The 57671-nt window shown below is 40.8% G+C and carries 51 protein-coding genes and 1 riboswitch (2 of these 52 only partly in view); of the genes, 12 read left to right on the forward strand and 39 right to left on the reverse strand.

The genetic code is table 11. From position 1 onward, the window contains the following. The 5 genes from essC to MKX82_RS19225 all read right to left on the reverse strand — a co-directional run. Nucleotides 1-3578, reverse strand: the 5' portion of a protein-coding gene (gene essC, locus MKX82_RS19205; RefSeq protein WP_341079175.1) for a type VII secretion protein EssC. The gene continues 889 nt to the left of window position 1, outside the view; 3578 of the gene's 4467 nt are visible here — the first part of the coding sequence; the start codon lies at nt 3576-3578; the stop codon falls past the left edge of the window. A 44-nt stretch (nt 3579-3622) separates the two neighbouring features. Next, entirely contained in the window at nt 3623-4786 is a 1164-nt protein-coding gene (gene essB, locus MKX82_RS19210; RefSeq protein WP_233315994.1) for a type VII secretion protein EssB, read from the reverse strand. 14 nt (nt 4787-4800) lie between these two features. Next, complete coding sequence (locus tag MKX82_RS19215) at nt 4801-5040, reverse strand: EsaB/YukD family protein (protein ID WP_233315995.1); 240 nt, start codon at nt 5038-5040, stop codon at nt 4801-4803. Nucleotides 5041-5208: 168 nt separating this feature from the next. Further along, nucleotides 5209-5502: a WXG100 family type VII secretion target gene (locus MKX82_RS19220; RefSeq protein ID WP_233315996.1), complete on the reverse strand. Its 294-nt coding sequence runs from the start codon at nt 5500-5502 to the stop codon at nt 5209-5211. Between the two features lie 284 nt (nt 5503-5786). Then, nucleotides 5787-7124, reverse strand: coding sequence for a 6-phospho-beta-glucosidase (locus MKX82_RS19225; RefSeq protein WP_341079178.1), 1338 nt, complete (start codon nt 7122-7124; stop codon nt 5787-5789). Between the two features lie 111 nt (nt 7125-7235). Between MKX82_RS19225 and MKX82_RS19230 the strand changes: the two genes are divergently transcribed. After that, on the forward strand, nt 7236-7991 hold the full coding sequence (locus MKX82_RS19230; RefSeq protein WP_233316156.1) for a MurR/RpiR family transcriptional regulator: 756 nt from the start codon (nt 7236-7238) through the stop codon (nt 7989-7991). Nucleotides 7992-8143: 152 nt separating this feature from the next. Here MKX82_RS19230 and MKX82_RS19235 read toward each other — a convergent pair whose 3' ends face one another. The 3 genes from MKX82_RS19235 to MKX82_RS19245 all read right to left on the reverse strand — a co-directional run bounded on the left by MKX82_RS19235 (nt 8144) and on the right by MKX82_RS19245 (nt 9915). Continuing rightward, nucleotides 8144-8599, reverse strand: coding sequence for a threonine/serine exporter family protein (locus MKX82_RS19235; RefSeq protein ID WP_233315998.1), 456 nt, complete (start codon nt 8597-8599; stop codon nt 8144-8146). Nucleotides 8600-8614: 15 nt separating this feature from the next. After that, nucleotides 8615-9379 (reverse strand): threonine/serine exporter family protein, encoded by a 765-nt coding sequence (locus MKX82_RS19240; RefSeq protein ID WP_233315999.1) that lies wholly within the window; start codon nt 9377-9379, stop codon nt 8615-8617. A 209-nt stretch (nt 9380-9588) separates the two neighbouring features. After that, entirely contained in the window at nt 9589-9915 is a 327-nt protein-coding gene (locus tag MKX82_RS19245) for a MerR family transcriptional regulator (RefSeq protein WP_144455070.1), read from the reverse strand. 229 nt (nt 9916-10144) lie between these two features. Between MKX82_RS19245 and MKX82_RS19250 the strand changes: the two genes are divergently transcribed. The 5 genes from MKX82_RS19250 to MKX82_RS19270 all read left to right on the forward strand — a co-directional run bounded on the left by MKX82_RS19250 (nt 10145) and on the right by MKX82_RS19270 (nt 15710). Beyond that, on the forward strand, nt 10145-10282 hold the full coding sequence (locus MKX82_RS19250; protein WP_233316000.1) for a hypothetical protein: 138 nt from the start codon (nt 10145-10147) through the stop codon (nt 10280-10282). A 186-nt stretch (nt 10283-10468) separates the two neighbouring features. Further along, a complete protein-coding gene (locus MKX82_RS19255; protein ID WP_341079182.1) occupies nt 10469-11878 on the forward strand; it encodes a M20 family metallopeptidase in 1410 nt (469 codons plus the stop codon). 148 nt (nt 11879-12026) lie between these two features. Further along, nucleotides 12027-12818: a MurR/RpiR family transcriptional regulator gene (locus MKX82_RS19260; protein ID WP_237942094.1), complete on the forward strand. Its 792-nt coding sequence runs from the start codon at nt 12027-12029 to the stop codon at nt 12816-12818. A gap of 139 nt (nt 12819-12957) precedes the next feature. Next, entirely contained in the window at nt 12958-14514 is a 1557-nt protein-coding gene (gene malX, locus MKX82_RS19265) for a maltose/glucose-specific PTS transporter subunit IIBC (RefSeq protein WP_233316003.1), read from the forward strand. Nucleotides 14515-14522: 8 nt separating this feature from the next. After that, nucleotides 14523-15710, forward strand: a complete 1188-nt coding sequence (locus tag MKX82_RS19270) for a MalY/PatB family protein (RefSeq protein ID WP_233316004.1) — start codon at nt 14523-14525, stop codon at nt 15708-15710. 34 nt (nt 15711-15744) lie between these two features. Here the strand turns inward: MKX82_RS19270 and MKX82_RS19275 are convergent, their stop codons facing one another. From MKX82_RS19275 to MKX82_RS19310, 8 genes are all read right to left on the reverse strand, one after another. Continuing rightward, nucleotides 15745-16728, reverse strand: coding sequence for an ABC transporter permease (locus MKX82_RS19275; RefSeq protein ID WP_341079184.1), 984 nt, complete (start codon nt 16726-16728; stop codon nt 15745-15747). After that, nucleotides 16725-17666 carry an ABC transporter ATP-binding protein gene (locus MKX82_RS19280; RefSeq protein ID WP_341079186.1) on the reverse strand — a complete coding sequence of 314 codons (942 nt, stop codon included), beginning with the start codon at nt 17664-17666 and terminating at the stop codon, nt 16725-16727. Before MKX82_RS19280 ends, MKX82_RS19275 begins: the two co-directional genes overlap by 4 nt. 175 nt (nt 17667-17841) lie before the next feature. After that, a complete protein-coding gene (gene ald, locus MKX82_RS19285; RefSeq protein WP_341079189.1) occupies nt 17842-18978 on the reverse strand; it encodes an alanine dehydrogenase in 1137 nt (378 codons plus the stop codon). A gap of 148 nt (nt 18979-19126) precedes the next feature. Then, nucleotides 19127-20365: a helix-turn-helix domain-containing protein gene (locus tag MKX82_RS19290; protein WP_233316008.1), complete on the reverse strand. Its 1239-nt coding sequence runs from the start codon at nt 20363-20365 to the stop codon at nt 19127-19129. Between the two features lie 174 nt (nt 20366-20539). Further along, on the reverse strand, nt 20540-21244 hold the full coding sequence (gene chbG, locus MKX82_RS19295; RefSeq protein WP_251646877.1) for a chitin disaccharide deacetylase: 705 nt from the start codon (nt 21242-21244) through the stop codon (nt 20540-20542). Nucleotides 21245-21391: 147 nt separating this feature from the next. Next, the gene (locus MKX82_RS19300) at nt 21392-22414 is read right to left on the reverse strand and encodes an ABC transporter substrate-binding protein (RefSeq protein ID WP_233316010.1); all 1023 of its coding nucleotides are present in this window, start codon (nt 22412-22414) and stop codon (nt 21392-21394) included. A gap of 157 nt (nt 22415-22571) precedes the next feature. Next, entirely contained in the window at nt 22572-23390 is an 819-nt protein-coding gene (locus tag MKX82_RS19305; protein WP_233316011.1) for an ABC transporter permease, read from the reverse strand. Nucleotides 23391-23409: 19 nt separating this feature from the next. After that, entirely contained in the window at nt 23410-24168 is a 759-nt protein-coding gene (locus MKX82_RS19310; RefSeq protein WP_233316012.1) for an ABC transporter ATP-binding protein, read from the reverse strand. A 184-nt stretch (nt 24169-24352) separates the two neighbouring features. On the opposite strand from MKX82_RS19310, the gene MKX82_RS19315 reads away from it, so the two are divergent. Together MKX82_RS19315 and MKX82_RS19320 are read left to right on the forward strand one after the other, a co-directional pair. Beyond that, a complete protein-coding gene (locus MKX82_RS19315; protein ID WP_237942098.1) occupies nt 24353-25006 on the forward strand; it encodes an oxidoreductase in 654 nt (217 codons plus the stop codon). A 38-nt stretch (nt 25007-25044) separates the two neighbouring features. Beyond that, nucleotides 25045-26019 carry a bile acid:sodium symporter family protein gene (locus MKX82_RS19320; protein WP_233316015.1) on the forward strand — a complete coding sequence of 325 codons (975 nt, stop codon included), beginning with the start codon at nt 25045-25047 and terminating at the stop codon, nt 26017-26019. A 37-nt stretch (nt 26020-26056) separates the two neighbouring features. On the opposite strand, the gene MKX82_RS19325 is transcribed toward MKX82_RS19320, so the two are convergent. The 17 genes from MKX82_RS19325 to MKX82_RS19405 form a co-directional block, all read right to left on the reverse strand. Further along, complete coding sequence (locus MKX82_RS19325; RefSeq protein WP_233316016.1) at nt 26057-26395, reverse strand: PTS lactose/cellobiose transporter subunit IIA; 339 nt, start codon at nt 26393-26395, stop codon at nt 26057-26059. 18 nt (nt 26396-26413) lie between these two features. After that, nucleotides 26414-26734 (reverse strand): PTS sugar transporter subunit IIB, encoded by a 321-nt coding sequence (locus MKX82_RS19330; RefSeq protein ID WP_237942099.1) that lies wholly within the window; start codon nt 26732-26734, stop codon nt 26414-26416. A 22-nt stretch (nt 26735-26756) separates the two neighbouring features. Then, nucleotides 26757-28199, reverse strand: a complete 1443-nt coding sequence (locus MKX82_RS19335) for a glycoside hydrolase family 1 protein (RefSeq protein WP_341079197.1) — start codon at nt 28197-28199, stop codon at nt 26757-26759. Beyond that, on the reverse strand, nt 28199-29248 hold the full coding sequence (gene uxuA, locus MKX82_RS19340) for a mannonate dehydratase (protein WP_341079199.1): 1050 nt from the start codon (nt 29246-29248) through the stop codon (nt 28199-28201). Before uxuA ends, MKX82_RS19335 begins: the two co-directional genes overlap by 1 nt. A 2-nt stretch (nt 29249-29250) precedes the next feature. Then, nucleotides 29251-30582 carry a PTS sugar transporter subunit IIC gene (locus tag MKX82_RS19345; RefSeq protein WP_233316020.1) on the reverse strand — a complete coding sequence of 444 codons (1332 nt, stop codon included), beginning with the start codon at nt 30580-30582 and terminating at the stop codon, nt 29251-29253. A gap of 205 nt (nt 30583-30787) precedes the next feature. Continuing rightward, nucleotides 30788-32701 (reverse strand): BglG family transcription antiterminator, encoded by a 1914-nt coding sequence (locus MKX82_RS19350; protein ID WP_341079202.1) that lies wholly within the window; start codon nt 32699-32701, stop codon nt 30788-30790. 143 nt (nt 32702-32844) lie between these two features. Further along, a complete protein-coding gene (locus tag MKX82_RS19355) occupies nt 32845-33453 on the reverse strand; it encodes a DNA-3-methyladenine glycosylase (protein ID WP_341079603.1) in 609 nt (202 codons plus the stop codon). Between the two features lie 86 nt (nt 33454-33539). Beyond that, complete coding sequence (locus MKX82_RS19360) at nt 33540-34907, reverse strand: FAD-dependent oxidoreductase (protein ID WP_251646874.1); 1368 nt, start codon at nt 34905-34907, stop codon at nt 33540-33542. 243 nt (nt 34908-35150) lie between these two features. After that, nucleotides 35151-36101, reverse strand: coding sequence for an aminopeptidase (locus MKX82_RS19365; RefSeq protein ID WP_233316023.1), 951 nt, complete (start codon nt 36099-36101; stop codon nt 35151-35153). Nucleotides 36102-36117: 16 nt separating this feature from the next. After that, nucleotides 36118-36789, reverse strand: a complete 672-nt coding sequence (locus tag MKX82_RS19370; RefSeq protein WP_251646873.1) for an AroM family protein — start codon at nt 36787-36789, stop codon at nt 36118-36120. Between the two features lie 57 nt (nt 36790-36846). Then, on the reverse strand, nt 36847-37791 hold the full coding sequence (locus MKX82_RS19375) for a DUF1177 domain-containing protein (protein WP_233316025.1): 945 nt from the start codon (nt 37789-37791) through the stop codon (nt 36847-36849). Between the two features lie 20 nt (nt 37792-37811). Continuing rightward, complete coding sequence (locus MKX82_RS19380; protein ID WP_341079207.1) at nt 37812-38867, reverse strand: DUF917 domain-containing protein; 1056 nt, start codon at nt 38865-38867, stop codon at nt 37812-37814. A 10-nt stretch (nt 38868-38877) separates the two neighbouring features. After that, entirely contained in the window at nt 38878-40500 is a 1623-nt protein-coding gene (locus MKX82_RS19385) for an OPT/YSL family transporter (protein ID WP_233316027.1), read from the reverse strand. Between the two features lie 48 nt (nt 40501-40548). Next, nucleotides 40549-41226, reverse strand: coding sequence for an aspartate/glutamate racemase family protein (locus MKX82_RS19390; protein WP_237942105.1), 678 nt, complete (start codon nt 41224-41226; stop codon nt 40549-40551). A 136-nt stretch (nt 41227-41362) separates the two neighbouring features. Next, nucleotides 41363-42889, reverse strand: a complete 1527-nt coding sequence (locus tag MKX82_RS19395; RefSeq protein ID WP_237942106.1) for a PucR family transcriptional regulator — start codon at nt 42887-42889, stop codon at nt 41363-41365. 52 nt (nt 42890-42941) lie between these two features. After that, nucleotides 42942-43958 (reverse strand): PTS transporter subunit IIC, encoded by a 1017-nt coding sequence (locus MKX82_RS19400; protein ID WP_233316030.1) that lies wholly within the window; start codon nt 43956-43958, stop codon nt 42942-42944. Between the two features lie 475 nt (nt 43959-44433). After that, nucleotides 44434-45639 carry an MFS transporter gene (locus MKX82_RS19405; protein WP_233316031.1) on the reverse strand — a complete coding sequence of 402 codons (1206 nt, stop codon included), beginning with the start codon at nt 45637-45639 and terminating at the stop codon, nt 44434-44436. 333 nt (nt 45640-45972) lie between these two features. Here MKX82_RS19405 and MKX82_RS19410 point away from each other — a divergent pair, with 333 nt between their 5' ends. Beyond that, nucleotides 45973-47337, forward strand: a complete 1365-nt coding sequence (locus MKX82_RS19410) for an MATE family efflux transporter (RefSeq protein ID WP_233316032.1) — start codon at nt 45973-45975, stop codon at nt 47335-47337. A 55-nt stretch (nt 47338-47392) separates the two neighbouring features. Here MKX82_RS19410 and MKX82_RS19415 read toward each other — a convergent pair whose 3' ends face one another. After that, the gene (locus MKX82_RS19415) at nt 47393-48724 is read right to left on the reverse strand and encodes an MATE family efflux transporter (RefSeq protein ID WP_341079212.1); all 1332 of its coding nucleotides are present in this window, start codon (nt 48722-48724) and stop codon (nt 47393-47395) included. Nucleotides 48725-48863: 139 nt separating this feature from the next. On the opposite strand from MKX82_RS19415, the gene MKX82_RS19420 reads away from it, so the two are divergent. Further along, nucleotides 48864-49802, forward strand: a complete 939-nt coding sequence (locus MKX82_RS19420; protein WP_341079214.1) for a Gfo/Idh/MocA family protein — start codon at nt 48864-48866, stop codon at nt 49800-49802. Between the two features lie 40 nt (nt 49803-49842). Here MKX82_RS19420 and treP read toward each other — a convergent pair whose 3' ends face one another. The 5 genes from treP to tenA form a co-directional block, all read right to left on the reverse strand. Then, nucleotides 49843-51276, reverse strand: a complete 1434-nt coding sequence (gene treP, locus MKX82_RS19425) for a PTS system trehalose-specific EIIBC component (RefSeq protein WP_233316035.1) — start codon at nt 51274-51276, stop codon at nt 49843-49845. A gap of 282 nt (nt 51277-51558) precedes the next feature. Continuing rightward, a complete protein-coding gene (locus MKX82_RS19430; protein ID WP_341079215.1) occupies nt 51559-52290 on the reverse strand; it encodes an energy-coupling factor transporter transmembrane component T family protein in 732 nt (243 codons plus the stop codon). Then, on the reverse strand, nt 52256-53869 hold the full coding sequence (locus tag MKX82_RS19435) for an ABC transporter ATP-binding protein (RefSeq protein WP_341079605.1): 1614 nt from the start codon (nt 53867-53869) through the stop codon (nt 52256-52258). Before MKX82_RS19435 ends, MKX82_RS19430 begins: the two co-directional genes overlap by 35 nt. Then, complete coding sequence (locus MKX82_RS19440) at nt 53847-54443, reverse strand: ECF transporter S component (RefSeq protein WP_237942108.1); 597 nt, start codon at nt 54441-54443, stop codon at nt 53847-53849. The genes MKX82_RS19435 and MKX82_RS19440 overlap by 23 nt, the downstream gene beginning before the upstream one ends. Then, nucleotides 54443-55126, reverse strand: coding sequence for a thiaminase II (tenA, locus tag MKX82_RS19445; protein WP_237942358.1), 684 nt, complete (start codon nt 55124-55126; stop codon nt 54443-54445). The genes MKX82_RS19440 and tenA overlap by 1 nt, the downstream gene beginning before the upstream one ends. A 108-nt stretch (nt 55127-55234) precedes the next feature. Further along, a riboswitch (TPP riboswitch) is annotated at nt 55235-55336 on the reverse strand. 313 nt (nt 55337-55649) lie between these two features. Between tenA and MKX82_RS19450 the strand changes: the two genes are divergently transcribed. Both MKX82_RS19450 and MKX82_RS19455 read left to right on the forward strand, forming a co-directional pair. Next, on the forward strand, nt 55650-57266 hold the full coding sequence (locus tag MKX82_RS19450; RefSeq protein ID WP_341079219.1) for a lactate permease LctP family transporter: 1617 nt from the start codon (nt 55650-55652) through the stop codon (nt 57264-57266). Between the two features lie 31 nt (nt 57267-57297). Beyond that, nucleotides 57298-57671: the 5' end (the start) of an L-lactate dehydrogenase gene (locus MKX82_RS19455; protein ID WP_237942110.1), read on the forward strand. The gene runs 574 nt beyond the window's last position; the window shows 374 of its 948 coding nt (coding positions 1-374); the start codon lies at nt 57298-57300; the stop codon falls past the right edge of the window.

The raw sequence follows: 57671 nt of genomic DNA on the forward strand, positions 1-57671 counted from the left end.
TTTTTAATAATTGCTCGGCCTGGAATCGGTTCAGGCTCAAACGGCACCCTGCCTAATATGGAATAAGCTTCCGTGTTGTCCATCAAATAATGGACAATTTTCGTTCTAAGATTGTTCATTAATGTCTGACGAATAGAATTAACTCTCGTTGCACTGAAAATCATATAGATGCCCAGCGATTGTCCATCCCTTGCAAATTGATTCATCTGGGTCTCAAAGTCATGCATTTCATCTTTCACAACATCATAGTTATCAATGACAATAAACCATAATGGCAGCGGATCTGCCGAAAGAGTGTTGTACATCTTAATGGAGCTTACCTCCATTTGTTGGAACAGTCTCTTTCGCTTCGCCATCTCACTTTTAATAATGGCAACGAATTTATTCGTTTTGCGCTGCTCATCCATCAAGAAATAATCTGCCGAATGCGGGAGCTGCCTTAATGGCAGCAAACCGCCGTTACCGAAATCAAGCAAATAGAAATGGGCTTCTTCCGGGCTTGCATCGGCAGCAATTCCCATCAGCAAGGTAATCATTGTCTGTGTTTTTCCATAGCCTGAAGATCCGAAGACTCCGACATTGCCATCCTCCATCCATTCATATGTATATGAAGACTGACTTTGTTTCTCAGGCTCATCAACCATTGCCAACAAGACCTTCTTCGCTTCTTTCTCTTGGGCGATATCTGGTCTGTAGATGCGCGGTGATAAAGGCGGCAGCCATGGACTAGCGATTTTGATAAGACCTAATTTTTGATGAACTGCTTCAATCTCTTCAACAATTGCTTCCATCTCTGTTACCGAATCTTTTCCTGTTGTATCCTGTGAGGAAAGCTCCGATAAAGGCACTAGTCCTAAATCTGTAACAAGAGCAACCTCATCCTCATTAAGTGAGGCTTCATCGTTATAGGCTGCTCCGCTCCATGCAGATTGGAACAGCTCGTATACCTCGTTATTGCCAACCTGCAAATAGCCTCTTCCTGTCACTGTAATACCGGCAGCATCTCCGTTTTTCAAGATTTCTCTGCTGTCCTCAGCATTTTGCACTTTTAAGGCAATGCGGAAGCGGGCATTACTCCAGATTTGCGCGTCAATAATGCCGCCTGGCTTTTGTGTTGCGAGAATAAGATGGACACCAAGGCTTCGTCCAATTCTGGCAGCACTGACCAGTTCTTGAATGAATTCAGGCTGTTCGCTCTTTAATTCTGCAAACTCGTCAGAAATAAGGAAGAGATGCGGCAGCGGTTCAGCAATCTTATTTTGTTTATGCAGACGAGTATAATCATTAATATGATTCACCTCATATTGGTCAAACAGACGCTGGCGCCGCTTGAGCTCACTCTTGATAGAAGCAAGTGCGCGCTGGCTGAAGTTTTTGCTTCCATCAATATTGGTGATAGTGCCAAGCAGATGGGGCATATTCTTAAATGGCTGAGCCATTCCCCCACCTTTATAGTCAATCAGCAGGAAGGCAACCTCATGGGGATGGAAGTGCACAGCTAATGACAAGATGTATGTCTGCAAGAATTCACTTTTACCAGACCCAGTAGTTCCTGCTAATAATCCATGCGGACCGTGTGCTTTTTCATGAAGGTTCAATCTGACAAGATCTGTTTTCCCTTTAAGACCGATTGGTACTGCTAGCGATTTTGCTGATTGGTTATTATGCCAGTACTCCTCGATTGGTATATCTTTAACATCTTTAAATTGCAGCATTTCTAAGAAGGATACACTCTCTGGAATAGAGTTTGTCACACCGACCTGATGGTTCAGCGTCCTTAGCATCCTCGCAAAATACTCATTATTTTCATACTGATGGGTATCAAGGCTGAACGGAATTTCGACTGCCTTTTTATCCTGCATCAGGATATCTCCTTGAGAGGTGTTAATATAGCGGACAAGCGTATGGATATTATCAGAAAAGCTTTCCTTTGCTTCTGAAGCAAAGATGACAGAGATGCCAAGCTGCTTGTGCTCACCCTCTAAATATTCTAGGATGACATGCTCTGATATAAGCTGCTGGTTAGCAATGATAAAAATATAGTGCGGGGAGAATAACAGCTTTTCTTTATCCTCCTCTAAGTCTCTTTCTCGAATCATTTCATATATCGAGCTCAGAAGCTGGTCTCTCGTGCTTTCGTTATAAATCATGCCCTTTGCATGGGAATTAGGCAGCTGAAAATGAGGCAGCCATTTCATCCACTCCCATGTGCTGTATTCCTTTTCATCAAAAATAAAGATGAAGCGGACATCATGATAGCTGTGGAAGAATGCCAGTTGACCAATCAGTTGGTGAAGCTCCCTTTTAAGTACTGCTTCCTTTCCGATTAATCCAATTGCACCCTTTGACAGATCGACAGTGATTGGTAGCGGCTCAAGCTCCTGATAGGTTTTCTCAAGACGCTTTGACGCTTCCATGAGCTCATCCATTTCCCTGTTGGACATATCCTGTGAGCTTACATCGATTTTGTAGCTGGCCGGCACTTTACCTGTTCCAATGCGGAACTGCAGGAAATCCTGACTTGTTAATGTTCGCTCCCATATTCTGTCTGATACTTCTGAGACCATATATTTCATTCGTTCAAAGGATGGAAAATGATAGTGAAGCACTTCACGCTGCTTTTCAGACAGCAGATGAAGCTCTTCCCGTTTCTCTTCCAAATAATTAGAATAAATACGCCGTCTTCTTAGCTCCCATTCCTTGCGGTTTGCTTTATCTTTAAAATACTGGAAGGTAGATGTAAATAAAGTAGTTGCAAACATCACAAGAGAAACGACGATAAATATTCCTCTAGGAATGAACAGCGCTACAATTCCCATTACGATAAGCATCATTAATGGCGGCAGGATAATCAGCCATAGTGGGCGCTTCGTATGCTGTGCCTCTTGTCCTGGAAATGTGAGTTGAACTTTCTCCTTTGGAAGCTCATATACCATCCTCGGTGTTCGTCTGTATAAAGGATAACGTTTTTTCATTTCAGACTGATGAGGTTTAATTGCCTCCAACTCTGTGCCAAATTCCTTTGCACTCGTAACAGCAAGTAGGTCTTCCTCCAAATATGTAATTTCCATACCATTCCAGAAGAGGATATCGCCTAATTCCAATTCACTGTCTGCAGCCAGCAAATGGCCATTAAGATATAAGTTGGCTTCCCCTTTCTTTACAGACGGTTTGTCATATAAATCGAGCATAAAGCCTGCTGACAACTCGTCCTGTTTCTCTAGCAGCCAGTATTCCGACGCGCTCTTTCCTTCATCTCCATTCGCTGCAAAACGGATTTCCTTACGATTACCAATATAATAGGTGGTTTCAGGTAGTTTCCTTGTTAGAAACAACTTAATAAATAAAGTCCCTGTATTTACAGAATGCTGCATTTGTTCCTCTAACTGGACTGTTTCCTTGCCAACCTGACAGAAGGCATTCCCATTTTTGTCGACTGTTACTGTTAACTGGCTTATTATGTTTGCTGCGGTTAAAGTAATATCATCATCAACTGCTGTTCCGATGGTTAGCTCGTCATCCTTTTTCAGATGAGCCTTTTCGTATGTATCATCATGAAATACAAATAATGTGTACATCTTGTTATCTCCTCTTTAATCGCTGACGTAATGACGATAAACGATTAAGTTTCACTGTCTTCTTCTTGCTGGTATTCCTTAATCTCCCGATCAATTTCATCGATTTTTTGCTGACGTTCCTCGCTGTCCATCGATTCATCTGCAGAAATATTTTCCCGGTAATTAATAAGGGCAAAGACAATAAGATCTGTCTCCTCTAGAAATCTTGCCGTTTTCAGTGCTTCTTCCCCTTCTCCTCTGCCAATCTGGATCCAATAATCTAAATACTTAGTATCAGATTGCAGGGTGACGGTATTGCGGACAAATTGTTTTTGCTCATCTGTCAGGTTTTCATTTGAAATATAAGCTGTTGCCAGTTCATATTTAGCAACCTTAGGCAAGTCATCGATTTTATAAGGCTGAAGTGTATTAATTACGTCACTGTAGGAACTGGTTAGAAATTGTTCTTGTGCAAGTATAATCTTGGACTGCTTCGGCTGCAGAAAAAAGATAGAATAAAAGGAATATATAATGGCTGGTACAAGCAGAACACTCACAGCAATCAAACTATTACGGAACCATTTCCATTTCTTTTTTGTCACTTCTATATACAGAGATGCAGACTCCCTATCCTTCCTTATAAACTCGTCGATTACTGTTAACAGCTCTTCAACAGACTCGGCCTCAAGCACCCTTTTGCTGTCTTCACTCAGCTCCAAAGTCTTCTCATATTGCAGGTATTGCTCAAATGAACGGGAGACATCGACCCAAGAAGCAGCCAGCGCCTTCAGCTCTTGCCACAGCTCAACCTCATCTCTTTCGTAAGGAGGCAGACTTTCTTTCACTCCATAATGCAGGAAATAAGGGGTCAAGCCTTGATCCACCACAATGTTCTCGGGACTGATGAAAAGATGCAGCCTTGAGATGCGATGATCTTTTACTTTATGAATCAATTGATAGATTATTTTTAATCTGTCCTTGTGCGAAAGCCCTTGAATAGAGGTACCATATTGATAGGAGCTGGGAATATCAATCTGTATTTGAAGAGCATCCTCCTCTACATTAATTTCTTTAGGAAGCTGACTTTCTATATCCTTAAGAATTAACACTTCACTCTTATCATCCATCTTTATCTTTTCAATTTGAAAGATAAACGTAATACGATTTTTGTCTTTTTTGATTATCGCATCCAACTTTTTTTCTAAGTATGTACGTTCAGCTTGAGGCATCTTCTATACCACCCTCATAAAATTTCAATAATATCTCCCGTAGTAATTCCTGCATCTGTTAGCCGTTGATTTCCCGGGAATACCTTTTGTTTATTTTTCACACGCACCCAATAACCTGATCGTGGAAGAGTTTCTATATCAGAAACCTGCCATGATAAATCGATTAGCTTTTTTATTGTGTAATAGTCAGATAAGCGTAAGTCGATTTTGTTTCGATTGTATTTCTGCAAATCGACCGTTACTTCTATATACATTATTTTCCACCTCAAAACGTAAAGGAGCGCTCCATAAAAAAAGCGCTCCTCCTAGGGTTTAGTTCATTTATTAAAATACACACGGCTTTTAAAAAGCCACATCCGCTATTTCGTCACCCATCATGATGCAAATCATGAAGAAGCTCTAACGATATTAAGTTCAGACACTTAGCCGCGAATTTGGTTAGCGATTTGAGCATCAGCATCCTCAAGCGCTTTAGCTGTGCTGTTCAATTGTGAGGAGATATCCTCTAGCAATTGCTGCATTTTAAGGAATGAAGGGCGAAGTGATTGGTATTGCTCACTGAACGCTTGGCTTGATTGACCTTCCCAAATGCTTTCCAATTCTTGGATCATTTGATCCAAACGAGTGACTTGTTCACCAACTTGACTTCCCTCGTTTGCATAACGGTTTGACATGCTAATAAGCTCTTCAGGGGTTACTCGAATGATTCCTGCCATGTTTCCTCTCTCCTTTTTCAAAAAAATTTTAGCTATCATTCTTTATAACTATGTAGCTAATGGAAAACAAACATCTATATATTAATTACCACATTTCAATATCCAAATAAAGGATAAAACGAACTTTTGACCATAAATGCATTTATTTTCCTATGAATATTATAGTAAATAGGACATATTCTCCCTTTTTTCAACACTAAAATCTAGTAATATAGTTCTTTTTTGTTTTTCTACAAAAAGAGGAGTGTCAACAATGACACTCCTCTCACATTCGTTGTTCCTGATTATGATAAAACTTTATCTTCTTTAAAGAATTGCGGCAAATGCTCTTTATGTGCTTCAAGCATTTCATTCAGAATTTCTTTCGCCACTTTATCAGAAGGCAATAACGGGTTGATTGTCATCGCAAGCAATGCTGTATTGTAGTCGCCTGTTACCGCTGCTTCTGCTGCCACTCTTTCAAAGGACTTAATCTGCTGTACTAAGCCTCTGACAGGTACAGGAAGGTCACCAATAGAGATTGGTTTAGGGCCGTCTTTTGTGATAACACTGCTGATTTCTACAGCTGATTCATCAGGAATGCTGGCAATTGCACCGTTATTAATTGTATTAACAGGCTGGATATCGCGCTTATCGTTGTACATGGAGTCGATCAAGCTGCAGGCTGCATCGCTGTAGTATGCACCTCCGCGTTTTTCAAGCTGTGGCGGTTTAATAGAAAGATTTTCATCTTTGTATAATTCAAACAGCTCTTTTTCCAGCTTTTGTACAACTTCTGCTCTTGTTCCTTGCTCTGCTGCTTCCTCATGCTCATGCTCAAGCATTTGTGCTTGCTTGTAGTAGTAACGGTGGTAGCCGCAAGGGATTGCTCCCAACGCTTTAATGAAGTCTGGATCCCAGTCAATTGCTGCAATATTACGCATTGTCGCACTTGCATGCTTGCCTGAAGTCATTTCTTCCAGCACTTCTTTTGTAACTTCTTTTCCGTCAAGATACACATGCAGGCCGTATACCATGTGGTTAAGTCCTGCAAAATCAACGCGAACTCGCTCAGGTTCTACTTCCAACAGCTTGGCTACACTCATTTGGATAGAAATCGGCACGTTACAAAGACCGACGATTTTTCTCCAATTGCTGTGACGAAGCACTGCTTCTGTTACCATTCCTGCAGGGTTCGTGAAGTTGATCAGCCAAGCATTTGGACAAAGCTCTTCCATATCGTTAACAATGTCAAGGATGACAGGGATTGTGCGTAAGCCTTTGAAAAGGCCGCCAGGACCGTTTGTCTCTTGTCCAATTACATTGTATTTCAAAGGAATTCTTTCGTCCTTCGCTCTTGCTGCAAGCAAGCCGACACGAAATTGAGTTGTAACGAAATCGGCATCTTTTAAGGCTTCTCTGCGGTCAAGAGTCAAATGAACCTCTATTGGTAAACCAGCCTTTTTCACCATACGCTTCGCTAAATTACCTACGATTTCTAATTTTTCTTGTCCTTCAGGAATATCAACAAGCCATAGCTCGCGAACCGGCAGTGAATCATATCTTTTAATGAATCCTTCAACAAGCTCAGGTGTGTAGCTGGAACCTCCGCCAATCGTTACAATTTTAATTCCGTTGCTCATATAGAAACGCCCCTTTTCTTATTTTTAGGTGTGTAACCCTTTTCAATTTTAGTTGATGTTATAATAAGATTATCTAAGTTGGAGTAAATCTATTTAATGGATGTGTTTAACATGTTTACAAATGAGCAGATTCAATCTTTTTCCGATCTTGAATATGAGCTTTACAATTACATTATGAAGAATTCTCGGGAAGTAACCTATATGAGAATACGAGAACTCGCAAATGAAACGCATGTCTCCACAACCACCATACTTCGTTTTTGCAAAAAGCTTGGTTTTGACGGCTTTACTGAATTCAAGGTGCAGCTGAAAAATCATCTTGCAGAGGAAGAAACATATCGGCTTAACAATACATATACAACTGTTTCCGATTTCGTAGAAAGAACGCTTTCAGCAAACTATGAATCTAAAATTAAAGAAATAGCCGAAGTTATCGCTAAAGCAAAAATCGTTATTTTTATCGGTGCAGGAACCTCTGGCGTCATTGCAGAATATGGTGCAAGGTTCTTCTCCGGTCTCAAGAAATTTTCTCTTCATATTAAAGATCCGTATTTCCCAATTTACAGTCACTACATAACTGACAGTGTCACAATCGTGCTGTCTGTGTCAGGCGAATCTAAGTCAACAATGGAAAAGCTGGACCGCCTTAAGCAGGATGGCAGCATCATTGTAAGTTTGACAAATCATTCTGACAGCTCACTGGCCAAAATGTCTGATTACAACCTGGCGTATTATATAACGACAGAATATTTGGGAAATGTCAATTTAACGACTCAAATACCAGTCATGTTTTTAATTGAACGGTTAGGAAAAGAGACTTTCGACTATATGCAATCCTCCTTAATCAACAGGGATGAAGGGAAATAGCATTGCTCCCTTTTGCTTTACATCTATAAGTTACAATGCACGCTCATGATAGTAAATACATCTTCCAGATTTAGTACTTAGTCACACCGAATGGAACTTGTTACTTTATAGGAACAACCTGTTACATAAAAAAAGCAATGATAAGCACTCATTTATATGCTTCCATTGCTTTTTCTTGTTTTTCTTTTATATAACAACTGATTTATCACTTCTGAGAACATCAATCCGATTGCAATCGACCCTGATAAGAGAAACGCTTTGGCAGCAAGGCTGACTGCGTTATAATAGTCATTCTCTACAAAGTGTCGCATGGCATTATAAGCCATTCCACCAGGTACAAGGGGAATGATCCCAGCTACTGTAAAAATAATAACCGGTGTTTTATACCATCTTGCAAATACTTGACTCATCACTGCAACAAGAAATGCACCAATGATTGTCGCAGGAACTTCATCTATATTTACATAGACCGCGCCCCAATATGCGACCCAGCCACACATGCCGACAAACCCGCATCTCACAAGCAAATGTTGTGGTGTGTGAAAAATCATCGCAAAGGCAAATGATGCAATAAAGCTTGTAACTGCTTGTTCTAATAATTCCCACATAATATAAATTTCTCCTTAAAATACTACAAACACAACAGCAATTCCAGATCCAATCGCAAAAGCTGTCAAAAAGGCCTCAGCTCCTTTAGAGATGCCTGAAACTAAATGACCTGCCATTAAATCTCTGACTGCATTAGTTATCAGCAACCCTGGAACAAGGGGCATAACCGAACCGATAATGATTTTGTCTGTTTCTGCACCAAACCCTATATAAACAGCTCCAAAAGCAATCAATCCAACGAGCACCGATGCCAGGAATTCTGCAAAAAACTTAATTTGCACCACTCGATGGAAATAAACAGAACATAAAAACCCTGCTCCGCCTGCAATCACAGCCGCTAAGAAATCCTTCCAGATTCCTTGGAACATTATTAAGAAACAGCCGCTTGCTATTGCCGCAGCAACAAACTGCACCCAAACTGTATAGGTTGGGCCTTCTTTATCAATCTCTTTCAATAGATGATATGCCTCTTGCAAAGAGATATAGCCGGAGCTGATTTTTCGCGATATATCATTTACCTTCAGAACCTTTTCCAGATTTGTTGTTCTGTCAATAATCCGAATCAGCTTTGTCTTTGTCGGCTCACGCCCTTCTAAAGAAAAGATAATACCAGTAGGTGTAACAAAGCTGTCTGAATCCTCCACTCCATACGCTTTGGCTATGCGGGTCATCGTGTCTTCCACCCGATATGTTTCTGCTCCATTTTTGAGCATAATTCTTCCAGCAAGCAAGCAAACCTCAATTATTTCATACGTTTTTTCTTTGGATATATAGTCCATGCCAACTCTCCAATATATAAACATTCTTAGCTGTTAAAAGAAATTACCATTATCAGTTTAAAGGACATGTTCACCTATAATCAATAGAAGAAGTACAACTCCTGTTTGCAAACATAACAAAAAGTCCTTTAAAAAAGGACTTTCACTTGGGAATGTAAATATTATGAAGGGGACAATTTTCGAAGTGGATGAATTTTCTCGTTTTGTTTTCAGTCTTTTTGAATGCCAAACCGCGCATTGATTTGGCCGCGTAACATTTGTTTTTTTATTTTGCGCTCTTCTTCTTCACGGGTTTTTTTAATTATTTCCTGACGTATTTCATGGGTTCTTACTCCTTCTTCCCGCTTGTTGGCAATTTCAATTAAGCGCTCTACATCTGAAAATGAATACTTCCGGTTCCCCCGTTCAGGTCTTTCCGGGAAAATAAGCTTTCGTTGTTCATAATAGCGAATTTGCCTTTCTGTTAACCCAGTCAGCTCACTAACAACACCAATCGTGATAACTTTCCTTTTTTTGTAGGATGGCTCATGATCCATATTATCATCTCACCTCATGAAGTAATAATTTCTCTCATTAACTGTAATTATAATACGAGTATTCAGATTTTTATCGTATCCTGTTATAAAATCTAACGCAAAATTCAAAAAATAGGTAAGAATACCTGACAATATAGCTGTATTTTGCATAAAATTCTTTTAAAATATTTATGTATAGTTGGTCATCAGGAGAGAACGTAAAATTTTTTACTGAAAGGAGCTATTTGCAATGATCAGCAAAGAAGCAATCGAATTAGCAAAAAAAATTGTCGAGATTGACCTTCTTCGTGATGAGGTATGGGAAGACTTCGCAGCAGTTGCTGGCGATAACGCCCATGATATTCTTCGTATTATCCAAAATAGTTAAAATAGATACAATCCATCGCAAGCAGCTTCCTTATACTTTTAGCTTGTGGTGGATTTTTGCATTTTTGCCATTAACCTACCCTTTAAATGTTAGGAAATCTAACGTTATTTTAATGGATGGAAGCAACAACTGCAAGTAAATGTCAAAATTTTTTTAATTTTTTTATTTTTAAGAGGAGGATTACAGATGAGCAACTTATTTTGGATTACAGAATACTTAGAGGAAACAAAGGCCAAGTGGAGCACAATAAGCGATTATATCTGGGATCATCCTGAAACAAGGTTTGAGGAGTTCGCCTCCACTTCTTATTTGAAGACAGCTATTCAAGGGGAAGGATTTACAATTCACGAAAAGATCGGCGGCATGGAGACCGCCTTTATGGCCGAATTTGGTTCAGGCACGCCAGTTTTCGCTTTCCTTGGTGAATTTGATGCTTTATCAGGCTTAAGTCAGGCAGATGGAACCGCGAGGGAATGTCCTCTTATTCCAAACGGCAATGGCCACGGCTGCGGTCATAACCTTCTAGGCACAGGAGCCATGGCTGCTGCTGTTGGATTGAAAAATTATGTGGCCGAAAACAATATTCCTTGCACCATTCGTTATTATGGCTGCCCTGGAGAAGAAGGCGGTTCAGGCAAAACATTCATGGTCAGAGCGGGAGCATTTGATGATGTTGATTGTGCATTAACATGGCATCCAAATGACATTACCTTTGTAATGAACACCAGCTCCTTAGCGAATATTCAAGTTTACTTCCGTTTCAAAGGCAAAAGCGCACATGCTGCTGGCTCTCCTCACTTAGGAAGAAGTGCGCTTGACGCAGTAGAGCTGATGAATATTGGATCTAATTATATGAGAGAACATATAATTGACCAGGCTCGTATTCATTATGCCATCACTAACTCAGGCGGTTTGTCCCCAAATGTTGTACAAGGCTTTGCAGAGGTCCTTTATTTAATCCGCGCTCCTAAAACAGATACAGTGATAGATTTATTTGAACGAGTGAAAGATGTCGCAAAGGGAGCTGCCTTAATGACTGGCACAGAAATGGAGGTTGTTATAGATAAGGCCTGCTCCAACTATATCCCGAACAACACGCTTAATTTAGTGATGCAAGAAGCAATGCTTGAAGTCGGGCCGACAAAATTCACTGCTGCCGAAAAGCAGTTTGCGACAGAGATTCAAGCCACCCTTACTGATGAGATGCTAACAGAAGCATATAAACCTTTAAGTATGAACAGAGGGGATAATCCCTTGTTCGAGGATGTCCTTGCTTACGAACAATCAATGTCACTCATGCCAGGCTCTACTGATGTTTCCGATGTCAGCTGGGTTACACCAACAGCTCAATGCAATGTTACAACTTGCGCAATCGGAACTCCCTTTCATACTTGGCAGTTAACAGCACAAGGAAAATCAAGCAGCGCTCATAAAGGAACCTTACAGGTTGCAAAAATCCTTTTCCTTACTGCAGCTAAACTGCTTAAAGATCCGGAACTACTTATAGAAGCGAAAAAGGAGCTGCAGCAAACAGTTGGAGAAAAAGGCTATGTCTGCCCTATCCCTGATGAGGTACAGCCAGCTGCTGCGAGATAGTTACAAATATTGCCTGAGCCTCTTTCGTAGGTTTTAGGCAATATCTTTTTAAAACTGTAGCTGCAACAGTACTTTTTCGCCGGCAGTCGACTTATAATAAAGAGGACTAGCTAGTACCTTTCTTAACAAAGTCTGGAGCTGAAAAAATTTGAATATCCTCTTAAAGCGCCTTGCCCAATCTAAAGGCGAACTCAGCGAATTAGAAAAACAAGTATTGGACTATATAATTGCAAACCCAGCGCTTGTAGCTGAATCGAGCTTGGACCATTTATCAAAAGCTTTATTCATATCAACTGCTACAATAAGCAGAACATGCAAACGCTTAGGATTCAGCGGATTTCAAGACTTAAAATACAGCTTAAACAAAGATAGCGAACAAGAATTATATAAAGAAGCTGTACATCCGCCGAGCTTTTTGACAGCACATATGGACAGAGTCAAACAGGAAATGGAATGGACTTTGGAACATATTAATGAGCTTGATATTCATAAGGCAGCAAGCTTCATTCATGAAAGTAATTTTATTGAGTTCTTTGGAGTCGGAGCATCCTTGCCAACTTGCATTGATGCGGCCAGAAAACTAACCTTTGCAGGGATAATCTGCAACGCAAGAGAAGACTGGGATGAGTTAAGATGTGTCGCTAACGGGTTGTCCAATAAGGATTTAGCTATATTGGTTTCATACAGCGGAGAAACCGCTCATATTCTTGATTATGCTGCAATTCTAAAGGAAAGAGCAGTAAAAACAATTGCTATTGTCGGAAGGAAAAGCAGCCGGCTGAAGGATTTAGCAGATATTACTTTTCAAGCCCGAATTCAAAACTGTTATCTCGGAGATCTTGATATGAGTTCAAGATTTCCATTAAGTATTTTATTAGATTTTATTATCCTGACTGCATTAGAATCAGGTAAAACAGGACAGAAGGCTTCTAGGGCGTGAACCTAGCGGCTTTTTTTATGGAAAACCCGCTGTACAAAAATTGTATACCCTTACATTTATCCCAAAACCAATTGTTCTTCTTGTCATAGACAGTTACTCTAGACACAAACATCCATGTTTTAGAAAGGAGTAAGTGATTATGAATAATGCAAAATCACGCTTTTGGGAGTTTTTCCAAGGGCTCGGAAAGACATTCATGCTTCCAGTAGCTCTGCTTGCCTTTATGGGTCTTATGCTAGGAATCGGCAGCTCCTTCACAAGCCCGTCTACAATTGAAGCTCTGCCTTTTTTAGACAACCGCTTCCTGCAAACGATATTTAGGTTTATGTCTACCATCGGAGGCTTTGCTTTCACCTATCTGCCTGTACTCTTTGCAATTGCAATCCCACTCGGATTGGCACGTTATGAAAAAGGAGTTGCTGCTTTTTCAGGATTTGTAGGCTTTGTCATTATGCATTTATCTATCAATTTTTATTTAACAGAAACAAGCCAGCTTGCAGCAGCGGAAAAACTTCGCGAAGCAGGTCAAGGCATGGTAATGGGTATTCAAACAATTGAGATGGGCGTTCTCGGCGGAATTATTGTCGGTGTAATTGTCCATTTACTGCATAGCCGTTTCTATAATATTCAGCTTCCAGATGCTTTTGCCTTCTTCGGGGGAGCAAGATTTGTGCCCATCATCACCTCTCTTACGTTAGCTGTTGTCGGCATACTTATTCCAATCATTTGGCCAATATTCGCCATTGCTATCACTGGAATTGGCCAGCTAATTCAAAAATCTGGAGCATTTGGTCCGTTCATATTCGGAGCAGGAGAACGTTTATTGCTCCCATTCGGACTGCATCATATTCTTGTCGCCATGATTCGATTTACAGAAGCAGGGGGCATCCAAGTTGTTGATGGGCAAACAGTAGCTGGAGCATTAAACATATTCTATGCTCAGCTGCAAAGCGGCTCTCCAATCAGTCCTTCCGCTACTGCTTTTTTGTCTCAAGGAAAAATGCCAACCTTCATGTTTGGATTACCGGCAGTCGCACTGGCAATTTATCATACAGCCCTTCCTGATAGACGAAGCAAGATTAAAGGTTTATTGATATCTGGTGTCATTGCTACATTTGTAACTGGTATAACAGAACCGATTGAGTTCCTGTTTCTATTTCTTGCACCTGCCCTTTACGGCATTCATGTTCTATTAACAGGGTTAGGGTTTATGACGATGCATTTGCTTGGTGTCGTAATCGGGAATACAGACGGCGGTATCCTTGACTTCATTATTTTTGGAGTTCTGCAAGGAACGTATACGAAATGGTATCTCGTTCTAATAGTTGGCGCTGTTTGGTTTGCTGTTTACTATTTCATCTTCCGATATGCCATTATTAAGTTCAATTTAAAAACACCTGGCCGTGAGGATGAAGCAGTGACGACTGGGAATGAGGAGTTAACTTATCAGAAAAAAGGCAAGTATGATGCGAAAAGAATACTGTCAGCATTAGGCGGAAAAGAAAATCTTCAGTCACTCGACAATTGTATTACTAGACTGCGCCTTGTAATCAATGATATGAGCAAAATTGATGAGAAGGAATTAAAGGACTGCGGAGCACTCGGCGTGGTAAAGCTCGATAATCATAATTTACAGGTTATTATCGGCACACAAGTAGCATCTTTAAAAAATGCATTAGAAATAGAAATGGAGTAGTACCGTTTATGACATATTCCTTTGATCGGATAACAAAAAGAACTGGTACGTACTGTACACAGTGGGATTATATTGAAGACAGATTCGGAGAAGCAGACCTATTGCCCTTCTCCATCTCTGATACAGACTTCCAAACACCGCAAGAAGTAAGCAAAGCTTTAAGCAGACGGCTGGAGCACGGCATTTTCGGCTACACAAGATGGAATCACCAGGAATTTAAAGAAGCTGTTCAAAAATGGTATCGAGAACGCTTTTCTGCAGAGCCGCAACAAGATTGGATTGTTTACAGCCCAAGTGTTATTTATACAATCGCGAAACTAATTCATGTTTTAACAGATGATGAAGATCATGTTGTTATACAGACTCCAGCATATGATGCTTTTTTTAAGATGATTACAGATAATAACAGGCGGATTTCTGCAAATCCACTAGTTGTAAAAGACGGGAAATATCACATTGATTTTGCTGACTTAGAAAACAGGCTTGCCCACAATAAAGCGAAAGTGCTTTTGCTGTGCAGCCCACATAACCCGACAGGCAGAGTTTGGACAGAAAATGAGCTTGAACAAATCATTAATCTTTGCAGGAAATATCATGTTTTTATTATCAGCGATGAAATTCATATGGATATTGTGCTGCAGCCTAATAAGCATACTCCCATCATCAGCAAAGCAACAGCGCTTGAAAATGTATGCATATGTACCTCTGCCAGCAAAACATTCAATATTCCAGGACTTATTGGTTCGTATGCCATTATCCCAAGTGAGCATATAAGAGATGAATTTTTGCTAACATTAAAAAATCGTGATGGCCTTTCCTCCACAAGCATATTAGGATTGACTGCAACGATAGAGGCCTATCAGTCTTGCGGCAGTTGGGTGGATCAACTGAATGACTATATTAAAAATAACATGCTGTTTATACAGGCATATTTAGAAAAGCAGCAATTAGGAGCGACGCTGCAAATTCCAGAAGCAACTTACTTAGCATGGATTAATATCGAAAACATGCCATATACCCCAAAACAAGTTCAGCACGCCCTTATCCATGAAGGTAAAGTGGCTATCATGGCCGGAGATACCTACGGAGCTGAAGGAAGGAGCTTCTTGAGGCTGAATGCTGGCTGTCCGCAATCAAAGCTTGCAGATGGCTTAGCACGTTTCACACAAGCTATTAACTTTTTAAAGAAAAGCTAAAAAAACCGGAGAGCCGCCCTCTCCGGTTTTTTCATTAAATGCTGATATCTCTTTTTTGGAAAAAGAAAAATGTGATAAACATAAAGATAAGGTAGTAAATTCCAAGAATTCCTAATGACATCGGCATCGTGATATTTTCTAAGATTTTATCCTGCACTACGAATACAGTCTGATCTAAGTGCGGGAAAATTAACGCTTTTGTCCATGTGTACTTTTCTGAAAAACCAACAATTAATGCTCCTGCAGTCGAAGAAAAGAATAGTACAAATACACCAATTCCAACTGCAATTGCTTGGTTCTTAAACAATGTAGACAGCATAAATGCCAGCGTAAGGACCATGATAAGCCCTGGCAAATAGTATAGAAGGCTTTGGAAGAAATATGCTCCACCAGCTACAGCTTCCATTTCAAAAGTAGTAGGATTTTGCACCGACAATTTTCCACTAAAGTCATCAATACCAAAGAAGGCAATGCTCACTAAATAGCCTATTCCAATTAGTACCGCAATCAAAAACGCAGAATAAATAAGAAGCGCAATATATTTTGACAGCAGGATTGCCCATCTTCTATGAGGACGAATCAGCAGCTGCTTAATTGTGCCATCGGAAAACTCAGACGATATATTCCCTGCACAAACAATTACTACAAAAAGAGTAATAAGAGACTTCAATGCAATTCCATAATAATCCAAATATGACCAGCTTGTCGTATAGGGATTCACATTGTCATTTAAATTGCCATTAAAACTGTCGATTTCGGCTTGGATATCCTCCTTTGCCTTTGTCTTATAATCATCTTCTGGAATATCCTCATAGCTTGGAGCTTTTTCCATTTCCTTCTCCAGCTGGTCTATTTCCGTTTGAACCTGCACCTTCCAATCATCTTCTGTTTGCTGTGTGCTAGTTTTCAACTCAAGTACAGCAGTTCCAACTAATGCAATAATAAGTATAATGGCAAAAATCCAGCTCATCTTCTTTTCAAATATCTTTATCAGTTCATTCTGGACTAACCCAATCATCGTACTGCTTCCTCTCCTTTTTTATTCGTGATTTCTAGGAATCTGTCTTCTAATGTCGCTTTCGCCGCATTTATTCCGTACACAGAAATTCCCTTTTCCACAAATAGTTTGTTCACAGCCGGAATGGAAGACCTCGACAGTTTTACTGTTAACAGCTCCTTTTTAAGCGAAACCTCCTCAAAAGCTACTGCGCTGCTTTTCAGCAGTTCTAGTGCATTATTAGCCTCATCTATTTCAAAGGTCACTTCTCTTAGCTCATCTACTCCCTCAGCGACTGTTTCATCCATAGAGGAGATGTGGATAAGCTTACCTTTTTCAATGATTGCAAAGCGATGACACATGAGCTGCATTTCCGAAAGCAAATGTGATGATACGAGCACAGATATCCCTGTTGCTGCCAGTTCATGAAGATAGTCACGGAACTCTCTTATTCCTTGTGGATCAAGACCGTTTGTTGGTTCATCCAGAATTAGAATCGCAGGATTATGCAGAAGGGCTTGTGCAACGCCAAGACGCTGTCTCATTCCTAAGGAATATGTTTTTACCTTTTGGTGGATAGCATTATCCAGTCCTACAAGCTTAACGACTTCTGCAATTCTGCTTTCCGAAATTTCTTCTTTTGCCATTCTGGCATAATGGCGCAAATTCTTATAGCCGCTCATATATTTATAGAATTCAGGGTTTTCAACAATGGCCCCTAAGCTGCTCATCGCCTCAGCGAAGGAAGCGTCTAGATTATGTCCGTTAATGACAACCTCGCCTTCTGTTCTGTTAATCAAGCTGACTATCATTCTAATGATAGTTGTTTTTCCCGCACCATTCGGGCCAAGCAGTCCGAAAATCTCTCCCTTTTCCACCGCAAAACTGACCTTATCTACAATCGTTTTGCTTCTGATTTTCTTTGTGAGATTTTTTACCTCTAATGCATATTGAGACATGATAAACTCCTCTCTTTTTTTAAGATCCTATGTACCCCACCTTATCTGTCATATACTATTACGAGTTTGCCTTTTAATAAGTTTCATTTATTTGGAAAAAATTTATATACTTGTAAGCAAACTCCATAAAAAAACCAGGTTCCAGTAAAACGGAAACCTGGCTGTTAATCTATTGTTAAACTGCAGTAGTGGGAATGGAATTGATTACTTCTTGAACAGGCACATACTCCAGCCCAAGATCCTTCGCTACAGGAGCATATGTTATATGTCCATTAAAGGTATTAACACCTTGCTTGATTGCGTAGTTGTTCTGGATTGCATTGACAGCTCCTTGATTGGCAATTTGCAGCGCATATGGGACCGTGACGTTAGTTAGAGCAATTGTTGATGTTCTCGGCACCGCACCTGGCATATTAGCAACAGCATAGTGAACGACACCATGCTTTACATATGTCGGATTATCATGTGTGGTAATATGGTCTACTGTCTCAAAGATTCCGCCTTGATCGATTGCCACATCGACAATCACAGAGCCTGGAGCCATCTTCTTAACCATTTCTTCCGTCACAAGCTTCGGCGCTTTAGCACCAGGGATAAGAACAGCCCCGATTACTAAATCGGACTCTGCTACAGCTGCTTCAATATTTGCCGGGTTAGACATAACTGTGTTTAGGCTTGACCCAAATTGATTATCCAATTCTCTTAATCTTTCCGGATTCAAGTCCAACAACGTTACATTTGCCCCAAGACCAACTGCAACTTTCGCAGCGTTCGCTCCGACAATACCACCTCCGATGATTGTCACATTACCGCGCTTCACACCAGGCACCCCTGCAAGCAGGATCCCTTTGCCGCCATGGGGCTGCTCAAGAAACTGGGCACCAATCTGAACAGCCATTCTGCCTGCAACCTCACTCATCGGTGTAAGCAGCGGCAGTTTGCCATTCACTTCAATCGTTTCATAAGCAATGCCTGTTACTCCCTTTTCTGTCAAGGCTGCAGCCAATTCCTTTTCTGCAGCTAAGTGCAGGTACGTAAACAAGATGAGCCCTTTGCGGAAGTAGCCATACTCTGATTGCAGCGGTTCCTTTACTTTCATGATCATCTCTGCAGAATTCCATACCTCTTTTGCATTTTCAGCAATCTTCGCCCCAGCCGCTGCATACTCAGCATCTGTAAAACCGCTGCCTGCACCAGCATTTGTCTCGACTAAGATTTCATGATTGCTATTTTTTAAGTAAGCAACTCCAGATGGAGTAATTGCAACCCTGTTTTCGTTGTTTTTTATCTCTTTCGGAATACCAATAATCAATCCAATCCACCCCTTGTCAGTTTTCCTTACTTTAATTGTTAGTTATCTTATAATTATAATAGGACGGATTGTGAAATTAATCTTTGGTAAAAAGGATAAAAGTAAAGATGAGCCTTTGTGAAAATTCACAAAACTCAAAAACAAGGGTTTAATTCTGTCGCCAGCGCAGCAGCTTCAAATCGAGATACAGCATGAATTTTTGAGAAGGGACGGACAGGTCAACTTCCATTATTTCAGTAATCCGCTTTAATCGATAGGTTAATGTATTAGTATGTATATGAAGCCGTGCTGCTGTTTTTTGCATGCTTTCACTCTCATCCAAAAAGGCTTCCAAGGTAACTAAAAGCTCTGTATTATGACTCTTATCATATTCTCTTAATCTTTTAATCGCTATATTGTCGAACCCATCCTGAACTCGTTTTTCCAACAGGACGTCCATAAATTGATAAATTCCTAATTCCTGATAAGCAGAAAAAGACTCTGCCTCTTCTGGGAACTTCTCCTTAACCTCCACGACTTTTTTCGCTTCCTTAAAGCATTTCTTTACATGGTTCCATTCAGAATATATGCTGCCATATCCGCCGTACACGCCTTCTATATGAAATTTTTCCGCTAAGCTTTTGGGGAAATTTTCAATGAACTGCTTAAATACTGCAGCAGGGCTGATTTGTCTGTCTACTGTGCTTGCTAGCAAAATCAGCTCATGATCATCCATCGTATAGAGAATGATTTTGATATCATCCATTACTTTAAGCAAATATATGATTTGCTTTTCCATATCCTTGCTGATAATTTCTTTAAAGTTAAAAACCATAATCGTAAATTTATTGCTTGTGTAATTTAGCTCTAACAGCTTTTGATTAGCCTCATGGTCGCTCACATGACCAGTAAGAAGCTTCCAAAAGAATTCCTGATCATCATGGGTTGACGGTCTTTTGCTTTTCCCAAACCGCGATAACAGATGCTTCGCGACGGCAGCAGCGTTTTGTAATATTTCCATTTGACTGTCTGTAAGAGGCTGATCCCATTCAATAGCCCAAATATACCCAATGACTTCATCCCCTCGCCATATAGAAACAGCCACTCTGCTTCCAAGACCAATCTCTTTTTTTCCTTCGATTCTGATTGGCTTTTTGCTTTGGAGGAGACTTGGGATAACTCCGTCTTTCCATAAGCGGTTTATTACTTTCTCAGGAACCCGTCTGCTTATAATGGTAGAAATTCTGACAGGATCGGTTTCCTCCCCATGACTGCTGTATACAAGCACACGATGATGTGTATCTTCAAGCGTTATCGAGCATCCGAGCAATTCACTGACATGGTCTACAAAACTTTCAAGAGAATCGTACATCTCCCGCCGGAAAGGATTTATTGGCTGATTAGGCATTGATTTGCTCCCTTCTTCCTTTGGAATGGTTATTTAGCTTTTCTACTATTCTATATGGATTAGGTTATGTACAACAACAATATAATTATAGTTAGCTTCAAATCGAGCGTACCAACTGGAGCCTGCTGCATGAAAAAATGAGCCGAGATCCTGGCTCATTTTCTGTATACTATCTCAAAGCAACTCCATATTTTCTGGCAATTTTACTTCAGACAGAATCCTCGTCTCCTCCTGTCTTTCCTCATAATAGGAGCTGCCGTTTTTCAGTCTAGAGTCTAAATAGGCAGGATGTGTCATCACTTCCACCGTTTTGCCATCTTCCACTCTATCTTGGAGCTTTTCAAAATAATCCTCTGTAACTCCCTCACCGTAAAAATCAGCAATTAAAATATCTGTAACTGTTTTTATATCTGTAAAATGGGGACCAGCAATCCGGACTGGAACATCATATTTTTCTGACAGCCTTTTAATAACAGGATAAAACTCTTTGATACCATGGACATGATGATGGCTGTCAAAATGCGACGGTTTCAGGTCTGCAGCCAAAAACCTTTCTATTTGCGCCGTCCATTCCCGCTCCAAGTCCTCATGTGAAATTTCCTCTGGATGCTCATATACCTCCTTTTGCTTCTTAAAAAAACCATCATCACCAATAAGGCTTGAAGCACTAGTCAGCGGTTTTCCCAATGTGAGGACAAGATGGACTCCCACCTTTAAAGAAGGTGTAGCTTTAGCAATTTCAAGGGCGTGCTCCGTTCCTGCTGCATTCATCATCATTGTTGCGGAATTGACAATCCCGTTTAAGTGAGTATCAAGAATCCCGTAGTTAACACCTCTGGAAAAACCGAAATCATCCGCATTTACAAGCAATTTAATCATGCTAGTTCCCCTTTGCTCTCATTTATTTTTTAATCATCTACTTTATATATTTTGGCATAAAACCCACTGGAATGAAAGCGCTTTTATTTGGTAACTTACTCACATAATAAGCCAGGCCCATTACAGACCTGGCTTTGCTTATTAATACTACTTTGACAACTTCTCCACAAATTGCATATCAATTAGCTCTTCGTATTTATAGCCTTCTTTATATACACCGGTTTTCTCCACAACATCCATCGGCTTTGCCAATGCTTCTTCAGAAATGAAGCCATCCTTGCTCCATAGCTGATCTGCATAGGCCCGGTCAAGAGAAGCCTTTAAGCTTTCGTCAGATGTAGTCGGAAATTCTTTTTTCAAAGCTTCCATAGCCAAATCATGGTCTTCATCAACCGTCTTCAGTCCTTTAAGCATTGCTTTGACAAAGCTTTCGACCACTTCCGGCTCATTCTCAATCGTTGATTTTTTGACACTGATTACAGAATAAGGATAGTCTCCTAAACTAGGAAAGCTATAGAACGGTTCATTCCAGACTCCTTTATTAATGCCTTCTGTTATTTGCGGTTCTCCGCCATTGGCAATATCGGCCTGCCCAGATTCAACAAGGGAGACAACTGCGCTTGCATCAGCAGGCTCCTCAAGCTTCACATCTTTATCCGGGTCTAAACCAAGCTCGAGCAGCAGCCATCTTGTCAAAAGATTTGGGCTGCCGCCATACCGGCCGGCGGCAATTGTTTTTCCTTCCAAATAACTTGCCAGTTCCGCTTCATTTGTACTGTCTATTGGTTCATCAGAGCTGCCCATTAAATACACATTAGCTCGATTGACGACATTCACGACTCCTTGAATCGGATCAGAGCTGCCTGGATTAGCCATTTGGTTTGAATCAGGTCCGGCAATATTGCCCCAAGCATCTCCACTCACAAGGGATGTGACGTGGGCTCCTCCTGTAGCAGTAATGACTTCCACTTCCAGTCCCTCTTCCTCAAAATACCCCTCCTGTATGGCTAAATAAAGAGGCAGATAACCAATTAAATGAACAGGTTCGGCTATGACAATCTTCTTCAAGCCTTCCTCTGTCCCGCCACCAGAATCTTTTGAAGCACAGCCTGCAAGCAGCATCATAAGGCCTAATAAAGCAATCAGCAGCAGTTTGCCTTTCCGCACCATAAATCCCCCTTTTTTCTAAGTTGCGATTAGCCATCTCCCGGGAAAACACATCTTATTAAAGTTGCTGATAATTGTTCTAATAAAGGATGGTCATCGGTAAAATATATGGGAGGCAGCATTGTCTATATTCATGAATCTTACCTCCTGGCTCCAATTATTACGGAGCATTCCTGCCCTTTAACAGTATTTTCTCCACCCAGACCGTCGCGAAATACATTAGAATCGACAGTAAGGACAAGACAACAACTCCTACCCAGACGAGATTGATATTCATAATTTGTCCTGCATAAAGAATCATTCTGCCAATTCCTTGTCTGGAGCTGATAAATTCTCCGACAATTGTTCCTGCCAAGGCAAGGGCAATATTTATTTTTAATGAGCTCACAATCCATGGCATGCTTGTTGGAATAACAACCTTTGTGAATACGTGCCAGCGCTTTGCGCCAAGCGAATACATGAGCTTCTCTAAATCCTTATCAACTGCTTTCACACCGCTGTATGCAGCTAGTGCTGTGACGATAACCGTCATCATGAAGGCAAGCACCACTTTAGAGCTGAAGCCAATCCCAAAGAGAATAACTAGCACTGGTGCAAGAGCAAGCTTTGGAACCGCGTTAAATGCAATTAAATATGGCTCTGAAATGCGCGAGTAATAGTAGGACCACCAAAAGGATAAACCAAGCAGTGCACCAATAAAGGTTCCAAGAATAAAGCCGAGTACAGTCGATCCGCTTGTATAAATTAAATCATCGAGCAATGTTCCTTCTGTAAATGCTGTATATGCCGTACTCCATATAGTTGACGGACTGCTCCAATAATAAGAGTCAATAATCTGCCATCTAGCAAACAGTTCCCAAAACACAATCAGTAAAACTCCTAAAGCCCATTGTCCGTATAAGGTAATGCGTGATCTTCTTTTTGCTGCTTTCTCTTCATCTTCTATATACGGAAGGGGATTTTGATTCTGCTGCGCCAACGAAGACTCCTCCTTTCCTTTATTTTTCTGTTTTCAGCGTTTGCAGTACATGCTCTTTTAAATCAATAAATTCAGTGCTTAATAAGGTTTGGGCACTTCTCGGTCTTGCTAGAGGGACAGTGACCTTCTCCTTAATTGTTCCTGGTCTAGAAGACATGATATAAATATCATCAGACAGGAAAATCGCTTCATCAATGTCATGTGTAATGAAAAGAATGGTCTTTTTAAAATCCGTCCATATTTGCAAAAGCCATTCCTGCATTAATAGTCTTGTTTGCGCATCAAGAGCACCAAACGGTTCATCTAATAAAATGATGTCCTGGTCATACAGCAGTGTCCTGAGCAAAGCCGCTCTTTGTCTCATTCCCCCGGAGAGTTCATCGGGAAAGTGATTTTCGAAACCGCCTAATCCGTACTTTTCTAATAGGGGAGCCGCCTGGCTGATTGCTTCTTTTTTAGAAACACCTTTTATCTCCAATCCTAAAATGACATTATGCATGATCGACCTCCAAGGCAGCAGCAAATCCTTCTGCAGCATATAGCCTACATAGCCGTTCTTGCCGACAATATCTTTACCGTCAAGCAGCACCTCCCCTGTGGAAGGTTTGATTAACCCAGCAATGATATTAAATAGAGTTGATTTTCCACAGCCGCTTGGACCTATGATGCTGACAAATCTTCCTTCTGGAACTTGCAAGCTTGCATCTTTTAAAGCATAGAAGTCTTTACTGTCCTTCCTGAAAATCTTGCTGCTGTTTTTAACCTCTAACTTATACACTTTTAAACCTCCTGTCTTAAAACACTTTTCATCCAACTCCTGGCCTTAATGTATAATTATTCTAGGCGATATCATTATGTGCGCAAAAATCAATGGGCATTTTATTTATCACAAGACTGACAACAAGCTGACTGCATTTATTTGCTATACTATATGTAAATATTTATTAGAGAGGAACGTCGAAATGGAAAAAAATGCTTTAGTGATCGGCGCAACAGGGCTTGTCGGAAGGGAGCTTGTACAGCTGCTTGCAAGAGAGAACAAGTACAGCACAATAACCGTACTGACAAGAAGGAAAAGCTTTGATCATCCTTTAATAAAGGAAGTAGTCGCAGATTTCAGCAAGCTGTCCGCATACAAACAAGAGTTTGCAGTTGATGATGTTTTTTGCTGTATAGGAACAACAATAAAAAAGGCAGGTAGCCAGGCAGAAATGACAAAAATTGATTTGGAATATCCTGTGGAAATTGCTAAGCTCGCATTTGGGATGGGAGCAAAACAGCTGCTTGCAATCAGTGCAATTGGAGCTGATTCAAGCTCTAAAATATTCTATAGCAGACTCAAGGGAGAATTCGAAGAGCATCTTCAAGAAATCGGTTTTCCATCTCTGACAATTGTAAGACCTTCCCTTCTCCTTGGTGCAAGAGGTGAGTTTCGTCTTGGAGAAAAGCTGAGCTCTTACTTGCTGCCGCCTCTGCACTTTATGTTCGTTGGCCGTTTGAGGAAGTATCGGGGCATTAAAGCGCAAACTGTTGCAGCTGCAATGAGCAAGCTTGCTGCAGAAAACAAAAGCGGTGTGCATATACTTGAATCAGATGAAATTGAAAGACGCGCTTAATGCTACTTATATATTAACTTTGATTGGAGTCCTGTTATATGCTTCAAAGCATGAATGCTTTTCTTAGTAAATGGATGCCTTTGCTTACACCAGTTAGTGTGGTAATAGGGGTGCTTTTAGCCTCTTTTTTGCATCATTTATCCTTTCTCGTTCCATGGATTTTTGCTGCCATGACATTCACAGGGAGCCTTAACTCCAACTTTAAATCAATGAAGCATACTGTCACTCATCCATTATCCTTATTACTGACATTGGGCGCCCTGCATATTATCACCCCCATTTGGGCGTTTGCAATTGGTCACCTATTCTTTCATAATGACCCGTACACCATTACCGGCCTTATACTTGCCACAGTAATTCCAACAGGTATTACGAGCGTTATATGGGTTTCCATCTATAAAGGAAATGTCCCCCTCACGTTAGCAATTATTTTGGCAGACACCTTGCTGTCTCCATTCTTAGTGCCATTGAGCATGAGCATTTTTGTCGGAGAATCGGTTCAGTTAGATATTTGGGGCATGATGAGGGGACTTCTTGGAATGATTGTACTTCCATCCATCGCAGGGATGGCTGTTAACCAGTTTTATTCCAAGGAAAAAGCGTTAACTTGGAATAAGACACTTGCTCCTTTTTCAAAGCTTGGTTTGGCAGCTGTTGTAGCAATAAACAGCTCCGTTGTTGCTCCTTATCTCCGCAATATTGACATGAAATTCATCTACATTGCTCTAACGATGTTTTTTGTGGCGTTATCTGGATACTTTTTTTCATGGATGCTTGGTGTTCTCACAAAGCGTCATAAGGATGAGACGATTGCGATGATTTATACAGGAGGAATGAGGAACATCAGCGCTGGTGCTGTTATTGCGGTCAGCTTTTTCCCGCCCCAAACAGCTGTGCCTGTTGTCATCGGCATGCTTTTCCAGCAAATACTCGCTGCCACTTATGGCCAAGCGATTCGAACGGTTTATCAGAAGCCTTCATTGATAAAAGTTGCTGGCAAGAAAATCTCCTAACAAAAAAACACGAGCATATCTCGTGTTTTTTGTTAGGTCACGTATTTTGCCTGCTGTCTTTCAAAAAAACAGCACACATTTCCACCATTTCACAGGCCATAATCTTCAAGGTTTCTGTTGTCAGCATTTGATCCTCCGCATGCATCAAGATTAACGAAAAAGGCAGCTCCTCCCCACTTGCTTCTCTTTGAACAAAGGAGGCATGAACTTTATGTATCTTGTTGTAGGAGCGTTCCCCTGCCTTAATAATCTCTTTCGCTTCGTCTATTTTCCCCTCCCTCGCAGTGCGGATTGCCTCCACATAGCTGCTCCGTGCCTCACCTGAATACGTTATAATTTGAAAAGCCGCCGCCTGCATTTCCTCTAGTAACTTCATTTTTTCCCTCCGACAGCTTTATTTTTGGTTTAATTGCAATGCATGATCGAGAATCTTTTCCCCGTCTGCTGTTCCATACAGTCTGACATCAATAACATCAACTGGTATTCCATACGGCTTGGCAGTATTGACTGCCGCCTGTTTCATAAAGCGTACTTGTGGTCCAAGGAGAATAGCAATAATCCCCTCACTTGAAGTGGCTAATTCATCCTCAATAGCTCCCTCTGGTATGGCATAAACATCGATGTCCTCTCCTCTTGCTTGAATTGCTGCTTTCATTTTAGAGACAACAATGGAAGTGGACATGCCTGCTGCACATGCTAAGATAATTTTCTTCATATTAAATTCCTGCCCTTCTATTTTATTTCACCAAATCATCATCTGCGGCTTCTAAAGTCCGATTGGCTATAATGGATTGATACCATCTAGCAGACTTTTTCATCTGTCTGTTCCTGTTATCATCCAGATTAATTTCTACTAATCCATAGCGGTTTTTGAAGGCATTCATCGGTGAAACATTATCAGTAAACGCCCAAAGCATATACCCTTTGCAATTAGAGCCTTCGTCCACCGCCTTCAACAGCCATTTCATATGCTCGGCAATAAATTCAATTCTGTAGTCGTCTTGAATACTGCCTTCGTCATTCTTATAGCGCCACTCCTGCTCAACACCCATGCCATTTTCAGCGATAAACCATTCTATGTTGCCATACTCCTCTTTCATCCTCATAGCCATATCGTACATAATTTTCGGATAGATCTCCCAACCGCGGAAAGGATTCATCTTCTTGCCAGGCATATCAAACATCTCATAATAATAAGAAGGATGAAATGGCGTGCTTTCATTCCAAGCTGTCGTTCTTGCCTTAACACGATGAGGGTAATACAAATTAATGCCTACATAATCAACTGTGTTCTGCTTGATAGTTTCTAAGTCTGCCTGTGTATACTCAAAGGCGATGCTATGTCTGGCCATCAAGTCAAAAAGCTCTTGCGGATATTCGCCTTTAATGGAAGGGTCCAAAAATATTCGGTTAAAGAACAAATCATAGATGTTAGCTGCTTCTTGGTCATGTGGAGCAGATGAGCGCGCATATGTCACTTCTGGGTTTAAAATAACCCCCATCTTCGCTCCAGTCTTTTCCTTGAGCCCTTTCTGTTTAAAAAGCTCCACTACTTTAGCTGTTGCCAAAGCCTTATGAAAGTTCCACTGCATCCATTTTTTTGTATTCTGCTCAAAAGGATAACGAATGGCATCTAAGTAAACCCTTGTCTGAACAACAATCGGCTCATTGAAGGTGAACCAGTGCTTCACCTTATGTCCATAACGGTCCAGCACTTTATCAGCATACTTTACAAAAAGATCGACCACATGCATGGAGTCCCAGCCTCCATATTTCTCAAACAAGTAGGCAGGCACTTCATAATGCTCCAAGCATATCATCGGCTCCACTTGTTTTTCTAAGAGCTCATCAATCACCTTATCGATATAGGCTGCATACTCTTCATCCACTATTGCTTCCTCATAATCTAGTAAGAAGCGGGACCAATTAATGGAGGTGCGATAATGGGTTAGCCCGATTTCTGCCATTATCCCGATGTCTTCCTTGTATCTGTTATAAAAATCAGTTGCTACTCCTGGTCCGTACCCGTTATGCCAGACGTTCTTGTTATTTTTGTACCAAAGATCTAAATACGAGTCTTGAGATTCCTTTTTTCCTGACCAGCCCTCTGTCTGCCAGGCAGATGCTGCAGCACCGATGATAAAATCATCAGGTATTTTCACCATTAATTTATCCGACATTATTTACCTCCCGATTTTTCAAGCGTTTCCCATATGCCTGAAAGATACATACTTCCTAAAGCCCTGTCATAAAGTCCGTAGCCAGGTTTTCCGGTTTCCCCCCAAATCATCCGGCCGTGATCAGGTCTTACATAACCTGTAAAGCCATTGTCATGGAGCGCCTTCATAATAGCAGCCATATCGAGACTTCCGCATGTTGAGAAATGTGCTGATTCCTCAAAATCACCGTTTGCAAGTATCTTAATATTGCGCAAATGAACAAAAGGAACTCGGTTAAGCTGCGTATATTTTGCTGCCAGCTTAACGATGTCATTATCTTTTGTACAACCTAACGAGCCTGAGCATAAAGTGATTCCATTTGCTTCACTTTCATATAAGTTTAAAAAGCGATCAAGATTATGTTCATTTGTAATAATGCGGGGCAGTCCAAATATACTCCACGGCGGATCATCTGGATGGATGGCCATCTTGATTCCATGCTTCTCTGCTGCCGGAATCACTCTAGCTAAAAAGTACTCCAGATTATTCCACAAGCCTTCTTCTCCCAACTCCTGATATTGCCTGATTAACTCTTGCAGTTCTTCTCTCGTATAAGAAGTATCCCAGCCTGGGAGGGACAGATCGTTGTGCACAGGATCCATCCTCTTTAGCTGTTCTTGATAATAAACTAATGCAGTAGACCCATCCTCCAGCTCCTTATCAAGCTGTGTTCTCGTCCAGTCGAAGACAGGCATAAAGTTATAACAGATCACTTCAATACCGATTTTTGCCAACCTCTCCATTGTGAGGATATAATTATCAATATACGTATCTCTGTTTAGAAGACCTAATTTAATATCTTCATGAACAGGCACGCTTTCCACTACCTTGAAATCTAGTCCTGCTGCGCTTATCTCTCTATAGAGCTCCTGAATGCTTTCCTCCGGCCAAGCTTCACCTGGAGGAACATCATAAACAGCGCTGACTATCCCATTCATGTTAGGGATTTGCTTAATATATTCAAGGGGAATAGAGTCTTGTTTTCCATACCATCTGAAAGACATCTTCATCTTTAAATCACCTTCCTTGTATCATCACTTTCTTCTCCAGTTTGCTGGGACACTTTATTAGCCATTAAGACGAACGGCAGGTAGATGAATATAGAAGCAGCAATACATATCAGCTGTGTGATGACTGCTCCCATACTGCCGGCAGTAGACAGCCAAGCATTAATAATCGGCGGTGTCGTCCAAGGAACCATAACGACTGCTTTCCCTGCAAAGCCTGTTGCAGTTGCGATATACCCGATTGTTCCTGTTACTAATGGTGTGATAACGAATGGAATCGCCATAATTGGATTGAGCATGACCGGAAGTCCGAAGATAACAGGTTCGTTAATATTAAAAATCCCTGGACCGAAAGACAATTTAGCAATACTTCGCATTTCTTCTCTTTTTGAAACAATAAAGATTGCTATTAAGAGACCAATTGTTACTCCTGAACCACCAATGCTCATATATACATCCCAGAATGGCATTGTAATAATATTTGGAATTTCCTTTCCTTCTTGGAAGGCAGTCATATTGACTGTTATGGACGCAAGCAAGAGCGGCTCCCGAATCGGCTTAATCATTTGGTTACCATGAATTCCAATCACCCAGAAGAACTGCGCGACAAACATAAGAATCAAAATTCCCGGTAAGCCCTGCATAACACTTTCAAGCGGTCTCTGTACAACATTGTAGATGGCTTCATATAAATATATGCCAGTTACTTTATAGAAGATGAATCCGAATGTTGCGACAATTGTCACCGTCAAGATCGATGGAATCAATGCTGAAAAAGAGGTGGCTACATTGTAAGGTACACTGTCTGGCATCTTGATTTTCAATTTCTCTACATTCGCAAGCTTGCTGTAGATCTCAACAGAAACAATAGCAATAATCATTCCTAAGAATAAGCTTTTCGGATCGGAGAATTGCCTTGCCAATACATCTGTGACTAGCTGGTTTTGTTCATTTACAAGCAGTTCTATCGTTGTCGGCACAACTGAAATATAAGACATAAGAGCGAGAATCCCTGGAAACAGTGATTTATGACCATTTATCCGTCCCAGCTCAATCCCAATTAAAAAGACAGCTCCGATTGTCAGGAAGTTAAGCGTAGCATATTGAATGGCTGTCATAATCGGCTTATAGTCTGCGAGGAAGGCAAACATTTCAAAATGCGCCAAGCCGCTTTCTGTTCCGAGAATCATATTTGCTACAAGCACAGCAAAAGCTCCTGTGATAATGACTGGCATTAACGTAACAAATGCTTTTTTGATTGCCATAATATATTTCTGATTGGTGATTTTGTAGGCGACATTGCCTAATACATCTGCCGCCTTATCTTTAAAGCTCATCTTAAAACCTCCGTTTCTTTTATAAAAAAATGGAATTACATCAATAATTTCATAGAGTGAAATGCTTCTTGTGCTCTTGTTTATCAGTTTATATAAAAAGCGCTTTCATTTACATGCATTCTTTTTCCAACTTTACGAGGAAAATAGTGCCTCAAGATTGTATAACAAAAAAGAACAGCATAACGCTGTCCTTTTTCATAACCGTTTATTCCTCCACCGAAAGCAGGATACTCACAAACTCTTCATAAGAACTAACCTTTACAAGCCTTTCTACGAGAGCTGCATTTCCTGATATTTTCACTAAAAGCTGGTACATCTTCTGTAAATCCTTTTTATACTCTTTTTGGACGCTCAGCAAGCAAATGAACTGAACACGGCTGTCGCCCCACTGCACTGGCCTTTTTAATGTACACACAGCCCAAATTGTCTTTTTAGTGACAGGTCTGATTGGATGGGGAATGGCAACCATTGTTCCAAATCCTGTCGGAGCTATTTGTTCCCGTTCCTCTACCAGTTCCTGAAAGTTATCAGGGATATCCTCCAGTCTTTCCATATTCGTACAAAGAAAGCGAAGCACTTCCTCCTTTGATTTTAAATCTTGCTGAAAAAAGGTAAGCTCTGGTCTTATATATTTCAAGACACTGCCGATATTCTCAATTACTAAGTTTTCCAATCTGGCAATATCCTCATCTCTTAAAATAGTATTTACATCAATAATAGGAACGGTTAATCTCTTCTGAATTGGGATGGTGCTGATAATAAAATCAAGGGACCCTAGATCATACTTATGCATGTCGAAAACATTAGCTGTTCCAACTATTTGCAGCTTGCTGCCAAAGGTAGCCTGCAGCTTATGGTATAAAAGCTGGGCGCTTGCAACCCCAGTAGCACAAACAATCAGGCAGCGCTTCGCCTTCCCCTTTGCTTTTTTCCGTTCCATCGCAGCTCCTATATGCAAGGCGATATAGCCAATCTCATCCTGATTTATCTCCATGCCAGTTTCCTGCTTAAGCTTCTCTGCCATGGAAATGGCTGCATCAAAGGCAACTGGATAGTTTTTGATGATTTCCTTCAACATCGGATTGCGGATGCTAAGGCCAAATTTATAGCGGTTAATAGCCGGCTTTAAATGAAGACACAGCCCGTATATCAATTCTTCATCGGTGGATATTCCTAGCTGCATAACCTGTTCTGCCTCGTTAAGCAGTTTTTTGGAAAGTTCTAGTATATCCTTTTCAATCATGTCCAATATATTAATCTCTGCTACTGGCTGATAAGAAATAATCTTCGTTCCTAATAAATGAACAGCTATATAAGCAACTTCAGCCTCTGGAAATGCTGTACCTAATGATGTCTGCAGATCCTTCACAATCAACTTGGCAACACTATATTCCTTTTCCGCCATGATAGCTTCCAATTCCTTTTCGGGCATAGAAACATAATTATCATCGAGTATTCGTTTGCAGGCGATAGCAATATGTGTGATTAAATTAGATTTTCCGATATCGGAAAGTAAAATCGAAGCTTCTTTCGTATGCTTGAGCAGAATCTCCTCTATCTTTTCAAGTTCATGTGCTGGCAAAACTTGATATGGTTGATGATCTGAATGGAAAACAAACTCTGCCATGCATATGCGCATTTTCGCTTCGGATCCGACTATTTTCAGCCCGTAATTCGGACGTTTTTCCAAGTCCAAATTGAAACGGCGAAGAATTTTTTTCACTTCCTTCAGCCCGTTTTTAATAGACGTTTCACTTATATACAGCTCTTTTACAAAATGTTCAATCTTAATGTAATCCTCTGAAAGAAGCAGGCGTCTCAGCATATATTCCATTCTTTCTGACGGATCTGCCGGGATTGTATCATCCTCATTTCCTGCAACGGCACGCTGCAAAAAAGACCGGAAATATTTATAATCATCAATGATGAGCTCATAGCCTTTTCCTCTTTTTAAAGCAATATACGCACCATTTGCCTGCAGCTTATCTGTAAGTATCTTCACATCACTTCTTATCGTCCGTGATGTGACCTGCAATGCTGAGGCAAGCTCCGCACCCGTTAGTGCCTCTTCTGCCTGCATCAATAAATGCAACAGTTTCTGTTGACGTAATGAAAGCATTTAAATTACACCCCTTCATCAACTGCATTTCCAATTATTTATCAGCTATATGTTTCCTTAATAACATCATAGCCGAAGAAGGACTGTTGTGAAAGCGCTATCTGATTTCCTTTTGTATTTTATGTGCAAGCAGCCCTCCCATTTTAAAGCCAGCAATCAACTAATTCTTGATAATCCTTTTTTCTCATACCTGACACATAAGGATGCCCTTTTACATAAAACCGCAATGGTTTAGACGTCCATTCTCCTTTATTCGGGATGCCAACCCTTGCTGATACTGCAATGCTAGCCGGCGTCTTTCCGAGGCGAGCATCAATCGAAAGAGCAGATTCATTAAGCATCTTTCCATTTAGCTCCTTAGTAATTTCCATTGCCTTCGTCAGTTTTCCAGGTCCGTTGCTTATGGAAACTCCAGTAACCTTTCTGTTATTTTCCATTCTCGCCATTCCATCTGCAGGCTCCAACGCACGAATAAGGACTGCCTGCGGGTCTCCTTCTTCCTTTGTGACGATATTGAGCATGGCATGTGTATGCATCGTATAAATATAGATTGTCCCACCTGTTTGATACATCGATTCAACTTTTTGAGTCCGCTTGCCGTCATAAGTATGACATGCCATATCTTCAACTCCAATATAAGCTTCCGTTTCCACTATATAGCCTGAATAAATACCATCTGGTGTTTGGTGAACGAGCAGCTTACCTAACAGCTGTCTGGCAATTTCCTCTGTAGTTGTGTTTATATAATCAATCATTTAGGTCACCTGCGCTTTTTATTTTTATTTTCTCATAAAACACAAAAAAAGCTTAGGGGATACCTAAGCTTTCCTGCATTTATTTATACATGTGCCGGCACACTATTCTCAGCTTGTTTTGCAACTGCTGCCAAGCCTGCCTGGTTCAATGTATTCCAAGGCTTGTTGAAATGCGGCTGGAAGAAGAAGTCAACAAATGCTAATTCATCTATTGTCATTTTTGTTTGGATGCAGACAGATAAAGTATTCATCATTTGTGTCATATCTGCTTTAGAGATAATTTGTGCGCCGATAATTTCTCTAGTCTCTTGATGGTAAAGAACTTTCAAACGTACTTGTTCAAATGTCGGCATGAATTCTGGACGGTCATTTTCAATAACCGTTACTTCCTCATAAGGAATTTTATTTGCTGTTGCTGTCAGCTCTGTAAGACCTGTTGATGCCATGCTCAATCCGAACAGATGCAAGCCAGAAGTTCCTTGTGTTCCTAAATATTTCACTTTTTGCCCGGCGATATTATAACCTGCTAATGTTCCCATGCGCACAGCGTTTGTTGCTAGCGGGATATACACTTTATCACCTGTTGGGTTGTAATTTACCGCACAGCTGTCGCCTGCAGCATAGATGTCAGGATTGCTTGTTTGCATATACTCATTAATTTTAATTGCGCCATTTGGCAGAAGGTCAACCTTATCTTTCAGCAAGCCAGTATTCGGTCTGAAGCCTACGCACAGAATAACGAGATCTGTTTCATATTCTCCTTTTGTTGTGATGACCTTTGTTACATTTCCTGCTTCATTTCCTTCAAATTTAGTAACAGTTTGCTGCAATGCAAGCTCAATATCTTTTCCTTGAAGCTCGGCTTCGATAATATCTGTAAACTCTTTATCCAAATATTTATTCAGGATACGGTCTTCACTATCAATAAGCGTTACCTTTTTGCCGTTTTGTTCAAAAGCTTCTACAAGCTCTACTCCGATATAGCCGGCGCCGATTACAGTAACATGGTTAACATCTTTTGTTTTCGCAATAATTTCATTTGCTTGGTTGAAGTTTTTAGACAAAAGAATATTTCCAAGTTTAATACCTTCAATAGGTGGAATAATTGGCCAAGAACCTGTTGTCATTACTAATTTATCATAAGAATCTGTGCGAGTTTCGCCACTGTTCAAGTCCTTCACAAGTACTGTTTTATTATCTGTATTAATCTCCAGCACTTCATGCTCCATATGCATATTCGCACCTAATGCTTTAAGCTCCTCTGGAGAAGAATAGAATAATTGATTTGCGTCCTTCGCAACACCGCCGACATATAAGGCGATTCCACAAGATAAAAATGATACGTTATTATTTTTTTCATAAACAGTAATATCTATATTTTTATTTACATTAGCTAACGTTTTAACTGCCGCTGTACCAGCGTGTGTACATCCAATTACAATAACTTTCATAATTTTGAAGCTCCTTTGTAAGAGAATTTTTTGTAAAAGTTGTGAACTATTTCACATTATTAGTGAAAAAAATCACAAATTATGTGATGTCATTCACAATTTGTTCATACCTTTATTATACATACATTTTTTTCGCATGCAAGGGTTTTGTGATTAATTTCACAAATAATTATTTCACGTGTTATTTTTGCCAAAAAAGCTTGGGAACATGCAGTGCTTTTCCCAAGCTTTATGTCTATATCATTATTCAGCTAGCAATTCTCCATTTTCCATTAACAAAAGATCATCCAAAAATACCTGCGGCTGCATGACAACACAATCTATATGTACTCCTGCAAAGACAGTTCCTCCGAATGTCATATTGCTGCCAAAGGCTATATGTATAGTGCCATAAACTTTTTCATCTTCTAACACGACACCAGTAACTCTTGCTTTCTCGTTTGTGCCAATGCCAAATTCACCGAGCAATCTTCCCTCGCCGGTCCCCAGCATTTCCAGCAGCTCTTGTCCCTGATCTCCCTCTGCTTCCACGAGCCTTCCCTCGTGAATAGTGAGAATAAGTGGTGATGTCAGAAGACCAATACCTGCAATAGAGCCGTCTACTGTGATTTTACCATGTGCTGATCCTTCAACAGGTGCAATATAAGCTTCACCTGAAGGCAAATTGCCTGATTCTCCTTTATTCACATACATTCCTGTGCTCGGTATTCCGCTTCTTCCTTTTATATCAAAAGTTAAGGAGCAGCCAGCCTTGACTATTGTCACAGTGCTTTTGTCTGTCAGTAATTTTGTTATTTTTTCTGTTATTGTCTTAATTTTGCTATAGTCTGCAGAAATGGCACCTTCCAAAAACATGTCCTCTGTTATGCCAGGCATTGTAGCAATTCTTGATCCCGCTGCTGCAGCAGCTTTTCTTGCTTGTGTATGTGTTAAGGAATGCTTTGTAGCACATATGACTGCATCTGCCTGTAGCATTGCTGCTGCTACAGCTAAAGGCGGCTCTTCACCAGAATGATTTCTTTCTCCCATTATCATCAGCATCGCTTCTGCGCCAAGCTCTTTACCTGCAAGATACAAGCATTCTCCTATCTCCTTCTTCTCATCATCAGCTATAACAAGAAATGACTCCTGCTCTTTCAAATCCAAACAATTAACGAGCAGTCCTTTACTAACTTCGATAATTTTTTCTTTCATTTTCCTCCCTCTTTCCTTATATCATTTCGGAAACAAGCTTGGCGATCAATGCATTAGACAGTATGACAGGCTTGCCGGTAATCTTTTCTGCTTCTCGTCTTAAATTTTCTGTGTAGCCCATGCAGTCAAGTAAAATAAGATCTGCTTCTTCCTTCAGCATTGCAGCTGCTTTGTGGAATTCAGTTAGGTCATTTTCATAAGGAGTTGCCACTTGAAACACTGGGTTCATTCCAAACGGTGAATACTTAGGAAAGGAAGTTTCCTTTTGCTGCTCAAGAGGAACAATCACACCAAGCTTGCGTTTCCCTGTCAGTCCATGTATTGTAGGCGGAATGATATGATCTGGTTCAATTAGATAGGCTTTTTTCGTCGTTAATCCAGGAAAGACACCTGTACATAAAAGCAAAATTTGCGTTATTCCTATTCTTTCTAAGTAATTAATTTTATCCTGTAAAATCGGCTTTATCTTCTCTCTTGACATGATGACAGATTCGCCGTTTGTAAGCCTTGATGTCAGCACATATTCCCCTTTTTCTGGATAAAAATCAGCTTCTATTTGCTCTTTAGTAAGACCATCCAATACTCCCACCTGGACTAATTCGGCTGTTTCCTTAATATGCTTTTGGATAATAGGAGCAACATCCATTCTTGGCGCCTGACCAATTGTGATCATACCTAGTTTTTTCATGATTAGTCTCCCCTCTAATAAAATGAGAGGAAGCAAACTTCCTCTCTAAGTTAGTATTTAAACAGCAGCTGTTTTGCCCATCGTCTGTAAAATCTGCATTGAACCATACAATTCTGTGATACGGCTGAATTCAGACGCGCTGTAGAATTCACAAGTTCCGTTCGTTGTCTCTATTGCCACTTCAATTGCAAAGCGGACAGCATCTGCTATATCTGTTTCATGGCTTGCGCCTGTACCGCACCCTGGGACAATGGATTGAGCGGTGATTGCCAAGCCTACAACTGGGGCACTTGTTGCAACAGCAGGCTGAAGAATCGAGTTTATATGATACAGATCGTTCCCATAAGGAGTTATATCTTGCGAGGTTACTGGAAATGTAACAGGAAATTTTCCAGTGGTCATTTCTTTTATCCGCAGCAAGTCCTCACTAACCCGCAGTATGTAGCCCTCTTTAACTGTTGGTGAAATGGCGATGCCTTTATGATTAATCACGCGATTTCCTTTAGTTGTATCAATAGACAGAATACAATCCATTTCAGGAACAACTTCATGTTTGTTCATCGTCAAGATATCGACTGGTGAATCCATGAAGTCCACTGGCTCATGAGGTCTTGTCGGCGCATTTGGACAAATATGTGTTGTGATAATAACGTCTCCTACAAGGGTGTCGCCCTTTGCCTGCATCTCAGCTAATTTAAGTGCAGCAGCAATCGCAGCGACAGCACCATCAGCATCTGATACAAGGCCAATTCTGCTTGGCCGTGCTCCTATTCCCCCTAATCTTCCAATGATACCAACAGTCGGAGCACTTCCTCCCGCAAGTTTGCCGTCAGAACCTGGTATTGTCACCTTAATAAAATCCGTGCTGCCTTTTTCGCCTTTGACAGTTTCAACTTTTACCTCTATGTTAGGATACTCCTTAAATAGCTCAGCAGCTGTCTCTCCCGTTACATAAGCATTATCCAGTAAATCAATTGCCTTCAGTGTTTGTTTAAGCGCCATTGTAATCCCTCCAGTAATTTTTATAGATAATTAATAATTTGCTTGCCGATTATTTTTTCGATTGGACACATTAATGAATGATTTCTCATTGTGCTGCTTAAAATCAGTTTTTCCTTTGGAACAATAATCACAGCTAAGTTCTGCCCTTTTTCCACCTCTGCCGTAACAACCGGCCGGCCAGTTTTAGCATCAATTGTCATAATTAAATCTGGAAATGTTCCGTAGCGGATTCCATCCTTTTCAATCGTCATATATTCATTCCAAAAGCTCATGCTCCAATCCTTATTTATCGTCACCGTGCCAACATCAAAGCCGCCTGTTGTTTCCAGCACAAAATCAGTAACTGTCCCTTCGGCGATGACCTTTCCGCCAAGCAAAGCGACTACGCTGTCAATAGCGGCTTCTCCTTTGTGAGAGCAAAGCGCTTCTCCCACTTGGATTGCCTGCTGAATCGCACCGCTTGCTCCATGTTTCTTTGCATAAGCAACTGGAACTGGATTGCGGGCTACAGCCACTAAACCGCCTGCTTCCACTGACAGTTGCCGCACAGTACTAGCTGCTATATCTAAAGAGCTTGAGATGGAGAGTTCCAGGAAGCGCTCGCCTCTTCCGCCGACAGCAGCCTGATGAGAAATAAATCCGGCTTGTTCAGATAAATTAAGAGATCCCATTATTCCTGTCGGGTGAGCTCTTCCGTTACAAGGAATGTCCACAACAGGCAAACCAGTTACGGCTGATTGAAACCAGCCATTAACAGTTGTACTCGCGCCATTTTCATTTGTGATAATTCCGCGAATTGGCTCGTTCATTGCTTGTGAAAGTAAATCAATAGCCTTGATATAATGCATCGGTTTCACATATTGTTCCTTTGCTGCAGGTGCCCCGACAAGGGAAACAGTTACAAGCAGGTCCTCATCTTCCATTTCCTCTGCTGTCTTTAAAATCGGATGACCGATTTCAAGGGCAAGCCGGCCGATTTGAAGTCCGTCTGCAATTTTGCCCCCTCCGCCTCCGCCAAGGACTGCTCCTCCATAAACGGCATGCTCTACTGTATACTCATCTAATTTAATAGCCAATTTATATTCCTCACTTCCCTAATTTGAATACGGAATTAAAGAAGCTGTACAAGGCATCACCAGCTATAAATCCGGCTGCCAATATGCTCATTGGTGTTTCTGCTTCTTTTCCTTTTTTCTTGACCCACAGCAGTCGAATAATAATACCTGCAAGAACAGCGATACCGGCATAAGGTGTCAATATAAGCAATCCTGTTGCAAACATGATGCCGATTTGGCGGGTCGGTCCGCCAATTAATTGGAGCAATGCTCCTGGTATTGCCCATATTAAGAGCTGTTTTGCAACGTCTGTCGATGTGCCTGCTTGAATGGTAGAAACATAAACAGCATCGATTGGCGGTACAAGATTGTTAGCAAAGTAGCCTTTATATGTGAACAAAACAGTCAGTAAAGCAATCCCAAAAGCCAGAAGCGACGTCATATATTGCTGCTTTCTTCCGTCCACCTCATACTCAGGATTCTCTCCTTTTCCACGCAGGATATAGCCTGTTTTGAAGTCATAGCCAAGGTCGGCGAATGCTGGACCTGTGGCTGCACTAAACCCGGCAAGAAGAGCTAAGGCAAGCGGTGGAAAACCGATCATCATCCCTAACAATAGGGTAATGAAGGCTACAGCAAATGCTGGGAACCAGCCAGAATGCATGGCGGCAATCCCGACAATAAGCTCATGTACGAATGCAGCAAAGGCAGCAAACAAGAGAAAAGCAAGGAGCATGCCTAATGACATCTGTGTCATGAGACCTCCAACAAGGGCCAGAATTAATGCAATGACGAGGTAGGCAAGAAAGCCAAAACCTAACGTTTTCTGAGCTGTTTTAATAGGAGTAGTAAAAGTCTCGGCCTCTGGCTTGTCTACTGCTGCAGCTATCTCTTTTCTTCCTTTTCTGCTTTCCTTGCCTTCTTTTCTGAAAATCAATATAGAAACTTGCACAAGCGCTACAATACCGGCGCCAATCATAATGCCATGGGGAATATATAATGCATTCACATCGACGCCAAACACTGGGATAGAATATTGGCGGAACAGCAAGCCAATCCCAAATACGGACAGCGCCCAAATATTTCCGATAAACGCTACACCAAAAGCGGACATTGGAATATGCAGTATGGAGCCGACTATGCCAATTACGGCGCCGACTCCAAGCAGACCAGCCCGTTTCCCCCCTTTATCACCTGCAACAATTGCTTGTGCTGTGGCAACACCCGGCGCCCAAGTTCCTGATGCTGGGAAAAGCTTTGAATCAAACAGTTTATACAGAATCGCAGCATCTACAAACATTGCCAGCGCTGCGCCTATTAACATCGGTATAATAAGATCAGGAGCACCTATTAAAAAAGGTATACCGATTGGAATCAACAAACTGTTGGCTGCCCCAAAGGTTGCGGAGGAGATAGATGTTTGAATAAGGTTTTGCCGATGCACTGACTTGTATCTCGACAGGATTGTTACTGGTATTCTAGCTATCAGCATAGCGACAAGAGCACCGATAATCGATGTATTAGGCGTTACTCCAAGTGAGACGATAATCTGCATCCCAATAATGGCTCCGAATACTGCTGTGATAGTTGTTAAAATTAACGAAAATGGCTCAAACAGCCGTGGATGCTTTTTTTCTTCTTTGAATTGTTTCATTTAATGGCCCTCCATTACAAAGTTGTAAGTTGATTTTTACTATATTATCTAGAGAAGGACGCCTAATCCACCTTGACCACTTCTATTAAAGGAGGAGTTCACTATATATGCGGAAATTAAGCCCTCCGCCTCTACTGCATCGATAATCGGAATATTCATATCCTTCCGCAACATATCTGCAAGACCAATGGTTGTGAAGCCAGTACAAGCAAAGACGATTGTTTCTGCTCCCTGCTCCAGCAGGGTTAGGACTGCTTGTCTCCCCTTCTCCTTCCCCTCTGGTTTCATTAGATCCGTTGTATTCGCAACACCCTCCGGCACCAAGTAGGCTACTAGCTTTTCACCGAGGATTTCTTCCATCACAATCGGAGGCTTCTCTGTTATACCGATGATTCCTACAGGCTTTCCTATTGCCAGTGCAGTCAAAGCAGCCGCACTGCCTGCACCGATGACAGGAATCGAAACAGCCTCACGCAGCTCCTTTATACCTGGATCTGCTGCACAGCTTATTACAATCAGCTCTGCGCCTTCTTCCTCCATTTCGATTCCTAATGCCACTATCTTCGGCACCGCTGCTAATTCTGTGGCAGCATCATGAATACCTTGTGGCTGATCTGGAATACATCTGTTTATGACAGGAATTCCATATAAAGAATTGATTTTATTTCCATGGCTGTTAACTACTTCAGGATCCTTTGCGGTGAAAACCCGGATAACTCCAATCATAATTTCCTCCCATTGATTTAATTTTCTGAAATTTGTTAATGTGTCTATCTTACCGATTATATAAATTGCAAACAATGTCCCGAAAATACAAAAAATAAAAAAGCCCATTGTGCTCTGAGCACAATGAGCAGGAATTTCACCTAGAAATTCGAAATAAATGGAAATATATACAAAGATAGCATGAAAACTTTTCATAGAAAGATTCTAGTTTTAATCCAGACATTTCCTTTACCTTATCTATTCGGTATTTGACAGAGTTTCGGTGGATAAATAATTGTTCACCTGTTTCTAACAAACTGCCATTTGTTGATAAGTAATAAAATAATGTCTTCACAAGCTCACTGCCCGTCTCTCTGTCATATGATAATAGTTTGCCAATCTTTCTTTCGATGACAGCATCAAAATTAATATATTCTGTGCTGTCTAACAGCAATTTAAATAGCTCCACATCATCAAAGTTATGAAGCTGCTGATCGTTATTTAAGCTTCTCCCTATCTTGACTGCGTTTCTTGCCTCTTGGTAGCTCAAATGAATATCCCATAGCAAGGAATAGCCACCTATTCCTACTTGAAGTCCTTTATATCTCTTTGTAAACGGCTCTAGCTGCTTAGACCAGTGCTCAGGCCTCCAAAGTGAATTTGAACTGCTCGACTGGATTATTACAAGCCTATTTCCTTGGAAGAGACTGTAGATTTTAATACCTTGTAACCCTTCCAACTCTTTTAAAGAAGTCTGCAGCTGAACTAGCATGCCTGCATCTTCCTCTAACAGCCCTTGCAGTTCAAAGACAACCACCTGCCACATAGCATCTGGATTTAGCCCAAACTGTCTGCTTTTTGTGACTACCTCATCCTGCGGTAAGTAAATTCCTGCTATAAGCTCCTCCATAAAGCTTCCTCTTAGTCTATTTTCAGTATCAACGGCTGTTTTTCTTCTCATCAGTTCTAATGAGAACACAAGTCTGGCCTGCTCTACACATACCATTTCCATTTCATCAAGGGATTCTTTTTGAAGTATAAATGTTCCCACATGCTCCTTATCTACTGTAATATCCCAGTAGCTCATATTTGCAGATGTTTCGCTTGTAATAGAGTTGGAAGAAACAATCATATTGCCATGCTTGTCGAGCAGAGAGATTGGCGCATTCAGCATTTGCGAGACATTATCGGCAACCACTTGGATTCCGCTGTTTTCTAAAACTAATGTTGTCAGCTTTTTATAAATTTCCTCCGATCTTCTGAGCAATGAAGCCTGCTTGTTCAGAATCTGTTCCATGACAGCATTAGTAATATCAATATAGGGAATTCCTGGCGGAAGCTGAATGATGGGCAGCTGATGCTGATTGCTTAAATCAATCATTTCCTGCGGCATTTCATGTAAATATCTTTCTGGCTTTATAGCAAGTGCAGCAGCATTTGCCTTTGCAAGCATTTCGACAACCTTTGGCAGCTTTGAGAGATCATCTCTTAAAGAATAAGCTGTGGTCAACAGCAGTTCTCCTTCCCTTAACCAACCGTCAATATCAGGCACTTCCATAATATCGATAAATTGAACAACACGGCAGAGCCCCTCCTTTCCACTTATTACACTTGCTTCCCTTAAAACTGGAAGCATTAACAACTCTTCTAATGTAATGCCAGATGGATTCATGCGTTGCTTCACCCCTATGAAAAAAAGGGCCTTCGTTTCATCCGAAAGCCCTTTTTTTAATTTATTATTGTACCTTCATTGCTAAGTCGCCTGTTTTTGCCCAGCCGACTCTTAAAACAACATAGTATAAAGGCAGTGTAATGGCAATTGGAAGAACAACTCCTAATGCCATATATGTTAAGAATCCGCTCGCACCTTGTGTTGCCAAAATGCTGATTGGAGCAATTAAAGAATTCAAGCCAAGTCCTGCTAATTCATAAGTTGCTGTAAAGCCAAAGCCTAATGTAGCGATTGGTGCACAAATAACGGCTGCTACAAATGGCGGAATGATCAGCAACGGATTTTTCACAATGTTCGGGAACTGCACCTTTGGTGTGATGATCGACTGTGCCAAGAAGCCACCCATATCGTTTTGACGTAGAGACATTGCCGTAAATCCAACAAATTGAACGGTACAGCCAATAAGTGCAGCAGCACTTGAAACTGGATCCATCTGCAAGGCAATTGCCAGGGCTGCCGACGAAGCCGGTGTCATTAACAAAATACTCCAAACTAATGAAATAACCATTGATGCAACTAATGGTGAACCTTGCACAGAAGAAGTAATTTCAGCACTGATCCACTCTAATAGCGGTGTTGTAACATAAGCCAAGCCAACACCCGCAAATCCACCAACTAGAATAGCACCTGCTGGAATAGCAATCATATCCAAAATAGTTTTGCCGACAATTTTTTTACCAACAATTGTTGCCACTACTGCAGCAAGAACGGCACTGATTGGCTGCCCTGTAACAAGGACCATGCCTGACTCTGTGGCATGCAGTGCATTCCCTCCAATTGTACTGCAGACCATCGCGCTAAAAATCACTAATGTATTACCGCCAAGCTGATAGGCAATTCCCGCCCCGAAGGCAGGTGCCAATAGCACTTTAGCTACAGAGCCGATGTGGGTAAGAGTATCCCACCCTAGCGCTTTTCCGATTGATTCAAGCAGCAAGCCAAGTCCTAATGTAACCAACACGGCATTTGACATTCCTGCTGATGCTTTATATAAACCATCCATAAAAGTTTTTTTATTCATCTCTCTCTACTCCCTTGTTTTAATTTTCTCCAATAAAAAAGCCTGTCCGCAGATTCCGGATAGGCACCATTCGTACATCACGTTTAGCGCCCTTGTTTGATACAACAAAAACTGGACTAAACGATTCCCTATAATAGTAATGGGGGGTTCATTTAATCCTACGTGCTGAGTATGAGAATAATAATGAGTGATGAAGTTAAGATTGCATTTGCTTTCATGATATTCTCCTCCTAAAACAAGTTATTGTGAAGCAATAATATCACCAATATTCTGAAAATGTAAATAATTATTTTATTTCTGAATATATTAAAGCGTTCTCATTTTTAAACAATATGGAAGATTTCCAGCTCATTTTTTTCTATATTGTTGTTTTTTAAGATATTTTTTTTGCTATACGCAGGAATAACGCTATATTTATTTCACAATTGCAGTTTTTTTAAAATAAAAAAAGAATAGGGAATTTACCCTATTCTTTCTAAGCAATGTCTGTATTCTTCGTTTCTCTTCCAAAAAAGAATACAGCTGCTGCTCCTACAAGGACTGCAATACAGAAAATCGTAAATATACCGGCGATTGAAATATTTTGTGCTACAAGATATGGAACTAGCAATGGGCCGAGTACTCCCCCAATTCGCCCAAAGGAAGCTGCCATTCCCGCTCCTGTTCCGCGGACATTTGTCTTATATTGCTCAGGTGTGTAGGCATATAATGCTCCCCATGCTCCAAGATTAAAGAAGGAAAGCAATATTCCAGAAGTCATCAGCAAGGCTGTGCTTTCTGCTGTTCCGAACATATAAGCACTGATTGCCGTACCGATTAGGAACACAACGAGTACAAACTTTCTGCCTACCTTTTCAATTAAGTATGCTGCAAGTGCATATCCAGGAAGCTGTGCTAATGTCATAATCAGAACATATTCGAAGCTTTTAATTAAGCTGAAGCCTTTAAGCACCATCACACTTGGCAGCCAAAGGAACATCCCATAATAGGAAAAGACAACACAAAACCACAGTACCCACAGCATTGCTGTGTTTTTAGCATTATCTTTTGACCAGACTGTTTTGATGCTTTCCCAAGCTGTCAGCCTTTTTGTTTGCTCTACCTTCAAGTATTTCGGTGAGTCAGGCAGCTTCAACCTTAAATATAAAGCATAAATTGCAGGCAGAACACTGATCAACAGTGCAATTCTCCAGCCATTATCAAAGTTCGGAATAATAAAATAGGAGATGACTGCTGCAATCAGCCAGCCAAATGCCCAAAAGCTTTCTAGCAGAACAACAACTCGCCCCCGTTTTTCATTAGGCACACTTTCTGAGACAAGTGTTGATGCTACAGGGAGCTCTCCTCCCAATCCCATACCAATTAAGAACCGCAGGATAAGGAACATCCAAAGCGAGGTTGTAAATGCAGATATTCCGCTGCCGATAGAGAACAGTAATAGCGTTATAATAAAGACATTTTTTCTGCCGACTCTATCTGCCATAATGCCGAACAAGAATGCACCTACTGCCATTCCGATGGAATTAATGCTTCCTATCCATCCCATCTCTTTAACGGACAAACCCCAGTCTACTTGCAGAGCAGCAATGATGAACGATAACATACCGACATCCATTGCGTCGAACAGCCAGCCAAGGCCTGCTATTCCCAGCAGCTTTTTATTTGATATTTCTTTTTTCATACAATCCTCCTACAACTTTTCTATAGTTTTTCCATCTATAAGCGATTTATGATAACCAAGTATTATATTAACACGTGTCTTGACAGTAATCATTACATTTTTATTGACTAACACAAAAATTAGTTTGTAAATATCAGAATATTTAAGAAAAATAGCTAAAAAACATAATGAAAACGCATTATTTCTTGAATAAGAACAAACCTATTACTCTATGCAAAACAGTGTAAAATTTTCCAGAAAAAATTGATGTTTTCCTCTTTACTTTCTAATAAATAAGCATAAAATGGTTCTTATATTTGCCAATAATCTTTAAATGTAAAGGGGATATAAAGTTTGAACGTTACATCTAATAAAATGCAGGAACAGTCACTTTTTAACATTTCTTGGCCTCTGTTTATCGAACTTGCATTGCATATGGGGATGGGGGTTATTGCCACACTTATGCTCAGCCATTATTCAGACAATGCAGCTTCAGGGGTCGGAGTGGCTAACCAGTTACTCGGGATATTCATCCTTGTTTTCAACGTCACTTCCATCGCAGCCATGATTTTAATCGGGCAAAGACTAGGAGCTAATCAATTAAGTCAGGCAAGACAATTCGCCAGATCAGCAGTCGGCCTCAACGTCTGGTTCGGAGTGATTGTTGCTATCCTCGTTTTAGTCTTCGGTGAGCCTTTGTTACGATTATTTGATATACAAGGAGAAGTTTTAAATTACGGGCTTATTTTTATCCGCATCTGTGGTGCTTCCCTCTTCTTAGAATCTCTTTCACTTGCACTAAGCGCAGTATTGCGCAGCCACGGTTTTACGAAAGAATCAATGATTGTCAGTATTATGATGAATGTCATCAGTGTTATAGGATATGCAATGAGCATATTTGGATTATTCGGTTTGCCAATTACAGGAGTAGTTGGGGTGTCATGGACGATTGTAATTGCACGTGCATTTGCCGTTGTGGTTTTGCTCTATATCGTTTACCGCAGAATCGCTTTGACATTTAAAGTACAGGATATTATTAAGGTCAATAAACAGGATGTTAGGGAAATGCTCTATATCGGCATTCCTTCCGCAGGTGAAAACTTGTCTTATCAGTTTTCCCAGTTAGTAATTACAGCAATTGTTGCTTCTTTAGGTGATGCTTCCTTGGCAGCAAGAGTGTATATAACCAATATTTCCATGCTTTGTTACTTGTTCACTGTCGCTATTGCAGAAGGAACACAGCTTCTTGTAGCAAGATATATTGGCGGAAAGCAATATGACCGTGCATTGAAACGGGGCATAAAAACATTAAGAATTGCTATGGTAGCATCCCTTACAGCTGCTGTTGCTATGGCAATGATTGGTTCGCCAATATTAGAGCTGTTTACAGATGATTATCAGATCATAGCTATCGGTCTGCCAATCTTATGGGCTGTCGTATTTACCGAGCCGGGAAGAGCTATGAATATTGTACTTATGAGCTCCTTAAAGTCTGCCGGAGACGTTCGTTTCCCTGTCATCATCGGCATGGTCTCTATGTGGGGAATTGCCGTTACGCTAAGCTATACTCTTGGTATAACCTTCGGCTTAGGATTACTCGGCGTTTGGCTTGCCCAAGGTATGGATGAGTGGTTCAGAGGAATCTTCGCCTGCAAACGCTGGCTGTCAAGGCCATGGGAGCGAGTTCGAGTTAAAAACACTGCCAAAGGCCATATTTAACATAAAAAACACCGCTTCTTACACTAAGAAGCGGTGTTTTTCTTTGAGCTCTCTTCTAGGCAGCCTTTTCTCTGTTTAAGAATTTCAGCCTCCTCGTTAAAGCTGGCATATAAAGAATTAAAAAGATGGAGCGGAACAGACTGAAAACAATGAAGGAAAGCCATAATCCGTGATTACCCCAGAAGAGCGTTGACGGGAAGAGGATGAGTAAAAATACTGCAACAGAGCCAAGCATACTATTTCTAACCAGCCCAGCTTCTGAGGCACCTGCAAAAATTCCATAAAAGACTAAGCCTATGCTTGAGGCAAGGGGGAAAAGCACAAGCCATACATCATACTGCTTTGCAATGGCAACAACCTCTTCTACTACTGTAAATAACGGGATGACCGCATCCTTGCTCAGCAAAAATGTCAGACTGATTGCAGCCGAAAAGGCAAATGACCAGAAATACGATTTCTTGACGGTTGCCTTATACAGCTGGCTGTTCTTTTGCCCTACTGCTTTTCCTGTCAAAATGCTGGCAGCATTGGCAAGCCCATCATAAAAATAAGCCATTATGTAATGTATTTGAATGAGGATAGCATTAGCAGCTAAAATTTCTTCACCATACACAGCACCTTTGGCAGTAAATATATTAAAGACTGCCAGCAGACAAACCGTTCTGATAAACAAATCACGGTTAACTAGCATCATTTTTTGCAATGGCTCCCGGTCATAAAGATGACCAAGCAGTTCCTTCCTGTTCAGGCTGTTCTTCATTTTGCCGCTGCTAATTAAAAGTATGATACCTAATAGGAACGCAAATACTTCTGCACATAATGCGGCAATGGCAACACCTGCCACTCCAAAATTAAAAAACAGGACAAGTACAACTGCCAAAACGATATTAAGAATGTTCATCAGTAATTGAATGAGCACCGTTGCTTTAATTTGCTCCATTCCTAATAACCAGCCTAAAACAGCGTAGTTCATTAATGCAAAAGGCGCTGCCCAAATTCTAATATGGAAGTATAATGAGCTTACTTCCTTTACATTTCCTTGAATTCCTAAAAATGCAACAGACAGCTTAAAAATCGGCTCTTGAAGTAAGATAATTGCTATACCGACAATAAGAGCAATGCAGACAGGCCGAAAAAAGGCCATTGAGCTTTGCACATCATCCCCTGCACCTAACGCTTGGGAGGCAAATCCTGATGTGCTGACCCTAAGGAAACCAAACAGCCAATAAATGGTGTTAAAAATAACGGTGCCCACAGCGACTCCGCCAATATATGCTGGATCTGGCAGCTGTCCGACAACAGCCGTATCAACAGCACCAAGCAATGGAACAGTTATCGTCGCAAAGATTAACGGCAATGCCAGTGATAAAAAATATCGATGTGTCACAACACTGCTCCTTCCTAGCCTTTTTTTTCAATATTATATCACTCTAGTTTTTCCCTATTGAAATATTTTTTCAAGTTATGCCAGAATAATCAAAAAACTGATAAACTATTATTAGTCCAACTAATTAGGAGAGATGAACATGTTTAAAGTAGGAATTATCGGTTTAGGAGCAATTGGGCAGCGGCTTATCAAAAGCTTTACAGAGCATCCAGAGATGGAAATTACCGCTGTTTGTGATCCATTAGAGGAGTTGCTAAACAGCACTGTTGCTGCAATTGGAAAGGCAAAAGGCTTTACTGATTATAAAGAAATGCTTAAAAACGCAGATATAGACTTAGTTTATGTCGCAGTTCCGCCTAAATTCCACCATCAAATCGTTACAGATTGTGTGCTTGAGCAAAAGCATATACTTTGCGAAAAACCTTTAGCTAATTCTGTAGAGGAAGCGGAGAGCTTATATAAACAAGCGGCTGATGCGGGCATTATCCATGCAATGAACTTTCCCCTTAATTACAGCTCTGGCAATGCAACATTTGCTTCTTATATTAAAGAAGGCTATATCGGCAAATTGCGCCGCCTAGAGCTAAAAATGCATTTCCCCCAATGGCCGCGAGCATGGCAGCAAAATAATTGGGTTGGAAGCAGAGAACAAGGCGGATTTGTGCTGGAGGTTGGCGTCCATTGGATTCAGCAAATCCAAAAGATTTTCGGACCCGTTCAATTGGTCCATCGCAGCGTTTCCTTTCCGGAAGACGAAAATCTTTCAGAAAACAGCATTCTCGCTGTCCTCGAGCTGGAAGACGGAACACCTGTCTTTATTAACGGAATGAGCCAAACAGCAGGAAAAGAAGTGGTGAAATTTACTGCATATGGCACAGAAGGAACACTCGCGCTGGAGGATTGGTCTGAGCTCTATGGAGCAAAGCAGGGATGCGACTTTGAAAAGCTTGATGAAAGCACACCAGTTTCCTCACTAATGAACGAATTGGTTAATGCTCTTCATCATAAGGAGGCAGATCTGCCAGACTTTTATGATGGGTATCAAGCTCAAGTTGTACTTGAAAGTTTGCGAAACTAAAACAGCAAAAAGCAGCTGAAGCTCAGCTGCTTTTTATTGTTTATGCTCTGAATTTTTTCAAAGATACTTTGCCCATATTTGCTTTTGCAAAGATGATAGTCAATACGAATGGAACGACGATTGCAACAACCATTGCGATTGCAAATGCTACCATATGCTGCGGCTGGATGGACAGAATGCCTGGAAGTCCGCCGACACCAATGGAATTCGCCATAACATGGGAACCAACTGAAATCACACCTGCAATCATAGAGCCAATCATAGCTGCTAAGAATGGGAAGCCGTATTTCAAGTTAATACCGAACATTGCCGGTTCTGTAACTCCTAAATAACAAGAGATAGTTGCTGGAATAGAGACTTGCTTTTCTCTTTCATCCTTGCGGTTAATATAGATCATTGCCAATACAGCAGAACCTTGAGCGATGTTTGATAAAGCAATCATTGGCCACAGGTTTGTGCCGTTAAATTCACTCATAAGCTGCAAGTCAATTGCATTGGTCATATGATGCAAGCCTGTAATAACAAGCGGCGCATATGCAAAGCCAAATACTGCAGCAAACAGCCAGCCTAATGAAGATGTTAAACCTGAGTAAACAACATCTGAAATAAATGAACCGATTTGCCAGCCGATAGGGCCCAACACAGTATGTGCAATAAGAACTGTCGGAACTAATGCTAAAAATGGCACAACAATCATGCTGATTGCATTAGGTATGACTTTGCGCAAACGCAGCTCCAAGAAGGAGAACAGCAGTCCTGCAAATATTGCCGGTAGCACTTGTGCTTGATAACCAATCTTGTCAACATGAGCAAAGCCAAAATCCCAGAATGGAATTTCTTGTGTACTTGCCACAGCGTAAGCATTAAGCAGCTGTGGTGAAACAAGTGTAATACCTAGTACAATTCCCAATATTTGCGTCGCACCCATTTTCCGAGTAACTGCCCATGTTATACCAACTGGGAGGAAGTGAAATATCGCTTCGCCAATTAACCAAAGAAAATCGTTTGTTCCTGCCCAAAATTGGGATACTTCCACCAATGTTTTTGTACCACCATCAACCATTTTGATTTCACCGATGATGTTTCGGAATCCTAAAATTAACCCCCCAACAACGATTGCTGGAATTAACGGTGTAAAGATATCTGCCAAGTGTGCAATCATTCGTTGCAGGAAATTCATATTTTGCTTCGCTGCTTGCTTTGCATCATCCTTTGACGTATCACTTACACCTGCAATGCTAATAAAGTCATTATAAAAAGACGATACTTCATTTCCGATAATAACCTGGAATTGTCCTGCTTGAGTAAAAGTACCTTTAACTAAGCCGATTTCCTCTACCTTTTTAACATCTGCCTTTGATGGTTCTTTTAATACAAATCTCATTCTTGTCGCGCAATGAGTAACAACAGAAATGTTATCGCTTCCACCGACATGTTCAAGGAGCTGTTTCGCTGGTTCTGTATACTTGCTCATAGTTCTTCCTCCTTTTTTCCGTAAACAAAAGTTGTTTCTATCTATACTAATATGATTGCGATTACATAAACATGTATATACAAGTAAACTGTTTACGCTTTCAATTATATGTTGTATATACATGTTGTGTCAATTCTTTTTTCATTAGATTTTATTTCCATTTTTATAGTGATAAACGGCAGAATATTCCTTAATATACCCATGTATCGGAACACTAAAATTTGATCTGGATTTTCTTCAATAAATAAAAGGATAAGGAGCAAAAAGCCCTTACCCTTCTGTTTAAAAAATTAAAATGAAAACTGCGCTGCCTACAAGCAAGCTGGCATAGTAATAATCCTTTTTTGTAACGATTGTCTTTTTGTAATAGCTTCTGTCTCTGTCACCTGTAAAACCTCTTACCTCCATTGCAAGGGCCATTCGTTCTGACTTTCGAACAGCATTTGTAAGGAGTGGAACTGCATATCTTTTAAATGTTTGCCAGCTGCCATTATGCCTGCAGCCTCTTATTCGGTGCGCTTCCTTTAAGTGGGCAAGCTCCTTTTGGAACAATGGTATGCAGCGAAACCCTGCCATAAATCCGTATGCCCATTTTGGCGGAACTTTAAGCTGATGTACAAGACTCATCATAAATGGATGGATACATGTGGTAGAGGTGAAAAGCAACCCTATAGTCACGAATGCTAGCATTCTCGTTGCAATGGTAAGGCCATTGCTTGCACTTTCCGCTGTTATTCTAAACCATGCCCATTGCCATATTTCAGTTTCTCCTTTTCCAAACGCTGCAAGCATCCAAAAGGTTAGTACAAAAAAAACAAAGTAAGGAGGCATCACTTTCAGTAAATACTTGATTGTCCAGCCCCCACCTATCATGCCTAGAAATAAAAATGCCGTCCATATTAATAATGTTTTACCTGGTTCGCTTATCATCATCAGCAAAAACATAACAGCAAGATGGGCTATCAGCTTTACACTTGGATTAATATGAGACAGATAAGACTGATTGCCCTCCATTAGGTAACTCCTCCTTTACTGCTTCTATGTAGGCATAGTGCAAAGGCGGGATGATTGCCGTTTCGTTTAGCTGCTGAGGATTGGAAAATAACAGGAAAGGATGGCCGTCAAATGCAAGAGCACCCTCCTTAAAAAACAGGACTCTGTCAGAATATTGGTCAACAAGATTCATATCATGGGTTGCCATTACAATCGTTGTTCCTTGCTCCTGCCGGTTCTTCAGCATTTTTAACAGCTTCTCTGTCGTTCTTTTATCTTGTCCAAAGGTAGGTTCGTCAAGGAAAAGAATATCCTGATTTAGCAACAGCATTGTTGCAACACTCAACCTTCTTTTTTGACCAAAGCTTAAGTTGAATGGATTAACGTCCTTATGCTGTAAAAGACCAACCTCCTCCAGAAGCGCCAAAGTTTTTGTTTCAATCATCTCTTTATGCCACTTCTGCTGTTCTCCTGAAAAGGCAGTTTCCTCATAAACAGTTTGAGTGATGAACTGCCACTCTGGATTTTGGAAGACAAAGCCAATATGCTGATAAAGCTGACTCTCCTTCCAATTTTTTAACTCCAGTTCTTTAAAGAGGATATTGCCCTTGTTTCTTCTTTTCAATTTAGCCAGCACCTTCAACAGGCTGCTTTTTCCGCTTCCGTTCTTTCCAATAATCGAGATCCACTCGCCTTTTCCAAACCGGAAGTTTAGATTATGAAGAATTTCCTTGCTCTCATAGGAAACAGATAGATTTTGCACCTCCAAAAGGGTGCTCCGCTCTACTTGGACTTTGTTTGCTTTTCTTTGCCGATATCTTTCCTTTAATTGTTTGCTTAATGGATGGTAACTGTCATTAATGATCTCATCCCAATCATATGGATATAATTCTGGGCTCCAGATCCCAGCTTCCTCTATTACACTTTCAAATTCACATAAAGCGCTGTTAGGATCGGCATCACCCATTACCTTCCCCTCTTTATTTAACAAAATGATACGGTCTGCCCATTCGATACAGCCATCCAACACATGCTCTACCATAATCAACGTCTGTTTTTTTCGTTCTGAGATTTGCTTTAAGACGGCGAATATTTCTCTTCTGCTAACAGGGTCGAGCTGGGCGGTAGGCTCATCTAAAAATAACACTTCTGGTTCCATTGCTAGAACACAAGCTAAGGCAAGGCGCTGCTTCATCCCACCTGACAATGCATCAATCCTTGTATCAAGCTCAACCTCAAGTCCGACTATCTTCAGCAGCTCCTTGATCTTAGCTGTCATCTCTTCCTTGGGGACCCTTTTATTCTCGAGACTAAAGGCTATTTCATCATCCACATGCTGCATACAGAACTGCGTATCAGGATCTTGAAACAGAATCCCGACACGGTTCTTTCTAGTCACTTCCCCCTTCATTTTTGCTTCTTGGTGTTCTGGAATGATGCCTGCGAGGACAGCAAGCAATGTTGACTTCCCGCAACCACTTGGCCCAACAATTAAGACTGTTTCACCAGGGTGGAACTGTAAGGTAATATTTTTAAGAACAGGCTGATTTTGACCATAAAACTGAACAGATAGATTTTTACATCCTAATAATGAACTCATCATTATCTTCCTTTGAAGCTTTTTGTTTATTTATTGAAAACTGGTCAAGCGCACCTGTTGCAAATAAGGAATCGACGATAACTTTAGCAAGCAGTCCACCAAGCAGCATGCCGCTAATAACTTGAATGATTAATGTAAGCAGCAATGTACCTGATGTATAATAGCCAAATCCATTGGCGAGTATGCTGTACAGCATACTCCCTACTGCTGCAAATGCACCGGAGAGCATCAATACGGAAACATGGTATTTTCGGTAGCGGAACAGTGCAAAAGCGGCCTCTGCACCAAGCCCTTGAAAGACACCAATCAGCAATGCTGATAATCCAAAGTGGCTGCCAGTAAGAAGCTCAACGGCGGCAGCTGCAACCTCTGAGATGAAAGCTGCTCCAGGTTTCTGAATGATATATGCGACAATCGGGCTTGCTATCACCCATATTCCAAACATAAAGTTAGAACCAACTGGGCCAACTAGTGCAGAAATCGGCAAGTAAAGACTAGACCAGCCTAAATATAACACCCCGCACGCAACGGAAAGGACAACCATCAGCACTACCTCTTTAATCTTCCAGTTCACTATGCTTTTACCTCCATTTTCACAGGCCAGTCCTCAAGCGTATAAGCCATCTCCCAAAACTTATATTCCATATGGCAGCTTATTAAGAAGTACTCTAGCAACTTTTGCTTATAGTGTTCATTCAGGCTTTCTGCTAATTCATCAAGACGTTCGCAAAAGGTGCTTGTAATTCCCATTGAACCACCACCGTAGAAGACGATCCAATCATAGAAGGGATGGCTTCGGTCTGGCTTCACCTCTTCAAGCAGCCTCTTGCCTATCTCTGCATATGTCCACGGACATGGCAGCAGTACCGCGAGAATATCTGCAATTCCTCCTGTTTGGGCAACCGTGAGCATATGGCGAATATAATGGTGCGCACTTGGAGAAAGGGGGAAACCTTGCAACTGTTCATACGTAACTCCAGCCACTTCACAAAAATTATTATGAGGGTGGATTTCACTATGGAGCACAAAGGAAATCTGCTCATTGAACATTTGCATATCCTCCCTTTTTTCACATTTAGAAATAGCTGTTCCATAAATCTGCATGAATGAATTCAAGTATTCAAAATCCTGCTTTACATAATGAATTAGCTGTTCCTTTTTCAAATCTCCATTGGCAATACCTCTGACAAAGGGATGTTCAAAAATAGCCTCGAAAATTGGATCTGCTTCTTGACGCAACTGCTTAGAAAAACTCATCACTATTCTCCTCCTTTTTGTTTAATAGGAAAATAAGAGTGAACTTGAATATAAAAAGGCCACTCCAAAAATGGAGCGGCCTATAAAAGTCAAATAAAAATAACCGAATAGATACCAACTCCACTTTCCTACGCTAGTACGAACTAGATCAGGTTCAAAGGGTCCAAGAACTTCTTGTCTCAGCCTCGATTGGCTCCCCTAGTGGATTTTCCTATTAATTTACCTATACTTTACATAAACAGCTAAATACTGTCAATAAAATATTCGAAAAAATCAGAACTCCCTTCTTTTCTCCTTTCATAAAAAAGCATATAAAAAAACAGCATTTGGATAAAACTATAGACATTGTTTTCATTTCGAAATCTCATGAAAATGTTACAAACAGGTGAACATCAAACAGCATAGTAAGCGTTTTACACTTCACTTTCACAAAATAGACAAAAATTATGTGATATATTTCACAAAGTATGTTTTATAATGACATTGTAAATTAAATCTTTTATTTAAGAGGAGCTGAAAAAACATGACACCTTGGAACCAAGTCTATGATCCAATGAATAACTTATGGATCTCAGCTATCATCGCTGCAATACCGATACTATTTTTCATCCTCATGTTGACTTTATTTAAGTTAAAGGGATATATCGCAGGAGCATTGAGTATTATCGCTGCAGGAATTGTGGCTGTTCTCATATATAAAATGCCTTTTGTTTTAGCACTTATGTCAGCATTATACGGTGCACTTGCAGGAATTTGGCCAGTTGCTTCCATCGTCTTTGCCGCCATCTTCCTTTACAAGATTACTGTCAAAACTGGTAAGTTTGCCATTATCGAAAATAGCATATCCTTTATTACATCAGATCAACGCTTGCAGGTTTTGATTGTAGCCTTCTCATTTGGAGCCTTCCTAGAAGGAGCAGCTGGTTTTGGCGCACCTGTCGCGATAACCGCTGCCATATTAGTAGGGCTGGGCTTCAGTCCAATTTATGCGGCAAGTCTTTGTTTGATTGCCAACATTGCAGGCGGTGCATATGGAGCAATGGGAATACCTGTAACCGTTCCATCACTCCTCACAGGACTGGATGGACTTTCAGTCGGCAGGTATACCGCCATCATTATTCCGATTCTCGCCCTATTCGTTGCATTTTTGCTCGTGTTTATCATCGACGGCTGGAAAGGTATTAGACAAACATACCCGGCAGTGCTCGTATCTGGTTTGTCCTTCGCCATTACTCAAGCTTTGGTGCTGTACTTTATCGGAGCAGAATTAGCCAATATATTTGCAGCCATCGTCAGCCTTGTGACACTAGCTCTCTTTCTGCAAAAATGGCAGCCTAAGGAGATTTACCGTGTTAATCAGAAGGAAAAAGCTGATAGTACGGTGAAGTACTCATTATCTACTATTGCCTATGCTTGGCTGCCATTTATCTTTTTAACTATTATTGTTACTTTGTTCAACTTATCTTTTTTCAAGAACTTATTTATTTCAGGCGGGCCATTGGAAAAATTAGTGCTTCAGCTGCCAATTCCATTCCTGAATAACAATGTGATAAAACTGGCACCAATTGTGCCAGAAGCAACCCCATATGCAGCGATCTTTAAACTGGATTTGTTTTCATCTACAACAACAGCAATTGTCATTACAATCATCGTTGCGAGCATATTGTTTAAATGCCGAAAAAAATTGCTTATGGAAACAACGAAAGAAACAGCAAAAGAGCTGTTAGCACCTGTACTGACTATTTGCAGTGTGCTTGGATTTGCCTATATATGCACCTATTCTGGCATGTCTTCTACGCTCGGTCTTACCTTTGCATCAACAGGGGATATCTTCCCATTATTTGCACCATTATTAGGTTGGTTAGGTGTTTTCCTTACAGGGTCTGTTGTTAATAGTGGTTCCTTATTTGCACCACTGCAAGCTGTCACAGCCACTCAAATTGGCATTGCACCTGAAACAATGGTTGCAGTCAATGTCATTGGCGGCACAATGGCCAAAATGATATCTCCACAATCAATCGCTGTAGCAGCAGCGGCAGTAGGATTGGCAGGCAGAGACAGCGACTTGTTTAAAGTAACCATTAAATACAGCATTTGTCTGCTAGTGTTAGTTGGATTAGTCAGTTGGATACTATTTTAAAATATTAATTATCTAAAGGAGAGAGTTACTTATGAAAAAGCAAAATATCAATCGTGTCGTTTTAATTGGAACTGGTGCAGTCGGATGCAGCTATGCTTATTCTTTCATCAATCAAGGTGTTGCCGAAGAGCTAGTACTGATTGATGTGAATGAAAAAAGAGCCGAAGGAGAGGCAATGGACTTAAATCACGGAATTCCTTTTGCACCTACTCCAGTGAAGGTATGGAGCGGTCAATATGCAGATTGCGGAGAGGCAGATTTAGTTGTCATCACTGCAGGCTTGCCTCAAAAACCAGGTGAAACACGTCTTGATTTAGTAGCAAAAAATACAGCGATTTTCAAAACGATTGTCCGAAATGTAATGGACAGCGGCTTTAACGGCATTTTCCTTATTGCCACAAACCC

This window comes from Niallia sp. FSL R7-0271 (assembly GCF_038005785.1).
Taxonomy (GTDB): Bacteria; Bacillota; Bacilli; order Bacillales; family Cytobacillaceae; genus Niallia.

Bases quoted from the DNA above. Each gene is read 5' to 3' on its own strand.
- essB (WP_233315994.1), bottom strand. From the start codon at position 4,786: ATGCCTCAAGCTGAACGTACATACTTAGAAAAAAAGTTGGATGCGATA.
- MKX82_RS19215 (WP_233315995.1), bottom strand. From the start codon at position 5,040: ATGTATATAGAAGTAACGGTCGATTTGCAGAAATACAATCGAAACAAA.
- MKX82_RS19220 (WP_233315996.1), bottom strand. From the start codon at position 5,502: ATGGCAGGAATCATTCGAGTAACCCCTGAAGAGCTTATTAGCATGTCA.
- MKX82_RS19225 (WP_341079178.1), bottom strand. From the start codon at position 7,124: ATGAGCAACGGAATTAAAATTGTAACGATTGGCGGAGGTTCCAGCTAC.
- MKX82_RS19230 (WP_233316156.1), top strand. From the start codon at position 7,236: ATGTTTACAAATGAGCAGATTCAATCTTTTTCCGATCTTGAATATGAG.
- MKX82_RS19235 (WP_233315998.1), bottom strand. From the start codon at position 8,599: ATGTGGGAATTATTAGAACAAGCAGTTACAAGCTTTATTGCATCATTT.
- MKX82_RS19240 (WP_233315999.1), bottom strand. From the start codon at position 9,379: ATGGACTATATATCCAAAGAAAAAACGTATGAAATAATTGAGGTTTGC.
- MKX82_RS19245 (WP_144455070.1), bottom strand. From the start codon at position 9,915: ATGGATCATGAGCCATCCTACAAAAAAAGGAAAGTTATCACGATTGGT.
- MKX82_RS19250 (WP_233316000.1), top strand. From the start codon at position 10,145: ATGATCAGCAAAGAAGCAATCGAATTAGCAAAAAAAATTGTCGAGATT.
- MKX82_RS19255 (WP_341079182.1), top strand. From the start codon at position 10,469: ATGAGCAACTTATTTTGGATTACAGAATACTTAGAGGAAACAAAGGCC.
- malX (WP_233316003.1), top strand. From the start codon at position 12,958: ATGAATAATGCAAAATCACGCTTTTGGGAGTTTTTCCAAGGGCTCGGA.
- MKX82_RS19270 (WP_233316004.1), top strand. From the start codon at position 14,523: ATGACATATTCCTTTGATCGGATAACAAAAAGAACTGGTACGTACTGT.
- MKX82_RS19275 (WP_341079184.1), bottom strand. From the start codon at position 16,728: ATGATTGGGTTAGTCCAGAATGAACTGATAAAGATATTTGAAAAGAAG.
- MKX82_RS19280 (WP_341079186.1), bottom strand. From the start codon at position 17,666: ATGTCTCAATATGCATTAGAGGTAAAAAATCTCACAAAGAAAATCAGA.
- MKX82_RS19290 (WP_233316008.1), bottom strand. From the start codon at position 20,365: ATGCCTAATCAGCCAATAAATCCTTTCCGGCGGGAGATGTACGATTCT.
- chbG (WP_251646877.1), bottom strand. From the start codon at position 21,244: ATGATTAAATTGCTTGTAAATGCGGATGATTTCGGTTTTTCCAGAGGT.
- MKX82_RS19300 (WP_233316010.1), bottom strand. From the start codon at position 22,414: ATGGTGCGGAAAGGCAAACTGCTGCTGATTGCTTTATTAGGCCTTATG.
- MKX82_RS19315 (WP_237942098.1), top strand. From the start codon at position 24,353: ATGGAAAAAAATGCTTTAGTGATCGGCGCAACAGGGCTTGTCGGAAGG.
- MKX82_RS19320 (WP_233316015.1), top strand. From the start codon at position 25,045: ATGCTTCAAAGCATGAATGCTTTTCTTAGTAAATGGATGCCTTTGCTT.
- MKX82_RS19325 (WP_233316016.1), bottom strand. From the start codon at position 26,395: ATGAAGTTACTAGAGGAAATGCAGGCGGCGGCTTTTCAAATTATAACG.
- MKX82_RS19330 (WP_237942099.1), bottom strand. From the start codon at position 26,734: ATGAAGAAAATTATCTTAGCATGTGCAGCAGGCATGTCCACTTCCATT.
- MKX82_RS19335 (WP_341079197.1), bottom strand. From the start codon at position 28,199: ATGTCGGATAAATTAATGGTGAAAATACCTGATGATTTTATCATCGGT.
- uxuA (WP_341079199.1), bottom strand. From the start codon at position 29,248: ATGAAGATGTCTTTCAGATGGTATGGAAAACAAGACTCTATTCCCCTT.
- MKX82_RS19345 (WP_233316020.1), bottom strand. From the start codon at position 30,582: ATGAGCTTTAAAGATAAGGCGGCAGATGTATTAGGCAATGTCGCCTAC.
- MKX82_RS19350 (WP_341079202.1), bottom strand. From the start codon at position 32,701: ATGCTTTCATTACGTCAACAGAAACTGTTGCATTTATTGATGCAGGCA.
- MKX82_RS19360 (WP_251646874.1), bottom strand. From the start codon at position 34,907: ATGAAAGTTATTGTAATTGGATGTACACACGCTGGTACAGCGGCAGTT.
- MKX82_RS19365 (WP_233316023.1), bottom strand. From the start codon at position 36,101: ATGAAAGAAAAAATTATCGAAGTTAGTAAAGGACTGCTCGTTAATTGT.
- MKX82_RS19370 (WP_251646873.1), bottom strand. From the start codon at position 36,789: ATGAAAAAACTAGGTATGATCACAATTGGTCAGGCGCCAAGAATGGAT.
- MKX82_RS19375 (WP_233316025.1), bottom strand. From the start codon at position 37,791: ATGGCGCTTAAACAAACACTGAAGGCAATTGATTTACTGGATAATGCT.
- MKX82_RS19385 (WP_233316027.1), bottom strand. From the start codon at position 40,500: ATGAAACAATTCAAAGAAGAAAAAAAGCATCCACGGCTGTTTGAGCCA.
- MKX82_RS19390 (WP_237942105.1), bottom strand. From the start codon at position 41,226: ATGATTGGAGTTATCCGGGTTTTCACCGCAAAGGATCCTGAAGTAGTT.
- MKX82_RS19400 (WP_233316030.1), bottom strand. From the start codon at position 43,958: ATGAATAAAAAAACTTTTATGGATGGTTTATATAAAGCATCAGCAGGA.
- MKX82_RS19405 (WP_233316031.1), bottom strand. From the start codon at position 45,639: ATGAAAAAAGAAATATCAAATAAAAAGCTGCTGGGAATAGCAGGCCTT.
- MKX82_RS19420 (WP_341079214.1), top strand. From the start codon at position 48,864: ATGTTTAAAGTAGGAATTATCGGTTTAGGAGCAATTGGGCAGCGGCTT.
- treP (WP_233316035.1), bottom strand. From the start codon at position 51,276: ATGAGCAAGTATACAGAACCAGCGAAACAGCTCCTTGAACATGTCGGT.
- MKX82_RS19430 (WP_341079215.1), bottom strand. From the start codon at position 52,290: ATGGAGGGCAATCAGTCTTATCTGTCTCATATTAATCCAAGTGTAAAG.
- MKX82_RS19435 (WP_341079605.1), bottom strand. From the start codon at position 53,869: ATGAGTTCATTATTAGGATGTAAAAATCTATCTGTTCAGTTTTATGGT.
- tenA (WP_237942358.1), bottom strand. From the start codon at position 55,126: ATGAGTTTTTCTAAGCAGTTGCGTCAAGAAGCAGATCCAATTTTCGAG.
- MKX82_RS19450 (WP_341079219.1), top strand. From the start codon at position 55,650: ATGACACCTTGGAACCAAGTCTATGATCCAATGAATAACTTATGGATC.